The organism is Arthrobacter woluwensis, assembly GCF_030816155.1.
GTDB lineage: Bacteria > Actinomycetota > Actinomycetes > Actinomycetales > Micrococcaceae > Arthrobacter_E > Arthrobacter_E woluwensis_A.
On the sequence record NZ_JAUSXR010000001.1, the window covers coordinates 1,550,130 to 1,605,299 of the forward strand.

General features: G+C 67.7%; 60 protein-coding genes and 2 pseudogenes (2 of these 62 running past the window's edge). 27 read left to right on the forward strand and 35 right to left on the reverse strand.

The annotated features are described in order from the left end of the window. Positions 1-770: the 5' portion of a 23S rRNA (uracil(747)-C(5))-methyltransferase RlmC gene (rlmC, locus tag QFZ52_RS06910; RefSeq protein ID WP_307496884.1), read on the reverse strand. It extends 361 nt beyond the left edge of the window; 770 of the gene's 1,131 nt are visible here — the first part of the coding sequence; its start codon is at positions 768-770; its stop codon lies off the left edge, out of view. A gap of 89 nt (positions 771-859) precedes the next feature. Continuing rightward, positions 860-1,144: a GlsB/YeaQ/YmgE family stress response membrane protein gene (locus tag QFZ52_RS06915; protein WP_307496885.1), complete on the reverse strand. Its 285-nt coding sequence runs from the start codon at positions 1,142-1,144 to the stop codon at positions 860-862. Between the two features lie 159 nt (positions 1,145-1,303). On the opposite strand from QFZ52_RS06915, the gene QFZ52_RS06920 reads away from it, so the two are divergent. After that, a complete protein-coding gene (locus QFZ52_RS06920; protein WP_307498682.1) occupies positions 1,304-3,292 on the forward strand; it encodes a penicillin-binding transpeptidase domain-containing protein in 1,989 nt (662 codons plus the stop codon). Between the two features lie 10 nt (positions 3,293-3,302). Here the strand turns inward: QFZ52_RS06920 and QFZ52_RS06925 are convergent, their stop codons facing one another. Then, positions 3,303-3,797, reverse strand: a complete 495-nt coding sequence (locus QFZ52_RS06925) for a GNAT family N-acetyltransferase (RefSeq protein WP_307496887.1) — start codon at positions 3,795-3,797, stop codon at positions 3,303-3,305. A 27-nt stretch (positions 3,798-3,824) separates the two neighbouring features. Beyond that, positions 3,825-4,424, reverse strand: a complete 600-nt coding sequence (locus tag QFZ52_RS06930) for a DUF998 domain-containing protein (protein ID WP_307496888.1) — start codon at positions 4,422-4,424, stop codon at positions 3,825-3,827. An 80-nt stretch (positions 4,425-4,504) separates the two neighbouring features. Here QFZ52_RS06930 and QFZ52_RS06935 point away from each other — a divergent pair, with 80 nt between their 5' ends. From QFZ52_RS06935 to QFZ52_RS06945, 3 genes are all read left to right on the forward strand, one after another. Beyond that, positions 4,505-4,864: a MerR family transcriptional regulator gene (locus QFZ52_RS06935; RefSeq protein WP_307496890.1), complete on the forward strand. Its 360-nt coding sequence runs from the start codon at positions 4,505-4,507 to the stop codon at positions 4,862-4,864. 206 nt (positions 4,865-5,070) lie between these two features. Next, positions 5,071-5,391 carry a DUF3592 domain-containing protein gene (locus QFZ52_RS06940; protein WP_307496891.1) on the forward strand — a complete coding sequence of 107 codons (321 nt, stop codon included), beginning with the start codon at positions 5,071-5,073 and terminating at the stop codon, positions 5,389-5,391. 58 nt (positions 5,392-5,449) lie between these two features. Further along, positions 5,450-6,223, forward strand: a complete 774-nt coding sequence (locus tag QFZ52_RS06945; protein ID WP_307496893.1) for an SAM-dependent methyltransferase — start codon at positions 5,450-5,452, stop codon at positions 6,221-6,223. A gap of 19 nt (positions 6,224-6,242) precedes the next feature. Here the strand turns inward: QFZ52_RS06945 and QFZ52_RS06950 are convergent, their stop codons facing one another. The 4 genes from QFZ52_RS06950 to QFZ52_RS06965 all read right to left on the reverse strand — a co-directional run bounded on the left by QFZ52_RS06950 (position 6,243) and on the right by QFZ52_RS06965 (position 7,931). After that, complete coding sequence (locus QFZ52_RS06950) at positions 6,243-6,716, reverse strand: hypothetical protein (RefSeq protein ID WP_307496894.1); 474 nt, start codon at positions 6,714-6,716, stop codon at positions 6,243-6,245. 173 nt (positions 6,717-6,889) lie between these two features. Further along, positions 6,890-7,075 (reverse strand): hypothetical protein, encoded by a 186-nt coding sequence (locus QFZ52_RS06955; protein ID WP_307496895.1) that lies wholly within the window; start codon positions 7,073-7,075, stop codon positions 6,890-6,892. 43 nt (positions 7,076-7,118) lie between these two features. Further along, on the reverse strand, positions 7,119-7,325 hold the full coding sequence (locus QFZ52_RS06960) for a hypothetical protein (protein WP_307496896.1): 207 nt from the start codon (positions 7,323-7,325) through the stop codon (positions 7,119-7,121). A gap of 27 nt (positions 7,326-7,352) precedes the next feature. Beyond that, the gene (locus QFZ52_RS06965; protein ID WP_307496897.1) at positions 7,353-7,931 is read right to left on the reverse strand and encodes a hypothetical protein; all 579 of its coding nucleotides are present in this window, start codon (positions 7,929-7,931) and stop codon (positions 7,353-7,355) included. Between the two features lie 344 nt (positions 7,932-8,275). Here QFZ52_RS06965 and QFZ52_RS06970 point away from each other — a divergent pair, with 344 nt between their 5' ends. Continuing rightward, a complete protein-coding gene (locus tag QFZ52_RS06970) occupies positions 8,276-8,680 on the forward strand; it encodes an SdpI family protein (RefSeq protein ID WP_307496898.1) in 405 nt (134 codons plus the stop codon). A gap of 245 nt (positions 8,681-8,925) precedes the next feature. Here the strand turns inward: QFZ52_RS06970 and QFZ52_RS06975 are convergent, their stop codons facing one another. Continuing rightward, positions 8,926-9,369 (reverse strand): GNAT family N-acetyltransferase, encoded by a 444-nt coding sequence (locus tag QFZ52_RS06975; RefSeq protein WP_307496899.1) that lies wholly within the window; start codon positions 9,367-9,369, stop codon positions 8,926-8,928. 497 nt (positions 9,370-9,866) lie between these two features. On the opposite strand from QFZ52_RS06975, the gene QFZ52_RS06980 reads away from it, so the two are divergent. Further along, positions 9,867-10,583 (forward strand): carbon-nitrogen hydrolase family protein, encoded by a 717-nt coding sequence (locus QFZ52_RS06980; RefSeq protein ID WP_307496900.1) that lies wholly within the window; start codon positions 9,867-9,869, stop codon positions 10,581-10,583. A 67-nt stretch (positions 10,584-10,650) separates the two neighbouring features. Here the strand turns inward: QFZ52_RS06980 and QFZ52_RS06985 are convergent, their stop codons facing one another. Beyond that, positions 10,651-11,181, reverse strand: coding sequence for an AAA family ATPase (locus QFZ52_RS06985; RefSeq protein ID WP_307496901.1), 531 nt, complete (start codon positions 11,179-11,181; stop codon positions 10,651-10,653). Between the two features lie 584 nt (positions 11,182-11,765). On the opposite strand from QFZ52_RS06985, the gene QFZ52_RS06990 reads away from it, so the two are divergent. Next, a complete protein-coding gene (locus QFZ52_RS06990; RefSeq protein ID WP_307496902.1) occupies positions 11,766-13,007 on the forward strand; it encodes an MFS transporter in 1,242 nt (413 codons plus the stop codon). Positions 13,008-13,156: 149 nt separating this feature from the next. Further along, positions 13,157-13,516: a cyclophilin-like fold protein gene (locus QFZ52_RS06995; RefSeq protein WP_307496903.1), complete on the forward strand. Its 360-nt coding sequence runs from the start codon at positions 13,157-13,159 to the stop codon at positions 13,514-13,516. A 54-nt stretch (positions 13,517-13,570) separates the two neighbouring features. On the opposite strand, the gene QFZ52_RS07000 is transcribed toward QFZ52_RS06995, so the two are convergent. Then, positions 13,571-14,482 carry a helix-turn-helix transcriptional regulator gene (locus QFZ52_RS07000; protein ID WP_307496905.1) on the reverse strand — a complete coding sequence of 304 codons (912 nt, stop codon included), beginning with the start codon at positions 14,480-14,482 and terminating at the stop codon, positions 13,571-13,573. 120 nt (positions 14,483-14,602) lie between these two features. Then, complete coding sequence (locus QFZ52_RS07005; protein WP_307496906.1) at positions 14,603-15,148, reverse strand: hypothetical protein; 546 nt, start codon at positions 15,146-15,148, stop codon at positions 14,603-14,605. A gap of 112 nt (positions 15,149-15,260) precedes the next feature. On the opposite strand from QFZ52_RS07005, the gene QFZ52_RS07010 reads away from it, so the two are divergent. The 5 genes from QFZ52_RS07010 to QFZ52_RS07030 all read left to right on the forward strand — a co-directional run bounded on the left by QFZ52_RS07010 (position 15,261) and on the right by QFZ52_RS07030 (position 20,667). Continuing rightward, positions 15,261-15,671 (forward strand): DUF6228 family protein, encoded by a 411-nt coding sequence (locus tag QFZ52_RS07010; RefSeq protein WP_307496908.1) that lies wholly within the window; start codon positions 15,261-15,263, stop codon positions 15,669-15,671. Between the two features lie 129 nt (positions 15,672-15,800). Next, complete coding sequence (locus tag QFZ52_RS07015) at positions 15,801-18,284, forward strand: glycogen/starch/alpha-glucan phosphorylase (RefSeq protein ID WP_307496909.1); 2,484 nt, start codon at positions 15,801-15,803, stop codon at positions 18,282-18,284. Positions 18,285-18,458: 174 nt separating this feature from the next. Beyond that, entirely contained in the window at positions 18,459-19,709 is a 1,251-nt protein-coding gene (locus QFZ52_RS07020; RefSeq protein ID WP_307496910.1) for a flavin-dependent oxidoreductase, read from the forward strand. Next, positions 19,706-20,203: a MarR family winged helix-turn-helix transcriptional regulator gene (locus QFZ52_RS07025; protein WP_307496911.1), complete on the forward strand. Its 498-nt coding sequence runs from the start codon at positions 19,706-19,708 to the stop codon at positions 20,201-20,203. Before QFZ52_RS07020 ends, QFZ52_RS07025 begins: the two co-directional genes overlap by 4 nt. Next, on the forward strand, positions 20,200-20,667 hold the full coding sequence (locus tag QFZ52_RS07030) for a DUF3237 domain-containing protein (protein WP_307496912.1): 468 nt from the start codon (positions 20,200-20,202) through the stop codon (positions 20,665-20,667). The genes QFZ52_RS07025 and QFZ52_RS07030 overlap by 4 nt, the downstream gene beginning before the upstream one ends. A 58-nt stretch (positions 20,668-20,725) precedes the next feature. Here the strand turns inward: QFZ52_RS07030 and QFZ52_RS07035 are convergent, their stop codons facing one another. Beyond that, the gene (locus tag QFZ52_RS07035) at positions 20,726-22,216 is read right to left on the reverse strand and encodes an MFS transporter (RefSeq protein WP_373425638.1); all 1,491 of its coding nucleotides are present in this window, start codon (positions 22,214-22,216) and stop codon (positions 20,726-20,728) included. A gap of 149 nt (positions 22,217-22,365) precedes the next feature. Here QFZ52_RS07035 and QFZ52_RS07040 point away from each other — a divergent pair, with 149 nt between their 5' ends. Further along, entirely contained in the window at positions 22,366-23,277 is a 912-nt protein-coding gene (locus QFZ52_RS07040; protein WP_307496913.1) for a helix-turn-helix domain-containing protein, read from the forward strand. Here QFZ52_RS07040 and QFZ52_RS07045 read toward each other — a convergent pair. Further along, complete coding sequence (locus tag QFZ52_RS07045) at positions 23,243-23,833, reverse strand: hypothetical protein (protein WP_307496914.1); 591 nt, start codon at positions 23,831-23,833, stop codon at positions 23,243-23,245. The genes QFZ52_RS07040 and QFZ52_RS07045 overlap by 35 nt on opposite strands. A gap of 104 nt (positions 23,834-23,937) precedes the next feature. Between QFZ52_RS07045 and QFZ52_RS07050 the strand changes: the two genes are divergently transcribed. From QFZ52_RS07050 to QFZ52_RS07070, 5 genes are all read left to right on the forward strand, one after another. Continuing rightward, positions 23,938-24,324: a VOC family protein gene (locus QFZ52_RS07050; protein ID WP_307496915.1), complete on the forward strand. Its 387-nt coding sequence runs from the start codon at positions 23,938-23,940 to the stop codon at positions 24,322-24,324. A 65-nt stretch (positions 24,325-24,389) separates the two neighbouring features. Beyond that, positions 24,390-24,539: a ribbon-helix-helix domain-containing protein gene (locus QFZ52_RS07055; protein ID WP_278266319.1), complete on the forward strand. Its 150-nt coding sequence runs from the start codon at positions 24,390-24,392 to the stop codon at positions 24,537-24,539. Further along, positions 24,536-25,261 (forward strand): hypothetical protein, encoded by a 726-nt coding sequence (locus tag QFZ52_RS07060; RefSeq protein ID WP_307496917.1) that lies wholly within the window; start codon positions 24,536-24,538, stop codon positions 25,259-25,261. Before QFZ52_RS07055 ends, QFZ52_RS07060 begins: the two co-directional genes overlap by 4 nt. 21 nt (positions 25,262-25,282) lie before the next feature. Further along, the gene (locus tag QFZ52_RS07065) at positions 25,283-25,609 is read left to right on the forward strand and encodes an antibiotic biosynthesis monooxygenase family protein (protein ID WP_307496918.1); all 327 of its coding nucleotides are present in this window, start codon (positions 25,283-25,285) and stop codon (positions 25,607-25,609) included. A gap of 111 nt (positions 25,610-25,720) precedes the next feature. Then, complete coding sequence (locus QFZ52_RS07070; protein WP_307496919.1) at positions 25,721-26,113, forward strand: VOC family protein; 393 nt, start codon at positions 25,721-25,723, stop codon at positions 26,111-26,113. A gap of 5 nt (positions 26,114-26,118) precedes the next feature. On the opposite strand, the gene QFZ52_RS07075 is transcribed toward QFZ52_RS07070, so the two are convergent. Next, positions 26,119-26,736, reverse strand: coding sequence for a LysE/ArgO family amino acid transporter (locus tag QFZ52_RS07075; protein ID WP_307496920.1), 618 nt, complete (start codon positions 26,734-26,736; stop codon positions 26,119-26,121). A 70-nt stretch (positions 26,737-26,806) separates the two neighbouring features. Here QFZ52_RS07075 and QFZ52_RS07080 point away from each other — a divergent pair, with 70 nt between their 5' ends. After that, positions 26,807-27,685: a LysR family transcriptional regulator ArgP gene (locus QFZ52_RS07080; protein WP_307496922.1), complete on the forward strand. Its 879-nt coding sequence runs from the start codon at positions 26,807-26,809 to the stop codon at positions 27,683-27,685. A gap of 34 nt (positions 27,686-27,719) precedes the next feature. Here the strand turns inward: QFZ52_RS07080 and QFZ52_RS07085 are convergent, their stop codons facing one another. Both QFZ52_RS07085 and zapE read right to left on the reverse strand, forming a co-directional pair. Beyond that, on the reverse strand, positions 27,720-28,805 hold the full coding sequence (locus QFZ52_RS07085) for an ATP-binding protein (RefSeq protein ID WP_307496923.1): 1,086 nt from the start codon (positions 28,803-28,805) through the stop codon (positions 27,720-27,722). A 49-nt stretch (positions 28,806-28,854) separates the two neighbouring features. Further along, positions 28,855-29,928, reverse strand: a complete 1,074-nt coding sequence (gene zapE, locus QFZ52_RS07090) for a cell division protein ZapE (RefSeq protein ID WP_307496924.1) — start codon at positions 29,926-29,928, stop codon at positions 28,855-28,857. A gap of 74 nt (positions 29,929-30,002) precedes the next feature. Here zapE and QFZ52_RS07095 point away from each other — a divergent pair, with 74 nt between their 5' ends. Next, positions 30,003-30,611, forward strand: coding sequence for a TetR/AcrR family transcriptional regulator (locus QFZ52_RS07095; RefSeq protein WP_307496926.1), 609 nt, complete (start codon positions 30,003-30,005; stop codon positions 30,609-30,611). Between the two features lie 33 nt (positions 30,612-30,644). On the opposite strand, the gene QFZ52_RS07100 is transcribed toward QFZ52_RS07095, so the two are convergent. Beyond that, positions 30,645-31,652 carry a YeiH family protein gene (locus QFZ52_RS07100; protein ID WP_307496927.1) on the reverse strand — a complete coding sequence of 336 codons (1,008 nt, stop codon included), beginning with the start codon at positions 31,650-31,652 and terminating at the stop codon, positions 30,645-30,647. A 70-nt stretch (positions 31,653-31,722) separates the two neighbouring features. On the opposite strand from QFZ52_RS07100, the gene QFZ52_RS07105 reads away from it, so the two are divergent. Next, complete coding sequence (locus tag QFZ52_RS07105; protein ID WP_307496928.1) at positions 31,723-32,628, forward strand: LysR family transcriptional regulator; 906 nt, start codon at positions 31,723-31,725, stop codon at positions 32,626-32,628. A 42-nt stretch (positions 32,629-32,670) separates the two neighbouring features. Here the strand turns inward: QFZ52_RS07105 and QFZ52_RS07110 are convergent, their stop codons facing one another. Next, a complete protein-coding gene (locus QFZ52_RS07110) occupies positions 32,671-33,069 on the reverse strand; it encodes a nuclear transport factor 2 family protein (protein WP_307496930.1) in 399 nt (132 codons plus the stop codon). Positions 33,070-33,139: 70 nt separating this feature from the next. On the opposite strand from QFZ52_RS07110, the gene QFZ52_RS07115 reads away from it, so the two are divergent. The 5 genes from QFZ52_RS07115 to QFZ52_RS07135 all read left to right on the forward strand — a co-directional run bounded on the left by QFZ52_RS07115 (position 33,140) and on the right by QFZ52_RS07135 (position 36,860). Then, entirely contained in the window at positions 33,140-33,784 is a 645-nt protein-coding gene (locus QFZ52_RS07115; protein WP_307496931.1) for a peptide deformylase, read from the forward strand. 77 nt (positions 33,785-33,861) lie between these two features. After that, complete coding sequence (locus QFZ52_RS07120; protein ID WP_307496932.1) at positions 33,862-34,692, forward strand: methyltransferase domain-containing protein; 831 nt, start codon at positions 33,862-33,864, stop codon at positions 34,690-34,692. A 158-nt stretch (positions 34,693-34,850) separates the two neighbouring features. Further along, positions 34,851-35,312 (forward strand): NfeD family protein, encoded by a 462-nt coding sequence (locus QFZ52_RS07125; protein WP_307496933.1) that lies wholly within the window; start codon positions 34,851-34,853, stop codon positions 35,310-35,312. Between the two features lie 57 nt (positions 35,313-35,369). Continuing rightward, positions 35,370-36,296: an SPFH domain-containing protein gene (locus tag QFZ52_RS07130; RefSeq protein ID WP_066212479.1), complete on the forward strand. Its 927-nt coding sequence runs from the start codon at positions 35,370-35,372 to the stop codon at positions 36,294-36,296. Positions 36,297-36,515: 219 nt separating this feature from the next. Then, positions 36,516-36,860, forward strand: a complete 345-nt coding sequence (locus QFZ52_RS07135; protein WP_066212477.1) for an RNA polymerase-binding protein RbpA — start codon at positions 36,516-36,518, stop codon at positions 36,858-36,860. Between the two features lie 115 nt (positions 36,861-36,975). Here QFZ52_RS07135 and QFZ52_RS07140 read toward each other — a convergent pair whose 3' ends face one another. From QFZ52_RS07140 to QFZ52_RS07215, 16 genes and pseudogenes are all read right to left on the reverse strand, one after another. Next, a complete protein-coding gene (locus QFZ52_RS07140; protein ID WP_307496934.1) occupies positions 36,976-37,710 on the reverse strand; it encodes a polyprenol monophosphomannose synthase in 735 nt (244 codons plus the stop codon). Between the two features lie 496 nt (positions 37,711-38,206). Continuing rightward, the gene (locus QFZ52_RS07145; protein ID WP_307498684.1) at positions 38,207-39,853 is read right to left on the reverse strand and encodes an amidohydrolase; all 1,647 of its coding nucleotides are present in this window, start codon (positions 39,851-39,853) and stop codon (positions 38,207-38,209) included. A 37-nt stretch (positions 39,854-39,890) separates the two neighbouring features. Next, positions 39,891-42,723: pseudogene (locus tag QFZ52_RS07150) on the reverse strand (DEAD/DEAH box helicase). A 98-nt stretch (positions 42,724-42,821) separates the two neighbouring features. Further along, on the reverse strand, positions 42,822-43,616 hold the full coding sequence (tatC, locus tag QFZ52_RS07155; protein WP_307498685.1) for a twin-arginine translocase subunit TatC: 795 nt from the start codon (positions 43,614-43,616) through the stop codon (positions 42,822-42,824). 48 nt (positions 43,617-43,664) lie between these two features. Further along, positions 43,665-43,928 (reverse strand): Sec-independent protein translocase subunit TatA, encoded by a 264-nt coding sequence (gene tatA, locus QFZ52_RS07160; protein ID WP_307496935.1) that lies wholly within the window; start codon positions 43,926-43,928, stop codon positions 43,665-43,667. Positions 43,929-43,948: 20 nt separating this feature from the next. Beyond that, positions 43,949-44,302, reverse strand: coding sequence for a hypothetical protein (locus QFZ52_RS07165; protein ID WP_278266337.1), 354 nt, complete (start codon positions 44,300-44,302; stop codon positions 43,949-43,951). Beyond that, on the reverse strand, positions 44,302-46,305 hold the full coding sequence (locus tag QFZ52_RS07170; RefSeq protein WP_307496936.1) for a helix-turn-helix transcriptional regulator: 2,004 nt from the start codon (positions 46,303-46,305) through the stop codon (positions 44,302-44,304). The genes QFZ52_RS07165 and QFZ52_RS07170 overlap by 1 nt, the downstream gene beginning before the upstream one ends. Positions 46,306-46,396: 91 nt before the next feature. After that, entirely contained in the window at positions 46,397-46,792 is a 396-nt protein-coding gene (locus QFZ52_RS07175) for an FKBP-type peptidyl-prolyl cis-trans isomerase (protein ID WP_066212464.1), read from the reverse strand. Between the two features lie 37 nt (positions 46,793-46,829). Beyond that, on the reverse strand, positions 46,830-47,738 hold the full coding sequence (locus QFZ52_RS07180; RefSeq protein WP_307496937.1) for an FKBP-type peptidyl-prolyl cis-trans isomerase: 909 nt from the start codon (positions 47,736-47,738) through the stop codon (positions 46,830-46,832). Positions 47,739-47,840: 102 nt separating this feature from the next. Beyond that, positions 47,841-49,205: a Pup--protein ligase gene (pafA, locus tag QFZ52_RS07185; protein ID WP_307496938.1), complete on the reverse strand. Its 1,365-nt coding sequence runs from the start codon at positions 49,203-49,205 to the stop codon at positions 47,841-47,843. Between the two features lie 95 nt (positions 49,206-49,300). Continuing rightward, positions 49,301-50,080, reverse strand: a complete 780-nt coding sequence (gene prcA, locus QFZ52_RS07190) for a proteasome subunit alpha (RefSeq protein WP_307496940.1) — start codon at positions 50,078-50,080, stop codon at positions 49,301-49,303. A 1-nt stretch (position 50,081) separates the two neighbouring features. Then, entirely contained in the window at positions 50,082-50,891 is an 810-nt protein-coding gene (gene prcB, locus QFZ52_RS07195) for a proteasome subunit beta (RefSeq protein ID WP_307496942.1), read from the reverse strand. A gap of 3 nt (positions 50,892-50,894) precedes the next feature. After that, positions 50,895-51,098, reverse strand: a complete 204-nt coding sequence (locus QFZ52_RS07200; protein WP_307496943.1) for a ubiquitin-like protein Pup — start codon at positions 51,096-51,098, stop codon at positions 50,895-50,897. Positions 51,099-51,177: 79 nt separating this feature from the next. Next, positions 51,178-52,810, reverse strand: a pseudogene (dop, locus tag QFZ52_RS07205) (depupylase/deamidase Dop). A 47-nt stretch (positions 52,811-52,857) separates the two neighbouring features. Then, complete coding sequence (gene arc / locus QFZ52_RS07210; RefSeq protein ID WP_307496944.1) at positions 52,858-54,615, reverse strand: proteasome ATPase; 1,758 nt, start codon at positions 54,613-54,615, stop codon at positions 52,858-52,860. A gap of 116 nt (positions 54,616-54,731) precedes the next feature. Beyond that, positions 54,732-55,170, reverse strand: the final stretch of a protein-coding gene (locus QFZ52_RS07215; RefSeq protein WP_307496945.1) for a tRNA (adenine-N1)-methyltransferase. The gene runs 605 nt beyond the window's last position; only the last 439 of its 1,044 coding nucleotides appear in the window; its start codon lies off the right edge, out of view; it ends in the stop codon at positions 54,732-54,734.

Here is a 55,170-nt window from a genome sequence, read left to right on the forward strand (position 1 = left end):
ACGTCCCGGCCGGGCCGCGCGGCGTGCAGGGCGAAACCGCCGACGCCGCAGTAGAGGTCCCACAGCGTTGACGGGCCGACCTCATCCACCCAGGCCGTGCCCTGCCGGTACAGCTCGCGGGCCACGGCGGTGTTGGTCTGGAAGAAGCTGCGCGTGCGCAGGTGGAGTGTCAGGGCATCCAGCCGCATGGGCAACGACTCCTGAGCGGTGAGGATGATCTCCTCGTCACCTTCCAGGGTCGCCTTGTGTTCCGGGTGGATGTTGGCGGACACGACGACGGCGGCCGGCAGCGCCGCCTGAAGCCGCGGCAGGGCGTCCCGCAACTGAGCGAGCTGCCGGGTGCTGCGGAGCACGAACCGGACCATGAGTTCGCCGTCGGGTGATTCCGTGAGAAGGAGGTACTTCAGCTCTCCCTGGCGCCGCGGGACATCGTAGGGGGTGAGACCCGTGGCGCTGATGAAGTCGGCCAGGACAGGGAAGGCGGAGGTCAGGCCGCGGGAACACAGTCCGCAGGCGCGGAGGTCCACACCGAGACCGTCGGTGTCGAGGATGCCCAGGGTGGGTGCTCCGGGATCGCCGGAGACCACCATCTTGGCCTTGTTCCGGAAGCCGGATTCCGCCGCGGCGAAGGAGGGCAGCCAGTCGATGCCGGTGAAGGCACTGAGCTGCCGGCGCAGATGCTGTTCCTTCCGCTCCACCTGGGTGGGGTACGGCACACCCATCTCCGTACAGGAGCGGCACGTCCCGGCGTCAAAGTAGTCACACTGCATAGCCCCTCCAGTCTAGGTGGGCGCGGTGGTCCCGATGGACAGGCGTAAGGCCGGGGCCTCCCGTGCCCCGGCCTCGTGGTGTGGCCGAATCAGTGACTGGTGCGATGTCCGGCGCCGCGGCCGCTGTGGCTGAAGAGCCCGAAGACGAAGAGGACGATCGCCGATCCGACGATGGCCAGGATCCACGTCTGGAGGTTCCAGAATCCGGCGAGGCCGACATTGAAGACGACGCCGCCGATCCAGCCGCCGAGAAGCGCGCCCACGACCCCGAGGATCAGGGTGGAGACCCACCCTCCGCCGTGCTCGCCGGGCATGATCATCTTCGCGATCGCACCGCAGATGAGACCCAGAATAAGGAATGCCACAAAACCCATGACCTTTCCCCTTTTCTCTTGTTCTTGCTGGTACGTGGCGGGTGCCATGACCTGGTTCCATTATCCGCCGTCGGCCCGGATTATACCAGGGCCTGTCAAGACCGGCGGGCGACGGGGCGCAGCGCCACTTGACCAGGAATGTCAGTGGCGCTTGGCATAATGACGCTCGTGGGGAAATCAACGAAAACACTCAGTGTCCTGGCCGCTTCCGTCATCCTGCTCGGTTCACTGTCGGCGTGCGATGACGGAAAGAAGGGCGCCGAGTCCATCGCCCAGCAACTGGCCGGAGGCCTCTCCGGCCTGAATGTCGCCTCCCTCCGGTTCGACGGGATCGACGGCGCCGACGCGGACAAGAAGTTGAAGGCCATCGTGAAGGGCCTGCCGGGCAACAAGCCCGCGGTGAAAGTCGATTCCGTCACGGTGGACGGGGAGAAGGGGACCGCGAAGCTCACCTTCGACTGGACGCTGTCCGGCGCGCACTGGAGTTATTCCACCGAAGCCGGCCTGAAGAAGAGCAACGGTGAGTGGGCGGCCCAGTGGAGCCCGGCCCTGATCGCACCGGAGCTGAAAGACGGCGAGGTCCTCGAGACGTCCGGTCAGGCCGCACCACGTGCGGACATTCTGGGCGCGGGAGGGAAGGTCCTGGTCACCAACCGCCCGGTGGTGAATCTCGGCGTCGACAAGTCGCGGCTGAACGGCAAGGACGCCGGCGCTGCGGCTGAGCAGGTGGCCCGTCTGGCCGATGTGGATCCAGGTGGGTTCGCGGCGCAGGTGAAGGCGGCCGGCCCCCAGGGTTTCGTCACGGCGATCACGCTGCGTGCCGATTCCCCTGAAGCGAAGGCGCTCACCCCGGAGAAACTCGCGCAGATCCCCGGGGCCAGAACCGTCCCGGGAACGCTGCCGCTGGCTCCGAGCCGCGGTTTCGCCCGTGCCGTCCTCGGCACTGTCGGAGAGGCGACCGCGGAGCAGGTGGAGAAGTCCAAAGGCCGGCTCAAGGCCGGGGACGTGACCGGCCTCGGTGGCCTGCAAGCCCGCTATGACGCGCAGTTGCGCGGACAGGAGGGCGTGGTGGTCCGCGCGCAGCCCGCCGCCGCGCCGGAGAGCACGACGCCGAGCGACCCCTCACAGGAGCAGGGCCGTGTCCTGTTCCAGGTGGAGGCCAAGGCGGGAACTCCGCTCAAGACGACCCTCGACCCCCGCCTTCAGACGCTGGCGGAGGACACCCTCAAGGACATCGCACCCGCGTCTGCGATCGTGGCCCTCCGGCCGTCGGATGGAGCGGTGCTGGCTGCCGCGTCCGGCCCCGGCAGCAACGGTTACAACACCGCCATGATCGGCCAGTACGCTCCGGGCTCGACTTTCAAGATCGTGGACTCGCTGGCGATGATCCGCAACGGGATGACCCCGGACAGCACGGTGTCCTGCACCGCGACCGCTTCCGTGGACGGCCGCACGTTCAAGAACGCTCCGCTGTATCCCGCGTCGGAGGTCGGGACGATTCCGTTGCGGGAGGCGTTCGCGCACTCGTGCAACACGGCCTTCATCAATGCCAGGGACAAGGTCTCCCAGGCTCAGGTGAGCGCCGCGGCGCAGTCGCTGGGTGTCGGAGTCCCGTCTGATGGTCTGAACTTCGACGGGTACCTGGGCTCTGTGCCCTCGTCGGCAGAGGGCACGGAACATGCCGCGTCCATGATCGGGCAGGGCAAGGTCCTGCTCTCGCCGCTCGCCGCTGCGGTGATGGCGGGGTCGGTGGGCAAGGGCGCGCCGGTGACGCCGCACCTGGTGCTCACGACGCCGGAGGCTGCCGCCACTCCCGGTGCGACGGCGAGCAGTTCGCCCTCCACGCCGGCGACTGCGGCGCCGATCGAGAACCCGGTGACGCCGGCCGAATCGGTGAAGCTCAAAGATCTCATGCGCGCCGTGGTGACCTCGGGGCATGCCGGGTTCCTGGCGGATGTCCCGGGAGCTCCTGTGGGAGCGAAGACCGGCACTGCCGAATTCGGCGCCGACAACCCGCCGAAGACGCACGCCTGGATCGTGGCGACGCACGGGGATCTCGCCGTGGCCGTGTTCGTGGAGGACGGCGGACTGGGCGCCGACACCAGTGGCCCGCTGCTGAAGAAGTTCCTGGTGGGAGCCGCCGGTTAGAAACCGGGGCTCAGTCCAGCTCGAGCTTCATGCCCACGTGGCTCGCCACGAACCCCAGACGCGCATAGAAGCGCTGAGCGTCCGTTCTGCGGGCATCGGTCGTGAGCTGGACGAGTCCGGCGCCGTTGAGGCGGCCGAACTCCGTCGCCCAGCCGATCATGGCCGAGCCCACCCCCTGCCCGCGCAGCGAGCGGGAGATGCGGACGCCTTCGATGTTGAGTCGGAGGCGTCCGCCCCGGGAGATCCCCGGGATCAGGCTCAGCTGCATTATTCCGACCACGGTGCCGTTCGAATCCTCGACGACCGCGAGGAACTGTGCTGGATCGGCGTCGACCGCTTCGAAGCCCCGGAGGTAGGCGCCGTCGTCGTGCCGTTCGCGCGTCTGGCCCAGCATGTCGTCATGCAGCAGCTCGATCAGCGCCGGCAGGTCGTCGCGCATGGCCTTGCGGACGGTGAATCCCGCGGCGAGATCGACGGACGGCAGCACAGGGGGAGTGGGGCTCATGTCCCCAGGGTACTGGTGGTCTCGCCATCACTGCGTGGCAAGAGCCCAGGCTCCCACCAGCGGTGCGACAGTGACGGCCAGGATGAAGAGCCGTTCGCACAAACCGAAGAACCGGCGTCGCAAGGGGCGGACCAGCAACGCAATGACCAGCGCCGCCAGCGAGATCGCGGCGATCGTGTTCAAGAGGCCAAGGGCGGCGACGGCGCCCGGCGGGCCGGCGATCAGGCGGCTCAGCGGGCCGATGGTCGAATAAGCGAGAGTGAACCATGTGATCGCGAGGAGCAGATGGATCCTCCCTCGTGCGGTGATGGCGGTCCCGGACCGGTCGGTGGGGACGAACGGCATCACCGCCAGGAGCACCCCGAGTGCGAGCAGCCAGCCTCCCAGTGCCGGGTCCGCACGGCCGGCCCCGGACAGCACCGCCGCGCCGAGCGAGAGCCAGGCGGCAGCCGCGGTACACGACGCCAGGCCGGCCAACAGGCGGGTTCGCCTTACGGAGGAGGCCGCGTAGTCGCTCACGGTGTCGTGCACGGGATGGATTCCGCCCGGCAGGACGTGCAGGAGCAGGAACAACAGGAGCCGCAGTGCGAACAGGATCGTTGCCGCAGCGGCCAGGAAATGCGTCATGGCGGGTTCCTCGGAGTCGAAGGCTGACGTGTCGGAATCGACGCTAAACTTTCAAGTAACTTGAAGGTCAAGGGGGAGCCGTGAAGATCAGCGAACTGGCGCGTCGGACGGGACTGGCGCCGTCGGCGATCCGTTTCTACGAGGACCGGGACATGTTCAGTCCTGGCCAGGTGAACCGGCTGGCCAATGGCTACCGGGACTACACCCCGCAGGCGCAGCGCAGAGTGGAACTGATCCTCGCGGGCCGGGCGGCCGGATTCTCGCTGACGCAGATGAGGGACCGAATGACGCATTGGGAAACCATGAGCGACGGCGAGCGTGCGGCACTCCTCGAGGAACAACTCGCGGTCATCGACGGGCGGCTGCGAGAACTCACGAGCGCCCGCGCCACCGTACGGGAGGCATTGGAGACGCTTCGGGGGAGAGGCGCTGCCCAGTAGTGGCCTCGGGAGGACTGCTGTTGCGAGAGCTTCCAGCGGCCGCTTCCATGCCATACTCGGGTTCATGCCGACGAAGGAAGACCTGGGCCGCCTGTTCGCATACCCGGCCAGCAGCCTGATTCTCAGGAGCCGAGCCCATGGTTAGGCGCCGCTGGGCTTCCGTCATCACCATCGCTGTCATTCTCGTCCTCTTCGTGGGTGGAGCCGTGGCGTTGATCTGGCCACAGTTTCATCAGAAGTCTCAGCAGGGTCTGACGCTGAAGGCCACCGCCACCGTCGTCGACAAGCAACTGCGTCCCAATACCGGAATGCCGGGTCGTGACTACGCTCTGACGTACACCTATGTCGTGGACGGGCACACCTACCGCTCGTCTGCGAATTCGACCGATGGCGAGATCTCGGCTGCTGCGTTCACCGTGTGCGTCGATCCGGCCCGCCCCGAGTTGAATGCTCCGCTGCTCGCCGGCGCGGCATGCGGCGACACGAGCCTCGGGAAGTGGACCGTCACGGCGAAGAGGATCGATTGATCCCGGAGGCTGGCGATGCGGACAGGCCGTTCGTGGCCACCCGTGAGAGCATCGGGGTGTGACCGACCTTACTTCGCCGGACCTGCCACCCTTCCATGAGCCGCTGACCTGGCTCACCCCACTCTCGGAGGAACGAGCCGCGCATCTCGTGGCGTTCCTGACCGATCCGGCCCCGATCGAGGTTCTCGATATGGGGTGTGGCTGGGGTGAGCTGCTGCTCCGTGTGCTGGAAGCTGCCCCGGGAGCACACGGACGAGGAGTGGACCGATCGCCCGCGTTCATCGACCGGGCGCGGCAGCAAGCGCTGGCCCGTGGGCTCGGAGCGCGGGTGGCATTCGACCTCATGCCCGGCATGGAGGCCCAGGACCTGCTCGCGGACGCCGTGATCTGCATCGGGGCAAGCCAGATCTGGGGACCCCCGGTGGAGGATGCGCAGCCGCTGGACTACGCTGCCGCCCTACGGGCGCTACGAGAGCTGGTCCAGCCCGGCGGGCGGCTCGTGTACGGCGAGGCGATCTGGATGGCGCCGCCTCACCCGGCGGCGACCGCTCCTCTGGCCGGACGGGACGACGAGTACATCACCCAGGACGCCTTGCGTGAACTGATCCGGGCTGCCGGCTTCGACGTGGTCGACGACGACGAGACGAGCCTTGAGGAGTGGGACGCCTTCGAAACCGGCTTCCGGGAGCCGTACATCCGTTGGCTGGATTCCCACGGCGCCGACCACCCCGCGGCTGAGCAGGTCCGTCAGCAGTACGAGGACCAGCGGGCCGCGTATGAAGACGGCTATCGCGGTGTGCTGGGGATGGCGTATTTCTGCCTGCAGGGGTAGGCGTTGCCGAGGGGCGGGTTCATTCCTCGATGAGGGTGCTGAGAAGGAGGACGCCGTCCTGGCGTCCGGCACGGTCAGGCAGATAGCGGAGTGCGATCCGACGTCCGACCGGCAGAATGTCTTCGACCGATTGGGTCGTCCGGCGGACCCGGCCGTCCCGGTCGGTGAAGACGACCGTCACCACTGAGCCCACGGTGTCCTCGGCGCCTTCCTGTCCTTGCCTCCGCCACGGCTCCGAACTTTCGACGACGCCTGTCGCGTCAAGCCCGGCATCCCTGACCACCCGCCGCCGTCGTGCCTGGTGGAGGAAGACGGCGGTCAGGAGGGCGATCACCTCGCCGACGACCACCCAGACGGCGACGTCGGCGAAGGAGGCGGGCCAGAGCGCATGCACCGCGAACAAGCTGCCGGCGAGCAACACGAGCACACAGAAGAGTGCCAGGTAACTGATCTCGAACGACGTGTCCGGCGTGATCTCGCGATCCTCTGTCATCGACGACCCCCTTGGAGCGATGTGAGAGGTGCTACACGGTGCGTCTCCTGGCGCCGAAGCAAGTAGGCGGCGCCGCGAGCGAACCTGATGCCAGGGTAAGTGAGAATTTGCGGCGCGACCAGAGGGAGGGCGGCGCCGGCGGCGTTTCCACGGGGACGTAGTCAACCGGAGAATCAGACAGGCCCCAGCTCCCACAATGCGGTCCGCAACGATGAGGGCGGTCCTAGCCACTTCTGCAGCGGTTCGTTGCCGAATTCGGCGCTGCATGCCTGCCACACTGCCACGACCATCAGCGTGAGCATCGCGAGCAGCACGATCTCGTCGGCGCCGATCGCCAGGAATTCCGCAGTCCGGAGCACGCGTCCTCCCGTTCCTTCCGTATCTGATTGGAGCCGTCTGCGGTCAAGGTCGGTTCTTTGCCGCTCGGACCTTGCTCCACACGAAGTACAGAACAGCAAATACCACGACATCAAGAACGATGTAGACCGGCAGGTGCTGTGGCAGGTGGTCGGTATCTCGTAAAAGCGATCCTACTTGCACTCCGATCAGCGGAAGCGTGATAATCGCAGCGAATAGTCCCGGTTTAATCGGTTGTTTCATTTCACTCACCTCGCGACCTTGCTATTTCCATCCCCTTTAGTGGCAGCTGACGCCAGCAACTCCAAGGAGGGGGTACAAGCGCATTGTCTGGTTGTTCGGGCAGGCTCCATGAGCCTTTGCGATCCCGACGATTGTCAGGACAATTCCGCCTCCGACGGCACAGCCCACTCCCGCGCTTTCCGACCCAGCGATTGCGCAGATCGCTCCAGCCAGCGTTGCCGCTGATCCTGAGATGAGCGCTTGCTGTTCGCTCGGATCGAACTCGAAGTAGGGCCAGGGGTCCCAGCCGCCTCCGACCTCGGGCTGAACGGTCGGCGAAGTAGATTCCTCAGCACCTGGGTAGGTCACCTTGATGCCGGGCGCAAGCGTGTAGGTGGTGTCGCCGTTGGCTGCCTGCGTGTGAGTGACCTTGTGGGCTTGAAGCATGTCGTGAAACTGTGCCAGGTCCTCAGCGACCTGCTTCGTCTCGCTCGGTGAGAGCGCAGAAACGAGTGTGCCAGGTGTTGCGCCTTCGGATGCGCTGGGGGACTGTGCGTTTGCGGCGGGTGCGCCCGAGATCATCGAGAGCCACAATGCTGCGAGTGTGATCAGGCTGGGGAAGCGGATGTTCTTCACTGGCCGGAAGTCAACTCGATTCGTGTAGGCAGAATGCGTTATTGGCACCCCCAGGCTAAGCAGATCGGATGTCAGTTCGCCAAGGCAACGATTTGACAACAGTCAGCAGAACGAACGATATAATCGCGCCCGCGCTTCGGGGCCATGCAAGGTTCGGTATCACCTGATGCTGAGGTCCGAGTTGGACTGGCGAGGCGATCAAGCGGTCGTTTCGTGCCGCGGACTCGAAGTGTTGCAGCAGGTGGGGCGGCACCCACTATCTTGAACCGGCCCACAGTCTGCGACTCGACTGTCACAGGAGATCTCGTAGCCTGAAGATTGACGCAGGAATCACCTAGAACTGCGTGAGCGACGTACAGCACCGGAAACGAATTTCAATCAAGGGCAGGTGGGACATGTCTACAAGCGAAACGGCCACTCTAGTGACGATCCTCTCGGTTCTCGGCGCAATATTTATCACCTGCGGGATCCTGGCCTTGGCAGCGCGTCTGCCGATGAACCCGTTCGTGGGTATCCGAATGCCTTCAACGATGATGTCTGACGCAGCATGGAAAGCAGGTCATCGCGCAGCGGGCCCGTATCTCGTCGGCAGCGGGTTCTGCGCTTTTGCCGGCGGCGCTCTCGCCCTAGCGGCACCTTCAATCGGCACCCTCGCGCTGACCCTCATCCCCACTGCCGCCGTGTTGGTGTGCTTGACGATCGCGGTCCTCCTTGCCGCACGCGCCGCGACAAGAGCCTCCATTGAGTGATTGCTCAATGCCGACTATCACCCCCCGAGTGTGGACCCTATGCGAGAGCAATCGACGATGCAGGCGGGATCAGGCACGGGGGAGCGGTGCCGAGGTGACGAGATCATCCGACACCGTCCAGCCTCACTGCGACGGAGTCGCCGGCACGTGAGCCGATGCCTGGGTGTCCCGTCAAGGACATGAGCGATCATCACGTTGCGCCGGAGGGGAGGGGAGTGCGTGCGGGGGACGTGCGGCCGCCCGAGCTAGTTCAGCGGCGGCGTGTATCTCAGCACATTCGTATCGCGGGGCCGGAAACCCACTGATTCGTAGAGTTTCAGTGCCGATTCGCGCGTTGGGCGCGAGGTGAGATCCAGAGTGCGGAGACGCCTTCTGGACGACTCCGCAGTGATTTCAGAGAGGAGCAACCGGGCGATGCCGCGTCCGCGTGCCTGATGGCTGACGACGACGTCCTCGACGAACCCGCGCCAACCGGTCACCAGGGGAAAAGTCACCAAGGTCGCCATGCCGACGATCCGGCCGCCGTCGCGCGCGACGAAGAGGTCGACGCCTGGGGCGTCAACCATCGACTGCACCCGTCCAGGGTCGAACGTCGCGCTGGTGGACAGCTGAGCGAGAAGCATTTTCACTTGGTGAAGATCGTCATCGGCCAGATTCTCGACGACCGCGATCTCGATATGATCGGCCATGAGCACAGACTAGTCCGCGATGACGGAGAGCGACCGCAGTGCCGTCGTGAACTGTGTTCAGTGGTCTCAGCTTCATTGAAGGGGGAGCAGGGTGCCTTCGCCAGGAGTAGGTCTCGCCATTGTCGGCGCACTAGTCCTTCTGATGGGGTCAGGCGTCGCCGTCTTTCGAGTGCCCGTTTCCAGGAGGCATCGTCAGTGGATGGAGATGTTCCTGAGGCGACTCGGCGCCATGGGTATACGGCCCAGACAGTCAATCGAGGATGCCAAGTCTCCAGGCACCTGGCTGACGATCGGGGTGTTATGGGCACTGGTGGGCGCCGCACTTCTTTTCGCCGGCCTGAATCTGCTGCTCCGGCCGCGAGCACGGACGTCGGCAGGTTGCCGGTGCCGACTTGGCAGTCCTCACAGCTATCCTGGGGGAGTGACGAAGACTGTGGGGCTGCTCGGTGCGCCCGTTGATCCTCGCATTCATCACCGCAGGTCAGAGGGGCAGACGGATGCCTAGCCCGACGTTGACGGTTGCCGTCGCCCAACCGGTGATCGGTCTGAACGATCTCAGCGGGAATGTCGCCTCACATGCTGACGCCATTCGCGCAGCGGACAGCCGACTGGTGATCTTCCCAGAGCTGTCTCTCACCGGTTATGACCTCGACGCGCCGGTGGTCGACCTGGACGACCCGCTCTTTAAGGACCTTGTCGATGCCTGCGCGGAGAAGGAGAGTGTCGCGCTCATCGGCGCCCCTGTGGGGGAGGAGAGTCGGCTGTCCATCGCTACCCTCAGAATCGACGCGGACGGGGTATCGGTCGCGTATCGAAAGACATGGCTGCACGGGGAGGAGTTCACCCGGTTCACTCCCGGCTCAGGCCCTTCGACCATCGACGTCGACGGATGGGTCGTCGGGTTGGCCATCTGCCGCGATACCGGACAGAGCCAGCACACAGCGCAGATGGCGGCGCATGACGTCGACCTCTACGCGGCCGGCGTCCTGGATGTCGCTGCTGACGTCGTCGAATGTCAGGCACGCGCCTTCGTCATCAGCCGGGCGCTGGCAGCACCGGTCGCGATCGCCAGCTTCGCGGGGCCGACCGGCGGAGGTTTCGACAAGACCGCCGGGCACTCTGCGATCTTCGCCGCCGACGGAACCAAACTCACAGAAGCCGACGGACTGGCCGGCAGCATGGTCCGCGCCGAACTGACGCGTCGGCCTCGCTGAGGATTGACCTGAGTCGTGGTCGGGTCGAGCCGCACAGTGGGCACTGATGACCTTCGACCGGCCGAGGTCATGAGTGTCGAACACCAAGGTCCTGGAGGATCGATGACACCAGATCCTCCGTTGACACATCAGCGCCGACGCGTGTCTCGTGGTGCCAGGGGAGTGGCTGCCAGCCGTCGTACCAGGCCCGGATCTTCTCCTCGCCGAATTCCTTTGCCAGCGGTCGTCCCGCGTGCCGCCGTAATGCCTCATCGAGGCCGATGTCGAATTGGTAGATCCGGGTCTGCCCGCGGTGGTCCTTGTGCAACTGCTCGAACGGCGACGAGTAATCCCGCAGGTTGAAAATGCCGTCCAAGATCACGTCATACCCGAGGTTCAGAGATTCTCGTGTCGCGCTGACGACCAGAATGCCGGCGTCCCGGGCTCGCTGCACGCGATCTTCGTTGATCAGGACCTCGCGCCTGAAGTAATCCTGATGAATGAGGGCGACTTTCGGCCCGAGCTTCTCACGCAGCGCCAACGCCGTCGTCGTCTTCCCGGACGCGGAATCTCCTCGAAGGATCACGAGACGCGTGGATTCTTCACCGACAGTGGTCATTCCCACATCCTGCCATCGCACGAAGCCAGGGGGAGGTGAGTCGGTTGGCCACCAGTACTCACTGAGCGGGCATCTGGTTATTAGTTGACATAATGTAGATTATCGGCGCTTTATCAGAGAGGGCGGTGGCTGCCCTTGAACGCATCTGTCCGGTCTCAGGCAAGTCGGCCTTTCACGGTCTAGCCTGTGCAGCTCTGGTCGTGCGTGAAGATCTCATCTAGTCTGACGCAATGACCGGGCATGGACCGTTGAGGTCGGCAGCGTGCTGACGGCCGGATCCGCCGGACGGCGCAGTCCATCGAGGAAGTTCTCACAGTCGGGCAACGGGTCAAGCTGCGCTACCTGCCAGACCGGCTCGACGTCGCAGGTGGTGTCGTTCTCATCAGCACCTATACATCTGACTAGCTTCGCTCCACGAGGTTCCTGGGCAGCCAAATGACACTGCGGGCTTCCTTCGCGCCGTGCTCAGTCATGACCGCGACCGCCAGAGGGGCCCTCCGAGTACCTCTCTCAGGCGGGACTCCCCCGGTGGCACGCCGCGTGGTCGGATGGAGATCAGCCTTCGACTCCGACGAGAGGATCCCATGCCGCCCGACAGCACCACAGCCCCCGAACGCCACACGTCTGGCCATGCACCGCACGCCGGACGCTGGGGCGGCGTCTTCGCCCTGTCGTTCGGTGCGTTCGCCCTGGTCGCCTCTGAGTTCATGCCCGTCAGCCTGCTCACCCCCATGGCCTCGGATCTGCAGGTCTCCGAGGGGATGATCGGCCAGGGCATCGCCATCTCAGGCCTGTTCGCCGTGCTGACCAGTCTCTCCCTCTCCACCCTGATCCGGAGCCAGAACCGCAGGACACTCCTGATCAGCCTGGCGGCCCTGATGGGCGTCTCGGGCGCCCTCATTTCGCTGGCCTCTGGTTACGCTCCGTTCATGATCGGCCGGGCCTTCATCGGGATCGTCATCGGCGGCTTCTGGTCGATGTCTGCCGCGACCGCCATGCGCCTGGTGCCTGCCGCCCGTGTCACCCGCGCCCTGGCTATCGTAAACGGCGGCAACGCGCTGGCCACAGTCCTCGCCGCGCCCCTGGGAAGCTACCTCGGATCGATCATCGGCTGGCGAGGCGCGTTCTTCTGCCTGGTCCCCGTCTCGCTGATCTGCATCGTCTGGCTCTGGTTCAGCCTGCCCTCCCTTGAGGTTCCTCCGGCCCCGACCGGCGCGCCTCCGCCGGGATTGAGGGACATCTTCGTCATCTTCACCCTGCTGAGGAACAGGTCCGTGGCCTGGGGCATGGCCGCCTGCGGCGCCTACTTCATGGGCCAGTTCATCTTGTTCACCTACATCAGGCCTTTCCTGGAGACCGTCACCCGGATCGACGTGACCGCCATCTCCGTCGTCCTCCTGGTTCTGGGGGCCAGCGGATTCCTCGGAACGGTGCTCATCGGGCGGTTTCTCGGCCGCGGTCTGTACCGGACGCTCGCCGTGATCCCAACCCTCATGGCGGTGCTCGCCGTCGTGCTCATCCCGACCGGTGGGTGGTTCGCCGCCGTCGTCATCCTGCTCGCGCTGTGGGGGCTGCTGAGCACTGCCGCGCCCGTGGGCTGGTGGAGCTGGGTCGCCGAAGCCATGCCCCGGAACGCCGAACTCGGAGGCGGACTCATGGTGGCCACCGTCCAGACGTGCATCGCCTTGGGGTCCACCGTCGGAGGCCTGCTCTTCGACCACTCCGGTTATCAGAGCACCTTCCTGGCCTCCGCCGTCGTGCTGATTCTCGCGGCAGTCCTGGCTCTGGTGACCGCCCGCGTGAGTCCGCAACCAACCGCAGCATGAGGACGACGACGGCGACCAGCGTCGCGCTGAGCCTCACCCTCGCCGCCGCCTTGACGGCCTGCGCTCCCCCGGCGTCGCCCGATCCTTCAGAGCCGCCGGCCACGGCCGGGCACTTCCCCTCATCTGACAGCTCACGCAAGGAGAACATCGTGGGAACCACTCTCACCTTCACCGCCGGATCCAACGTGGTCCGGGCGACCCTCGACGAGGATTCGCCTGCCACCCGCTCCCTGCTGGCCATGCTCCCGATGACCCTGAGGTTCAGCGACTTCGGGGGCCAGGAGAAGGTCGCCTCTCCCCCGCACCGCTTCGACTACACCGGATCGGCGGGTATGACCCCTGAGCCCGGAGTGCTGTTCTCCTACAGGCCGTGGGGCAATCTCGGCTTCTTCTACCGCGTGGAGAACCCCGGATACTCGCGGGACCTGGCGCGGCTGGGTCACACCGACGACGTGGAGAAGATCCGCCTGCTCGAAGGGCGGGAGGTCACGATCGCCGTCGGCGGCTGAACCCGACACGCTCGGGACGAGCCTGGAGCGGCACCTCGACCGGGGGCCGGGAGGTCAGCTGTTCAGTCGCTTCCCGGCATCCGGTTCAGGCGCCGGCCGGGACGGCATCGCCGGGCCGTACTCACCGGCGGCCCAGGACGCCAGCATTCTCAGCCCGTCGGCGGAGGGGCTGCCGGGCTCCGCGGTGTAGATCGTCAGGTTGAGCCCGGGCTCGGACTCCAAAGCCAGTCCTTCATAGGCCAGCGTCAGCTCTCCCACGATGGCATGGTTGAAGGTCTTGAAACCCGTGCCGTGATGACGCACGTCATGGCGGCCCCACGCCGTGCGGAATTCTCCGCTGAGAGTGCTGAGCTCCCCCACGAGATCCTGAAGGTCCTTATTGTGCGGATCGCGGCTGGCCTCCGTGCGCAGAATGGCCACGGTGACGTCGGCGAAGAACTCCCAGTCCGGATAGAAGTCACGAGCCCGCTCATCGAGGAATGTGAAGCGGGCGATGTTCGGCGAAGTCCCCGGCATGTCGTAGACGTCCTGGTAGAACGCCCGGGCCAGGGGGTTGCAGGCCAAAAGGTCCATTCGGCTGTTGCGGACGAAGGCAGGTCCCTCCGTGAACGCATTGAGCAGCCACTGCAAGCTCTCATGGGGAATCCACTTCTTCGGATTCCGGCGGCGGACTGCACGACCCACCGGGCCGGTGGCCTGGGCGAGATTGAACAGATGGGCACGTTCCGCCTCATCCAACAGCAAGGCCTTGGCGATGCCGTCCAGGACTTCGGGCGACGCTCCCCCGACCCCGCCCCGTTCCAGGCGCGTGTAGTACTCCACGCTGACCCCGGCCAGGATCGCCACTTCGCTGCGACGCAGGCCCGTGACGCGGCGGTTCGAACCACCGGGAAGGCCGACCTGCTGCGGCGTGACCTTGGCACGCCGGGACATCAGGAAGTCACGAACCTCGGCACGAATATCCATGAATCCACGGTAGCCTCCGCACCTCCGCCTAGGGAGTCCCCCGGAGTGCCCCTCTCACCAAGGACTCCCGCCACGGGGCGAGGCGTGATCTCCTGTCAGTCGCCACCGCGGTCCGACTGCTCAGAGCCACCGACCATCGGCCAGATCGGACCAGAATTCGACGTGATGTTCCGATTGCTGCTCGTCCGGGATGCCGAGGAACTCCTTCTGGAGGTAGGCGAGAAGGTCGCTGCCGTAGTGGATCACGTCCGTCTGGTGGACGGACAGGACAGGGCTGCCGGAAGGCGCCGGCAGGAAACGGTGTGCATACAAAGGGACGAGCTTCGGTGTGTCCGCGAGATGTTCCCGGGCCTCGCGCAGAGCCGTGAAGACGTCGGAGGGGCGGTCGCCCCATTCCTCGGGCCAGAAGACGTTGTGCCGGACATCGAACAGCACGCCATCGACCGGCGCCGAGAATCTCGCGTCGATCTCCGTGCGATCACCCAGCCAGTCGACCCATCCCGGTCCGCGAGGCACGGCAAGGCTCAGAAGACCTGCGTGATCAGGGCCGAACCGGAACGAGAAGCGGTCCTCCAGGATGCCGATCTGCGACGCCGACAGCCCGGGGTCCAGGGGCACCTTCGCCTCGCGAAGCACGTCGAGAGCTGCCTCTGCGGAAACACTCATGTGCTCAATGTAGTGCGCAAGGAGCTCGCCCGGGTCGAGCCGCTTGGTCATCTGCGGCCGGTCGCCAGGCACTTCCCTTGCCTGGATTCCCGCCACGGCGGATCATGAGTTCATGAATGAGCTGGCAATCGGACACGTGGGCGCACTCCGGTTATCGGCTGATGACGGTCTGCGCGACGGCGATGGAACAGTCGACAGCCTCACCGTCGAGGTGAACTTGAATGGTCTTCGGGCCGTCAAGAGCGTCTACGATTTCGACCGTTGGTCCGGGCTGCTCGCATTCTTCAAAGAACTCGCCTCCGGGTGGAGAGGATGGACGGGAGAGAAAACGTTCGATTCTTTGGAGGGTGATTTCACGCTGGCCGCCACACACATCGGACACATCCGGATCGTGGTGGAACTCAAGGATCGTGAGAGTCCGACGCCGTGGAGCACAGTCGCGGAATTGTCAGTCGATCCCGGCGAGGAACTCAGCGCGGCAGCGACCGGACTTCGCGAATTGCTGGCACCTGCTCTGGGGTGAGGCGCGCACATCGCCCCTCCCCTGCGCCTTTCTGCTCGTTCGCCACTCACCTGGATCGTTACATGACAGCGGCCCGAAATATTCTGCCGAGACACATTCACGGACACCTGCGTCCTATAGCGTCATGCCATGCCTGACACTCCTGTTTCTCACCCGCTCGCACTCGGGCCGGTGGCCCCGCCCGCCAGCACCGTGGACGGGTTCGTCCAAGAATTCCTCAACAACCTCAACTTCCGTCAGGGTGTGGCGCTGTCGACGTCGAGCGACAACGATCGCTACCTCGCCCTGGCTGAGACGGTGCGTGACTACCTGATGGCCCGCTGGCTGGAAGATCAGCGGCGCCAGTATGAGCGCCAGGCGAAGGGCGTCTGCTATCTCTCCGCGGAGTACCTCCTGGGCCGGCAACTCGACAACAACCTCCTGGCCAGCGGTCTCAACGAGATCGCGACCGAGGCGCTTGCCGCATGTGGCGTCGACATCGATGAACTCCGCCGCCTGGAAGTCGAGCCGGGCCTCGGCAACGGCGGACTCGGCCGTCTGGCAGCCTGCTTCGTCGACTCCCTCGCCACCATGAGCGTTCCGTCCATCGGGTACGGCATCCGCTACGAGTTCGGCATCTTCCGGCAGACGTTCGTCGAAGGCCAGCAGGCCGAACAGCCGGACCAGTGGCTGGCCATGGGCTCCCCCTGGGAATTCCCGCACCCCGAAGCCGCTCAGACGATCTCCTTCGGCGGCCACACCGAGACGTACGACGACGGCGGCACCCTCCGCACGCGGTGGATCCCTGCCTGGGACGTCCAGGCCGTCCCCTACAACTACATGGTGCCGGGATACCGGAACGGCCGAGTGAACACGCTCCGTCTGTGGAGCGCCGTGGCCACCAACGCCTTCGACCTGCGCACCTTCAACTCCGGGGACTACTCCGAAGCGGTGCGGGCTCAGACGTTCGCGTCCAACATCTCCAAGGTCCTGTACCCGGAGGACTCGACGCCGCAAGGCAAGGAGCTCCGCCTCCAGCAGCAGTACTTCTTCGTGGCCGCATCCATCCGGGACTTCCTGGATCGCCAGCTGGCCGATGGCTTCGACCTCAAGAACCTGCCCGAGCGGGTGATCTTCCAGCTCAACGACACCCACCCGGTCATCGCGGTGCCCGAGCTCATGCGCGTCCTGGTGGACGAGCGAGGCCTCGAATGGTCCGAAGCGTGGGAGATCACCCGCCAGTGTTTCGCCTACACCTGTCACACCCTCCTGCCGGAGGCCCTGGAAGTGTGGTCCGTGGAGCTGCTCGGGCGCCTGCTCCCCCGCCATCTAGAGATCATCTACCGCATCAACGAGGAGTTCCTCCTGGCCGTGCGCGAGCAGCTCGGCAATGATGAGATGCGGATCCGCAACATGTCGATCATCGGCGAGCACCCGGAACGGTCCGTCCGGATGGCTTATCTGGCGACCGTGGCCGGCGCCAAGGTCAATGGCGTCGCCGAGCTGCACTCCCAGCTGCTCCGGGACAAGGTGCTCCCCGACTTCGCGGAGTTCTTCCCCGGCAAATTCACCAATGTCACCAACGGAGTCACGCCTCGGCGTTTCCTCCGTCTGGCGAATCCCGGCCTCTCCTCCCTCATCTCGGACACCATCGGCTCGGGCTGGGAGACGGACCTGGATCGCCTCAGGGAACTGGAGCCCCACGCGGAGGATCCTGCGTTCCGCGCAGCATTCGCCGAGGTCAAGGCCCACAATAAGGAGCGGCTCCGGGACGAGCTGATGCTCCGGGACGGCCTGGTGGTCGGTGAAGGGCACCTGCTCGACGTCATGGTGAAGCGCCTGCACGAATACAAGCGCCAGATGCTCCAGGTGCTGCACATCGTCACGCTCTACGACGGTGTCCAGTCCGGCCGGGTGAAGGCATCCGACATCACCCCGCGCACCTTCATCTTCGGGGCGAAGGCAGCTCCCGGATACGCCATGGCGAAGCGGATCATCCACCTCATCAACGCGGTCGGATCCGTGGTCAACAACGATCCGCGCGTCGAAGGCCGGCTCAAGGTGCTCTTCCCGCCCAACTACAACGTCACGCTCGCAGAGCGGGTGATCCCGGCGGCGGACCTCTCCGAGCAGATCTCCCTGGCCGGCAAGGAGGCCTCGGGCACGGGCAACATGAAGTTCGCCCTGAACGGCGCCCTCACCATCGGCACGGACGACGGCGCGAACGTCGAGATCCGCGAACTCGTGGGCGACGACAACTTCTTCCTCTTCGGCATGACCGAGCCGGAAGTCGCCGCTCTGTGGGCCAGGGGGTACCGGCCCAGTGAGTTCTACCAGGGCAATGAGGAACTCCGTCGCGCGATGGATCTCATTGCGTCCGGCGCCTTCTCCGGCGGCGACCGCTCGACCTTCGAACCGATCGTCTCCAACCTGCTCTACGACGACCGGTTCATGGTGCTGGCAGACTACGGCTCCTACCTCCAGGCGCAGCGCACCGTGGATGCCGCCTACGCCGACCAGGACGCGTGGACCCGGTCCGCGATCCTGAACGTCGCGCGCTGCGGCTTCTTCTCGTCCGATCGCTCGATGCGCGACTACATCGAGCGGATCTGGCACACGCCGCCGTCGCTCTAGACAGGCCCTCGCAGCAGCACGCGCAGCAGAGCCCCGGACGCCGCCTGGCGCCCGGGGCTCTGCTGCGCCCGCTCCCCCACGTCTTCTCCTCCGGCTCGCCTCTTGCGGCAAAGTAGTTCAGATGCAAAACTATCTTCATCACCCGTGGTGCAGATCACAGACGAAGGAGTCTTCATGCGCATCGCCATTGCAGGGGCCGGCATCGGCGGCCTGGCCCTCGCCCTCAGTCTCGAGGCGGCAGGCCTCCGGGACGTCGTCCTGTACGAACGCAGTCGTGAGATCCGGCCCTTGGGTGTCGGAATCAACCTGCTGCCCCACGCCGTGCGGGAACAGGATGAGCTCGGTCTGGGTTCCCGGATCCGGCAGCTCGGCGTGGAGCCCGAGGCTCTGAGCTATTTCAACCGCCACGGCCAGCAGATCTGGTCCGAACCTCGCGGGCTGGCCGCGGGATACCGCTGGCCGCAACTGTCCGTGCACCGCGGCCGGCTGCAGCTCGGCCTCTACGAGGCGGTCCGGGAGCGCCTGGGCGACGTGGTGCGCACGGGTCACCGGCTCTCCGCGGTCCGTGACCGGGCCGACGGCGTCACGGCCACGTTCACCACGGCGACCGGTCCGGTGGACGTGGATGCCGACGTCCTCATCGGCGCCGACGGCATCCACTCCGCCCTGCGCGCCCTCCGGTTTCCCGAGGACGGCGAACCCGTGTGGAGCGGACTCACGCTCTGGCGCGGAACCGCGCGCATCGCGCCGTTCCTGGACGGGCGCACCATGATCATGGCGGGCGACGGCGAGCAGAAGTTCGTCGCCTACCCTCTCGAGCCGCTCGACCCGGCGTCGGGCACTCAGCGCGTCAACTTCATCGCCGAGCGCCGCGTGGCCGGCTCCCCGGACGCCGACTGGAACCGCGCCGTCGACCCGGCGCCCATCGCCGAACTGTTCCGTGACTGGTCCTTCGACTGGCTGGATGTGCCGGGGACGATCGCCGGGGCCGAGGAGATCCTCGAGTACCCCATGGTCGACCGCGACGCCCTCCCCTGCTGGACCTTCGGCCGGACCACCCTGCTCGCGGATGCCGCCCACGCGATGTACCCGAACGGATCCAACGGCGGATCGCAGGCCGTCCTCGACGCCCGCACCCTGGCCCATCACCTCGCGACCGCGACGACGATCGAGGACGCGCTGCAGCGCTACGAGGAGGACCGCCGTCCCGTCACGGCGAAGCTCCTCGAGATGACCCGTCAGACCGGGCCGGAACGCGTCATGCAGCTCGCGCACGAACGCGCCCCCGGGGGCTTCGCGGACATCCACGACGTGATTCCGGCCGAAGAGCTGGAGGAGATCGCCGCCTCCTACAAGCGGGTGGCCGGCTTCCACCCGGACGAGCTCAACGCCCGGGCTTCACTGAGCGCGGGAACCGGGGCATGATCGTCGACGCCGCACGCCTGGCCGCGGTCATCTCGCCACTCCGGAGAACACTTCTCACGGTGACGCGAGCCCGCGCGGACCTTCCCGACATCCCTGATGCCCAGGTCGAGATCCTGCGTGCTCTCCCCCGCGGCACGGCCGTCTCGCCCGGGGAACTCGCCGCTGCACTCGGGCTCCGCAAGTCCAGCGTGAGCAATCTGCTCGCGGCGATGGAGCGCGCGGGACTGATCAGCCGCCGTCCCAGTCCGGACGACGGACGCGGGGTCCAGGTTCGAGCCTCCGAAGCGGCGCTGGATCACTTCGAGGCCTTCGACGACACGTCGACGTCCGTGATCCTGGAGGCTGTCGCGCGTCTGGAGCCGGCCGAGCAGCGGGTCCTGGCGGATGCCGTCCCGGTGCTGGAAAGGTTGCGGGACCTGGTCGGCGAAGGTGGCCGGGTGCCGGACTCGTCCCCGGAGCGTGCCGCAGAGCAGGGCTCAGGGGTGACCTCATGACGGTCCGTGCGCCCCGACCCGGGCTGGAAGCCGCCTTCGACGTCGAGGTGCGGGTCGGCGCTCCGGCCGACCACGGCGTCACCCGCGCCGGTCATCGCCGCGTGGTGCCGATCCTCGGCGGCAGGATCTCCGGTGCGGTGACCGCGGAGATCCTGGCGGGCGGCGCCGACTGGCAGCGCATCCGTCCGGACGGCGGCTGCGAGATCGACGCCCGTTACAGCGCGCTGACCCCCGAGGGTGATCTCCTGTACCTCCACGCCGAGGGCCTTCGTATCCCGAGCACGGACGCTGCAGAGGCGCTGGCCCGCGGCGAACAGCCGGGTCCGGAACAGTTCTACTTCCGGACCACGGTCTCGATCGAGACGTCGGCACCACGGTGGGCCCACCTGGAACGGTCCCTCTTCATCGCGTCCGGTCTGCGGGATGCGGACGCGGTGCGCTACACGGCCTACAGGGTGAGCTGACCGGCCCCGACGGCGGCGCGGCACCTCCCGCAGGAAGGTGCGGCGCCGCCGTCGTGAGTCAGTCCGTACCGCCGGCGGTCGAGGCGGACCGTCGCAGGAACACGGCGAGCAGGACGGCCATCACCAGGCAGATCCCGCCGTTGACGGCGATCGCTGAGGTGAGGGCCGCCAGGACCTGCTCCGGATCCCCGCCGTGGTTGCCGGCCCCGGCCCCGGAGAGGTGCGCCGTGACGATCGCGCTCATGATCGGGATCCCCAGCGTGATCCCGATCTGCTGACTCATGGTCGCCAGGCCGGTCGCGAGGCCTTGCTCCGCCTCGGGAAGTCCCGACGTCGCGGTCACCGTGAAGCCGACGATGACCACGAGGTTGGCGACTCCCCCGATGAAGGTCGCGGCGAGCAGGAGGATGATCGACGCGGGTTCGGGGCGCAGCAGCACCAGGACGCCGGTGGCGACCGCCTGGGCGGCGAAACCGCCGACCATGGCCCCCTTGGCGCCGACCCTCGCGATCACCCGCGGCGCCGCCAGGCCGCCCAGGACGGTGCCGAGTCCGAGCACGGCGAAGGCAAGTCCCGCGCCGAGCGGGCTGTATCCGAGAACCTTTTGCAGATACAGCGTCAGGAGGAAGACGAGGGAGGTCTCCGTGGCGAACGCGGTCAGGCCCGCCAGATTGCCCCACGCGATGGCCGGGCGTCGGACCGTCAGCAGAGGGACCAGCGGCGCGGTGGCGCGGCGTTCGATCAGGATGAAGGCGATCAATAGGAGGATGGCGGCACCCAGGGCGATCAGCGTGGGTGGCGCAGTCCAGCCGGTCTCGGCCGCCTGGCTCAGGCCGAGGATCAGCGCCAGGAGGCCCAGCGTCACCGTGATCGCACCGGGCACGTCCAGTTTCAGGCGTGCGGACGGGCGGCTCTCACGGAGCACCGCAGGCCCGAACACGAGAACGGCGAGGGCCACCGGCACGTTGAGGAAGAACGCCCAGCGCCAGCTGAGCAGGTCGGTCAGAAGCCCGCCGAGCACGGCGCCCGTGGTGAAGCCCGCCGCCATGAGCGCGCCGTTCAGACCCAGCGCCTTCGCGCGGAGCGGGCCTTCCTCGAAAGCGGCCAGCAGGAGCGCCAGCGCCGACGGGATGACCATCGCCGTGGCGATGCCCTGGCCCACCCTCGCACTCAGGAGCAACGTTGGTTCGGTGGCGATCCCTCCGGCCAGGGACGCGAGCCCCAGGAGCGCCATGCCGGTGAAGAAGACGCGACGGCGGCCCAGAAGGTCGGCGACCCGTCCGGACAGGAGCGTGAGCCCGGCGGCGCACAAGGAGAACGCCGTGGCGATCCACTGCAGATTCTCCAGTGCGAAGCCGACGTCCTGGCCGATCACGGGCAGTGCGACGTTGAGGATCGAGAAGTCGACGGCGAGGGTGAAGCCCGCTGTCAGCAGCACCACGAGCGCGATCCGCTGGTGCCTGCTCATCGTGAGGGGCGGGCCGCCGTCGCTCGCCGGAGTCGTGCCGGGCGTCCTGGTGTCCGTGGGAGGGCCCGAGGGGGTGGTCATGCTGGTGGCTCCTTCAGGGTGAAGTCGATCCCGCCAGAAAGTGGCGGCTGATTCACTGTGCGTTGCCGGCCGAAATGCAACCAGACCCCGCTCTGCCTAGCACTGGCAGGGACAGGACAGCGCTCATGTCAGAGGGCAGAATGGCTGTCATGAACCCTCAGAGCGAACTCGGCGAGTTTCTGCGTCTCCGGCGTGCGGGCGTCCAGCCGGAGGACGTGGGCCTGCTGCACCACGGGGTGAGGCGTGTGCCCGGCCTGAGGCGCGAAGAACTGGCGATGCTCGCCGGAGTGAGCCTGACCTACTACACGCGTCTGGAGCAGGGGCAGAGCACCAACGCCTCGGATGCGGTCCTCGGGTCCCTGGCTCGGGCGCTGGGTCTGAGCGCCGACGAACGGAGTCACCTCTTCGATCTGGCCCGGCCGCCGAAGAAGCCCTCCCGTCGCAAACCGTCACGCCCCGAGACGGCCCGTCCGGGCACTATCCGGCTCGTTCAGGCGATGACCGGCGTGCCCGCGGTCGTGCTGGGGCGGCTCGGGGACGTGCTCGCCTGGAATCCCCTGGGACATCGCCTCGTGGCGGCCCATCTGGACGTCGACTCTCCTCAGTCGCCACAGACCCGGCCCAATCTGCATCGCCTGCTCTTCCTCGATCCCGAGACCCGCGAGCTGTACGCGCAATGGCCGGAGGAAGCAGCCCGCGCCGTCGCGTCCTTGCGGCTGCTGGCAGGCCGGGCCGCCGACGACGGCGCGCTGGCGGCGCTCGTGGGTGAGCTGACGCTGCGGAGTGAGGAGTTCGCGCGGCTCTGGGCGCGCCACCCAGTGCAGAACTGCGTTTCGGGCGTGAAGCAGTTCCGGCACCCCGAGGTCGGTGACCTGGAGCTGTGCTTCGAGGTGCTGGACTCCCCTGACGGTTCGGGGCACCGCGTCCTGCTCTACACGGCGGAGCCGGGTGGTCCTGCGGAGGAATCGCTGAAGCTGCTCGGAATCCTCGCGGACTCGGGCGGGGACGGGGACGCCGCGTCCGGCGTCAGGCCCGGATCAGCCGCTCGACCAGCAGTCTGAGCGGCTCCGGCACCTCGCCGGGCGCCAGCTGAGCGGCCAAGGCGCCGGCGAGCAGCTCTTTGCGTCCGGAGGCCACCCCGCAGAATCGGTGGAGCTGATCCTCCACGGGCCTCCCCTTCCAGGCGGGCTGCTGCTGCAGGGTGAGGAATTTCGGTCCCAGTCCCAGGTCTTCGATGACCTCCACCGTTCTCGCCGCACCCAGGGCGCGGATCAGCTCCTCTTCGAGGTCGGCATGACAGACGAAGAAGCCCCGCGAGGGCAGATCCCGCTCGTGGGCGACCCCGAGGCCCGCCGTTTCGAGCGCGCGCATCACGAACCGTGTCTCGCCCGCGTCGCAGAGCCCGAGGACATCGGCGTCGGGCCAGGCCCGGAGGACGTCCAGCAGCACACGCCGGACGTTGGTCACTCCGCCGAGGTCCACCAGCCGCACCCGGGAGAGGTCCGCACCTGCCCGCACAGCGATCGCCCGCACGGCGGCGACGTCGCTCACCCCCTCCAGGAGCACGGCGACCTCACAGGCCGTCGCATCCGTCTCCGCCCAGGTCAACCCCTCCATAGCGGCTCAGTCTGGCAGTCCCGGGCGCGGTGGACAAGAGCTCGACAGGCCCGCGGGAGTGATGACCCCTTGGAACGCTCGCGCCGGAAGCCTAGATTCGGATCATGCTGATCATCGGTTCGGTCGTTCTCCGTGTTCGCGATCTGGCCGCGCAAACCGCCTTCTGGTGCGCGGCACTCCACTACGTGGCGCGGGATCCTGCGGACGACGACTTCGTCCTGCTCTACTCCCCTGACGGCCGCGGGCCCAACGTGTCGCTCAACGCGTCGCCGTCCGAACGCGTCCTGCCGCCCCGCATCCATCTCGACCTGTACGCCGAGGACCAGGCGGCGGAGGTCGAGCGGCTCAGTGCCCTGGGGGCCCGCCACGTTCCGTGGGAGGGACGTCCGGCCGACGCCGACTACGTCATCATGGAGGACCCGGAAGGCAATCGCTTCTGCGTGATCGACGCCGCTGCGTGGGATGGCTGGGCCCGCGGCGGCGGGAGCTGAGCCGGCTGCCACCAGGGTGAAAAGTGACTCTTCCCTGCCTACTGCTAATTTGCTAGCATGCTTGCATGACAGAGAAGCAGTCGAAGGCGCAGTTCAATGTGTACCTCCCGCCGGAGCTGATCAAAGCGGTCAAGCACCGTGCGGTGGACGAGGGCGTCTCGCTCTCGTCGCTGGTGGAGAACGCCCTCTCGGAATACCTCAAGGAGAAGCCATGATCCCCGCACTGACCGTCAGGCCCATCGTCTACACGACCCACCGGGAGGAGTGGCTGGAACTCCTGGAATGCCTCGGTGCGATTCGCCTCACCGACGACCCCACGTGGACCGTCCTCGATTTCGGAAGCGGACGCGTCGCCCTTCATCTGGCGGAGAGCGGCTATCCGGAGGGAACCGTGAGTCTCGGGTTCGAAACGGACAGCCTGGACACCTTCCTCGCGGCCGTGCCATCCATTCCCGCCCTGCGCGTCGAGCGTCATCTCGCGGGGCACGGTGAATCGGTGCGGGTGACGACGGCGGACGGCTTACGCTTCCTCGTGGACCCCCGGACTCCCTCAAGGTCCGGCCAGGCGGGGCCGGACACGTGGGTGGAGGCTCTGCGGATGGCCGCCGACGTCGCCGGGGCGGCGGCCGAATTGGAGCACCTCGGGCTGAAGCGCCACCTGACCGAGACCAACGGCCAGACCGTGACCCTGCGGGCCGCGGAGGGAACGGTGCTGGTGCACATCGGTGACGCCGGCGCGCCTGGCGCCGGATTCGCCGTCGGGACCTCCGATCTGCAGCTGTTCCATCAGCGTCTGCTGAATGCCGGCATCCAGCATGATGTGATCGACGAGACGTTCGGCCGGACCCTGCGCGTGCCCTGCCCCGGACCGGACGGCAGCACGCTCTGGATCTCCCAGCCGGACGAGGATCCCGTCGGCGCCGTCCAGCATCCCTGACCGACCAGGCAGAATGGACTCATGAGTGTCATCAAGATCAACGCCATCACCGTTCCCGCAGACTCCGGCGACGAACTCGCCAAGCGCTTCGCCGCCCGCGCCACGTCGGTGGACGGCCAGCCCGGTTTCGAGGGCTTCGAGCTCCTCCAGCCGACCGACGGGCGCGACGTCTGGCTGGTGCTGACCCGTTGGGCGGATGAGGAGAGCTTCAACGCCTGGCGCGAATCGGCGTCGTTCGGCCATGGCCACCGCCCCTCCGGAGGAGACGACGGCGCCCGCCAGCGCCCGGTCGGCGTCTCCGCCGAGCTGTGGAGCTACAGCGTCGCGGACCTCGGCGCGGAGAAGTGAACGGAGCGGGCGGCCGCGGAGAAGATCCCGTGGCCGCCCGTCCGCACCTCCGCCCGTCCGCACCTCTGGCGGGCGGCAGGGCGCGGAAACGAAGGACGTTAGACTCCCCGTGTGCCGATCTTCCATCACCTTGAACTCTGGACCCGGGACCTGTCCGGCGCCGAGCCGTCCTTCGACTGGCTCCTCTCGCGTCTCGGCTTCGTCAAGGACGATCCCGCCGATTGGCCGCAGGGCAGGATCTGGCGGCATCCGGAGGGAAGCTATCTGGTGCTGGAGCAGTCCCCCGCAGTGCTGGACGCGCCGCATGACCGATTCCGTCCGGGGCTGAACCACCTCGCCTTGACCGTGCCGGGCCGCGACCTCCTCGATGAGCTGCGCCGGGACGCCGAATCGCATGGCTGGCAGGAACTCTTTCCGGAGGCGTACCCCCATGCCGGAGGGCCACAGCACACCGCGTTGTACCTCGTGAACGGGCAGGGCTTCGAAGTGGAGCTGGTGGCCTGAGCGGTTCAGTGCATCAGCACCAGCTGCACCGCGATGATCACCATGGTCACCGCGATGGCGGCGTCGAGGATCCTCCACGCCACCGGCCTCGCGAAGACCGGCGCCAGGAAACGGGCGCCGAAGCCCAGCAGGCTGAACCAGATCACGCTCGCCGCCGCGGCCCCGGCTCCGAAGGACCAGCGGGCCTCGCCGTGTGCCGCCCCCAGCGAGCCGAGCAGCAGCACCGTGTCCAGATAGACGTGGGGGTTCAGCCAGGTCAGGGCTGCGACGGTGGCGAGGGTCGCCCACAAGCCGGCGCCCCCTCCGCGTTCGGCGGACAGCAGCGAGCTCTTGCTCATCACCCGGCGAGCCGCCGTGAAGGCGTAGACCAGGAGGAACGCCGCACCGGCCCAGCGCGCCACGATCAGAATCCACGGCGCCGCTTCGATCGCCGCACCCACTCCTGAGATCCCAGCCAGGATCAGCAGGGCGTCACTGGCCATGCAGAGCAGCACGACCGGCACCACGTGCTCTCTCAAGAGGCCCTGGCGGAGCACGAAGGCATTCTGCGCGCCGATGGCGATGATGAGGGACAGTCCGGCGCCGAAGCCGGCCAGAAGCACGGGAAGATCAGTCAGAATCACCCGTTCACGCTATCGACGGCCGAACCGGAAGTGAAGCTAATTATTCTTCAGGATCATTAGAATCATTCATGTGATAGCCCATCCTGATCAGCTCCGTGCTCTGAGCGCCGTGGTCGAGCACGGCACCTTCGACGCCGCCGCCTCCGCCCTGCATCTGACACCTTCGGCCATCAGCCAACGGATCAGGGCGCTCGAACAACAGGTCGGGAAAGTGCTCCTCCTGCGCTCAAAACCTGCCGTGGCCACGGAACCCGGGCGGGCGGTGCTGCGTCTGGCGCGTCAGATCGCGCTCCTGGAGCAGGAGACCGCGGTGGAGCTCGGGCTGGACGATCCGCAGGGCGCCCGCATCCCGTTGGTGGTCAACGCCGACTCACTCGCCACCTGGGTCCTCCCGGCTCTGGCCACCGTGCCCGGTGTGAGCTTCGAGATCCTGGTCGATGATCAGGACCATACGACCGCGTGGCTCCGGGAGGGCGTCGCCATGGCGGCGATCACGTCGGACACGAGCCCGGTGGCGGGGTGCCGGGTGACGCCGCTGGGCATCATGCGGTATCACGCGATGGCGAGTCCGGATTTCCGTGACCGCTGGTTCGCCGACGGCCTGACGGCGGATAGCCTCGCCCGTGCGCCCATGCTCAATTTCAACCGCAAAGACAGTCTGCAGGACCGATTCCTGGCTCTTCACAGCCCGGAAACGCCCCTGGACCCGCCGTGCACCCACGTTCCGTCAAGCTCGGAGTTCGTCAAAGCCACCGAGCTGGGTCTGGGCTGGGCGATGCTGCCGGACATCCAGACGGACGCCGGGCGTGCCGCGGGCCGGCTGGTCGTGCTGGATGAAGCGAACACCGTGGACGTCAGCCTGCACTGGCAGCAATGGGCGGTGGGCTCGGCCGCCCTGGACGCTGTGGCGACCGCCCTTCGCGGCACCGCTGACCGCGTGCTGCGCTGATCCGTTGCTGCGCCGGTCAGGACCGGGCGCGGCGTCAATCACCCCGGAAATACTCCGCCATGCCGGGAATCGCGAACCGCAGCTTGCCGTGCCCGGCGGCCTCGATGAGACCGGCGTCGATGAGGCGGGTCCGGTAATTGCCGACGGCACTGGCCCGCATGCCGATCCGCTGACCGATGTCCCCGCTGGTGGAGATCCCTTCCGGGTCCTCGGCCATGGCCTCGAGGAATTCCCGGTCCCGCGGGGAGACGGACGCCAGAGCCGCCTCGATGACGGTCCGGTCATGACGACGGCGCGCGGCCGCCACCGCGCGCTGAACGGCGTCGTCGCCGAGCGGCCCCACCTCGGCTTCCTTCCAGAGGTAGTACCCCACTAGCTGGATGAGGAAGGGGTACCCGCCCGTCGCCTCGGCGGCGCGTGCTGCCTGGTCCGCACCCAGCGTCCAGCCGCCTTCGGCGAGGGTGTCGCGGAGGGACCGTTCGACGTCGTCGAGTGCGGCGGCGTGCAGATCGATGCGGTCGGCGCGGCGCAGGAAAGTCGCCACGCCCTCGTTGAGCAGGTCCGAGACGGCGGAGGGCAGCCCCGCGAAGACGAGCCCGATGGGCAGGGACTCCCGGATGAGGTGCTGGACGTCGGCGGCCAGGAGGGCGAGCTCCGAACGGTTGGCGGCGTGGATCTCGTCCACGGTCAGGATGAGCCCGGTCCCCTTGTCCGCCAGAAGCGCCAGTAGGGCGATGGCCTGGTCCCTCCACTGCACCTGCTCCTCGGGCGCCAGCTGTGTGGTGATCCCGAACCCGGCCACTGAGAGTGCCGTGACCCGCCGGGCCGCGCGCCCCTCCCCCAGTTCTTGGGTGAGCCGGCGCATGTGTTCGCCGATCCTGGCAACGAATCCCGGCGTCGCGGTCTCGGAGATGACCGCCCAGCCTGCTTCCAGCGCAGCGTCCTCGGCGGCGCCCAGCATCACGGTCTTCCCCACGCCTCGCACGCCTGTGAAGATGGTCAGCAGGCCCGGCGCTCCCGAACCCAGGTGCAGGCCGTAGACGAACTCGTCCAGCAGGCCTTCCCGCCCGATGAGTTCGGGCGGGGTGGCGCCGGCGGTCGGGCGGAACGGGTTCTTCATGGGACGAGTCTAGCGATGAGTTTGTGTGAATTCTATGAGTTCTATGAATTCATGCGAAGGGCCGTTCCGCGAGATGCCGCAGCCTGCTCACGAAGCGCTCCGCGTCCCGCAGCCGGACGGCAAGCTCCTCCCCTGACGGCAGGGAGCACTCCGACTCGAAGATCACGTCCACGCGTTCGTCATACAGGACGTCGACCAGGTGCGCCCAGCGCTGTGCGGGCTCTCGGCCCAGATCGTCGACGCCGGGAACCCCCGTGACCACCCAGCGTCTGGCGCGCCGCGCGAGGTCCAGATAGTCCCGGGCGGACAGCGGCTCCTCGCAGAGCCGAGAGAACTCCACGACGTAGACGCCGTCGCCTGTCAGCCGCGCCCGCAGGCTCCGCCCGCCCGGGCTCCCGGGGCCGCCGCGGCCGAGAGGGATCTCGACCTCGTTCGCCGTCTCGTCGCGGGTCCAGGCGGCGGAGGGTCCGAGCGGTTCCGTGATCCAGCCGGGACGCGCGGCGCTGGCCAGAGCCCAGCCCGATGCCCCATCCGGCACCCAGCCCGACGGCCCTGACAGTCGGTGGTCCCGGGTCCCGCCGAGCTCGATGACGTGGAAACCGGTCTCGATCGCCCGGATGACCGGCAGGGCCGCGTCATGGAAGAGCGGGTCGGGCAGGAGCCGCTGCGGCGGATAGTTCGACGTCGCGAGGATCCGGACGCCGGCCGCGAGCGCGCGAGGGAGCCAGCGGTTCAAGAGGTGCGCGTCGGCGACGTCGTGGAGGAGGAATTCGTCGAAGAGCAGGACGCGCGTTTCCGTGCGGTAGCCGGCGATCACCTGCTCGGCCTTGCCTGGCGCGTCCGCGAGCGCGGACTGCAGGCCGCCGAGGAAGGTGTGGAGGTGGACGCGCTGCCGGCTGTGTTCGGGCAGGAGGGTGAAGTACTCCTCCAGCAGCCAGGACTTGCCGCGTCCCACGGCGCCCCAGAGGTAGACGGATCTCTGGCCGGCCGATTCGAGATCGCGCAGGGCCTGGCACTGCTCCTCGTCGAGGATCTTGCCGCCGGCCGCCGCGCGTCGGTGAACCGCGGCGGCGTCGGGCAGGGCGGGTGTCATGCCGGTTGAGCGGAAGAGCCGGGGCAACATGCCTGTACTCTACAGCTATAGAGGATCTATTGCGGATATGGTGCGGGACGATCCGTACGGGAAGGAGGCTCGCCATGAAACAGGACCGGCGGGATGCCATCTGCGAGGCCGCCGTGGGCCTGCTGGCGTGCGACGGGGCGCGAGGGCTGACCCACCAGGCAGTGGATCGCAGGCTGAATCTGCCGCTCGGGTCGACGTCGTACTACTTCAGGACACGTCACGCCCTCCTGGAGGCGACGGGCCGGTGGATCGCGACGCGGTCCCGTGCCGCACTGGAACAGGGCCTCTCCGGTCCGTCTGACAGGGCTCCCGGGGCGAGAAGCCGTCCTGACGCAGGCCGTCCTGACGTAGGAGAGGCCGCCGTCGTGATCGCCCGTCAGCTGCGGCTGCTCCTGACGGACCGGCGGGACCAGGCACTGGCGCGGACCGCCCTGCTCGGCGAGAGGTCTCTTCCTCCTGAGCTACGGGACGCCTTGGCCCACTGCCTGTTCTCGGTCCCTCTGGCCGAGGAACTGATGACCGCATTGGGTGCTGTCGAACCCCGGGAGGCGGCACGGGACCTCGTGACCTTCCTGGAAGGTCTGATCGCCGAAAACCTGTGGAGCGCCTCAGGGACCCCTGATCCTGCCGAGGTCGCGGCCCGCGTCAGGCGACACCTGGAGCGGCTCCTCCCCCTCGGGTGACCCGCAGTCGATGATCCCGGCGGCCCGTGAGCCTTAAGCGATGATCAGGGCGCCACCCAGGCCGAGCAATGCGACCAATGCGGTGGAACCGGCGGCCAGCGTGAGCAGCTTCCCGCTGCCGGACAGCAGGGTCTTGAGGTGGACACCGGCGCCGAGCGCGAACATGGCGGTCGCCAGGAGGAATTCCTGAAGTAGCGATGCCAGTGCCAGCGCTTCGTGAGGCACCGGAAGGATGCTCCGGAGCACCGCGGCGAGGATGAACCCCACCAGGAAGAGCGGCACGACGGGCGAGCGCTTCCCGGAGGCCCCGTGCTCCGGCCCGCGTTCCGGTCCGCTCTCCGGTGCGAGCGCGCGGGAGCGGGCTCCCAGGACGGCGGCCACAGGGGCCAGTAGGAGCACGCGGGCGAGCTTCATGCTGACCGCCAGGCCGAGCGCTCCTCCGCCGAGCAGTCCTCCGATCGCGACCACCTGGCCGACTTCGTGCACCGACGCGCCCGCCCAGAGCGCCGTCTGTTCCGTGCTGAGGCCCAGGAGGGCCCCGAGCCCGGGGATCAGCGGGATCATGAGGGTCCCGAAAAGGACCACGAGCGCGACGGCGGTCACCGTCTCTTTCTCCCGGGCGTCCACACTCGACTCGACGCCGGCGACGGCCGCGGCTCCGCAGATCGAGAAACCGCACGCCACGAGGAGCGCCTGCTTGCGCTCCACGCCCAGGAGCCGGCCGAGACCCAGGGTGCCGACGATGCCGACACCCACCACGATCACGGCCAGCAGGGGAAGCCCCCAGCCGTGCGCGAACAACTCGGGCAAGGAGAGTTGCAGCCCCAGGAGCACGATGCCCAGGCGCAGCGGCACCCGGGAGGCATAGCCCAGGCCGGGTTCGCTCGCACGCGGCAGGAGGCCGAGATTGCGTGCGCCGACCCCGAGGATGATCGCGATCAGCAGAGCACTCACCCCCGGCGCCAGGTGGGAAATCAGGCAGGCCGCGAGGGCCACGGCGCCGGCGAGCGCCAGTCCGGAACGTTGCAGAGCGGTAGGCATGTTTCCATGCTGTCAACGGGCGCGGCCTGCCAGTAGACGGCAATCGGGCATGGAGCCATATGCTGGTGATATGACCGTTCGAGACTGGGACCTGCGCCATTTCCGCCTGCTGGACGCGCTGGCTGAAGCCGGCAGCATCGGTGCGGCGGCCCGTCTTCTGGGTCTCGCCCAGCCGAACGCCTCGCGGCTGCTCGACTCCATGGAGCGCAGCGCGGGCTTCGCACTCGCGGAACGGTCCGCACGGGGAAGCCGTCTCACCGACCGTGGTCTGGTGGTGGCGGGGCTGGCCTCGGAGGTGCTCGCCGCAGCGACCCGGGTGACCCATGCCGTGGACGCCCTCGCAGGTCAAGGGGGCAGTCTTCACATCTGCTCCAGCCTCACCGTGGCGGAACACCTCATGCCGGCCTGGCTGGCGACCGCCCGGCAGCGGCTTCCCGCCCTCTCCATCACGCTCGACGTCGGCAACTCGGCGTCCGTGTTCGAACGCCTCCGCGAGGGCAGCGTCGACCTCGGCTTCGTCGAGGGCCCGACGATCGAGACGGGCTTCCACTACCTCGATCTGCTCCGGGACGATCTCCTGGTCGTCGTTCCCGCGGCGCACCCCTGGGCGGCCCGGGAGACCGTGGGCGCGGACGAGGTCGCGAGTGCGACCCTGGTGGTGCGGGAGGCGGGTTCCGGCACGCGTCAGGTGGCCGAGCGGGCTCTGGCAGCGCACACGGCGGAGAGCGCCGCGCCATCGCGCCTCGAAGTGGGCAGCAACGCGGCGCTCGTGGCGAGCGTGGCCGCGGGGCTCGGCCCCGGCGTCGTGAGCAGAATGGCGGTCAGTCCCGAACTGCTGACGGGCCGCCTTGTGGCGGTGACGGTGCCCGGGCTGGTGCTCGCGCGTACGCTCCGTGCGGTGTGGCCCTCACGCGTCCCGCTGTCGCGGGAGACCGGCGAGTTCCTGGCGCTGGTGCGCTCCCTGATCGATGGGTGAGGGACTGCGGCTGAGGCGCAGTGCGGAACCGCGGGCTGCGCCTCAGGTTTCGTAGCTGTCGAAGCTGTCCTGTGCCGCGATGAGCCCGTCCCGCACGGTGAAGACCGAGAGAATCCGTGCCCTCATCGACTCGCCCTCATTCCAGTACGGCAGATCCATCCGGGCCACGGCCTGCCAGGAGAGCTCCACGGCCACCTCATCGCCGTCGGCCAGCACGCGCTGGACGGTGTACTCCTGCTCCCCCACCACGAGGTGCGCCTGCGCGAACCCGTTCAGGGTCTGCTCCCGGTCACGGGTGGCCTCCTGCGGAGAGAGCGCATTGGGCCATTCGCGGAACATGAAGTCCGGCGCCAGAAACGCGCCCAGTTCGTCCACAGGGGCCTGCCGGCCCACGGCATGCACATAGTCGAGGACGATCCGGCGGGCTGTCTCAGCTGTCATAGACTGCATCCTAGCCGTGCAGCAGGCCCGCTCGACCGAGGAGCCGGCGCCCGATCACCTGAGGAGAACCGTGTCCGCCCCTGCCCCCACCCTGAGTGATGCGGAGATCCGGGACCTGGTCCTGGCGCTCCTGGACTCCCCGGACGATGTCGCCATCGTGCAGGCCGGACACCCCGTCCTCCGGCAGCAGGCCAAGGACTTCACGGGGCAGCTCAGCGCTGCGGAGCTCTCGGCGTTTCTCGACCTCATGCGCGCCGTCATGCACGCGGCTCCAGGCGTCGGGCTGGCTGCGCCGCAGCTGGGCGTTCCGCTCCGCCTCGCCGTGCTGGAGGACCAATGGCCCATCCCCGAGGAGATCGCCTCGGAACGTGACCGGGAGCCGCTGCCCTACTTTGCCGTGGTCAATCCGGTCTACCACGGGGTCGGCGAGGAACTGGCGCCGTTCTACGAAGGCTGCCTCTCGGTCCACGGTCTGCAAGGGGTCGTCGCTCGTCATCAGCGGGTGCGGCTGGACTGGACCACCCCCGACAGCGAGGCCCGCAGTGAGGAGTTCGCCGGCTGGCAGGCCCGCATCGTGCAGCATGAAACGGACCACCTGGCCGGCACGCTCTACGTGGACAAGGCCGTGACCCGTTCGCTGACCTTCAACCCGGAGTACGCCGAGTACTGGGCTGCCCCCGGGATCGACGCGGCCCGGAAGGGCCTGGGTTTCTGACCGTGCGAGATGACGTCAGAGCCTTGCTGCGCTGCCCGCACTGCGGCGAACCGTTCCTTCCTGCACCGGCTTCTCCTGTGCAGGCTTCTCCAGCACCGGGATCACGGCTCCGGTGCCCGTCCGGTCACAGCTTCGACGCGGCCAAGCAGGGCTACTACAACTTTCTGACCGGCAAGGGCACCTCCTTCACAGCGGACAGTGCCGCCATGGCCGCCTCCCGGGCCACCTTTCTCGAGGCCGGGCATTACGAGCCCCTGGCCGAGGCCCTCAGCGGCATGGTGCGCTCAGCATTGCCCTACGACGCCGGCGCACCGGTCGTGGTCGACGCCGGAGCCGGCACGGGCTACTACCTCCATGAAGTCACCACGCGGCTCACCGCGGAGGCCTCGGGAACCGCAATGCCCTCCGCGGTCGCCTTCGACATCTCCAAGTTCGCCCTGCGACGCGCCGCACGCCTGAACCCGGACGCCGCCGTGTTCGTCTGGGACGTCTGGCGTCCGCTTCCGTTGGCGGACGAGAGCGCCGATGCCGTCCTGGTGGTGTTCGCTCCCCGCAACCCCGCCGAGTTCCGCCGCGTCCTGCGACCGGGCGGGGTCGCCGTCGTCGTGACGCCGCTGCCCTCCCATCTGCGGGAGATCGCCGACGTCGCCGGGCTGCTGGACATCGAGGAAGGCAAGACTGAACGGCTCGACGCCGGCATGGCCGAGGACTTCGAGCTGATGGATCGCCGGACGCTGGAGTTCGCCCTCTCGCTGTCCCCCGCCGACGTCGCCGCGGTCGCCCTCATGGGTCCGGCCGGGCACCATCTGGACCCGGCCGCACTCGCCGTCCGGACCGCAGCCCTGGGCGCCGAGACTCCGGTCACCGCCGGATTCACCCTCTCCGCGTACCGGCCCCTCCCGGCCTGACCGGCCGCCTTCCGACGTAGCTTTCCGGCACGGCGTCCTGAACCATCCGCCCTGTGACGGGCGTCCCGAACCACGGTGTGACTAGGATGGTTTAAACGATCGTGGGGAGTCGTCGCCGAAGGAGGCGTTGGTTTCACCCACAGCAAAGGGGTGGCACGATGGACTGGCTCATCGACAATCTCTGGGCCCTCTGGCTCGTCACTCTGCTGGTCTTCGGGGTGATCGAGCTCCTCAGCCTGGATCTCATCTTCCTCATGATGGCCGGCTCCTCCATGGTGACGCTCTTCGTCGCACTCGCGGGAGCGCCGTTCTGGCTCCAGGTGGTGGTCTTCTGCCTCGTCTCGCTCCTGATGATCTTCTTCGTCCGTCCGATCGCACTCAAGCACCTCCGCAAGGGTCCGAAAGACTCCCTCAGCAACGTCGATCGTCTCATCGGCGACTCCGCCCTCGTGGTGGAGACCGCCAGTCCGCTCGGTGGACTGGTCAAGATCGGCGGCGATGTGTGGAGCGCCCGGACCGACGGCCCCAGTTTCCTCACCGGCACCACCGTCCAGGTGCTGCGCATCGACGGCGCGCACGCCGTCGTCGGACTTCTCGAGCAGCCCACGGCTGCTTCCTGACTTTCTCAGCGGGCAAGGCGCTTGCCCGTCCCGCCAACCCAGGAAAGGCACCTGCTGATGTTCAATCCCTTACCTGTCGTACTCTCGTTCCTCCTGATCGCCCTGGTGATCTTCGTCCTGATCGTGCTGATCCGCTCGGTCCGGATCGTGCCGCAGGCCCGTGCCGGGGTGGTGGAACGTCTCGGGAAGTACCAGCGCACGCTGAATCCGGGTCTGACCATCCTCATCCCGTTCGTGGACCGTCTGCTGCCTCTCCTGGACCTCCGCGAGCAGGTGGTCTCGTTCCCGCCGCAACCCGTCATCACCGAGGACAACCTCGTGGTGTCGATCGACACCGTGGTCTACTTCCAGGTCACGGACGCCCGCGCAGCCACCTATGAGATCGCCAACTACATCCAGGCCGTCGAGCAGCTCACCACCACGACGCTCCGCAACGTGGTCGGCGGGCTCAACCTGGAGCAGGCTCTGACCAGCCGCGACCAGATCAACGGCCAGCTGCGCGGCGTCCTCGACGAGGCCACCGGACGCTGGGGCATCCGCGTCTCCCGCGTGGAGCTCAAGGCCATCGATCCGCCCCTCTCCATCCAGGACTCGATGGAGAAGCAGATGCGCGCCGAGCGTGACCGCCGTGCCGCGATCCTCACAGCGGAAGGCACCAAGCAGTCCCAGATCCTGACCGCGGAAGGTGAGCGTCAGGCCGCCATCCTCAAGGCCGAAGGTGATGCGAAGGCCGCGATCCTGCGGGCCGACGGTGAAGCCCAGGCCATCCAGAAGGTCTTCGACGCGATCCACGCCGGGCGTCCTGACCAGAAGCTGCTGGCGTACCAGTACCTCCAGACGCTTCCCAAGCTGGCCGAAGGAACGTCCAACAAGCTCTGGATCATCCCGAGCGAGGTGGGCGAGGCCCTCAAGGGCATCGGCGGCGTGCTCGGCAATGTGGCGCCCGACGCCGGCGACTCCACCGGTGGCGTGCCGCGCCACTGACGCTCCGGCTCCGGAGTCCTCTCAGCAGTGCCCACCGGCCTCGTTTCGACGGGGCCGGTGGTGTATGGCCCGCGAAGCGGCTCCGGTGCCGTAAAATGGGTGGTTGCGCCTCGGGAGCGGGAACAAGTCCGGCTCCGGAAGCGTTGCATTCGACAGGGTATCCCCCAGGCCATCGAGCCAGGGTGAGTGCCGTGGAACCCGGTCAGCGAGGGAGAAGAAATGAGCGATCGCAGCCTGCGAGGCATGCGCCTTGGCGCACAGAGCATGGAGAGCGAATCCGGTGTGGAGCCGGCGCCGCGCCAGCGTGTGGAGTACCGTTGCGCTGATGGTGAGCAGGTTTTCGTGACCTTTGCCGCCGAAGCGGAGATCCCCCCGGTCTGGACGTCCAAGACCGGCAAGGAAGCGATTCTGGTGGACGGCGAGAAGCCGGTCGACGCCAATGAGAAGGCGGCCCGCACCCACTGGGACATGCTGCTGGAACGCCGTTCCATCCCCGAGCTGGAGCAGATCCTTGAGGACCGCCTCAAGATCCTCCGCGAACGCCGGGGAGCACGCGCCAGCTGACACCGCTGGACGACGACATGAAGGAAGGGCCGGAACCCGTGGGTTCCGGCCCTTTCTGCGTCTCAGGTCTCTGTTTCAAGTCCACCCCGAGCGAGGCGCCTCTCGGCGCAGGGGGTCAGCGCTTGCGGCCGCCCGTGAGGGCGTGCCAGCGGGCGTTCAGACCCCACTTGGTCACGTTGATCATGGCTTCCACCACGATGTTGCCGCTCATCTTCGAGGTGCCGAACTCGCGCTCGACGAAGGTGATCGGAACCTCCTTGATGGTCAGACCCGCCTTGGCCGTGCGCCACTTGAGGTCCACCTGGAAGCCGTAGCCCTTCGACTCCACCAGGTCCAGATCGATCGTCTGCAGGGTGGTGGCGCGGAAGGCGTTGTAGCCGCCGGTGAGGTCACGGATCGGAAGCCCGAGCATGGTCCGTGCGTAGAAGGAGCCGCACCGTGAGATCAGCTGGCGGTGGGCCGGCCAGTTGACGACCTCTCCCCCGGGCACCCAGCGCGAACCGATCGCGAGATCGGCGCCGTCCTCCACGGCCTTCAGGAGCAGAGGAAGCTGCTCCGGCTGGTGCGAACCGTCGGCGTCGAGTTCCACGAGGACGTCATAGCCTTCGCTGAGACCCCACTTGAAACCGGCGATGTACGCCGCGCCCAGTCCTTCCTTGCCCTTGCGATGCAGGACCTTGACCTGGGAGTCCTCCGCCGCGATCTGATCCGCCAGGCGTCCCGTGCCGTCGGGGCTGTTGTCATCCACCACGAGCACATCGGTGGCCGGCACCGCAGCGCGCACCCGAGCGAGCGTCTTCGGGAGGGACTCGAGTTCATTGAACGTGGGGATGATGGTCAGGACGCGCAAAGAGGCTTTCCATTCTGCTCGGGACAGCTGGCCGCGCCGCTCGGATCACCGGAGGTGCCAGCAGGGCGCAAAGTCTCATTATAAGTCACGAGGCGGAGGCCTTCCGGTCAACCCCGTGCTTCCGGGCCGCGGGACCGCAGGCGCCGGGCCGTCTCCCGTGGGCGGAAGCCTGGAGAACAAAAGAACGGGCCCGGTGGAGAAGGACCAGTCGCAGACGGCACACACATGTCCGCTACAACTGTTTTCTGCTACCACCAGGCCCGTTCAGACGTGCCGCCACCGTGACGCTGGGATCTCCGGCGTGGCCGGGTTCCCTGAGCTGTCCTGCCGATGAGGCTGGATGGCCTAAGAGACCTCATGACCACCCGTGATGTACAACTCTACGGTCCATGAACTTGCTGTCAACCCCGGTCGTGAACTGCAAGGACATGCTTCGTCGCAGTTCAGGAGGGGGTTCCGGGGAGACCGCTCAGCCGGCTTTTCTGAGGGGAATCCTTCAGATCTCCTCGGAGCGGTACAGCTCCACTCCCTCGGAGACGGTCTGCAGGCACCGGGGCTCAGCCCCGTCCAATGCCGGGAGCAGAGGAGTGCGGGCCCGGGGATCGGTGCTCCAGGACGCCACACGATCGTCCGCGACCTGCACCATCAGGCTTTCGACCTCCCACACGGCGTAATTGGCCGGGGCTCCGGGGACCAGCTGGCCGTTGAGCGGGTTGGCGTCCCGCGCTGCGCGCCATCCTGCCCGAGTGTGCCCGATGAACGCGGCACGCGCGGAGATGCCCTGCCCCTCGGACCGGTGATCCAGGCAGGCACGGATGCTGTCCCAGGGGCGCAGCGGGGTGACGGGGGCGTCGCTGCCGAACGCCAGTGGGACACCGGCCCGGTACAGGTCCGCGAACGGATTCATCGAAGCCCACCGCGAGCCGAGGCGCTGCGCGTACATGCCGTCGGGGCCTCCCCAGGCGGCGTCGAAGGCCGGCTGCGCGCTCACGCTCACGGAGTGCGAGACCAGCGCCGCGATGTGATCGGCGTCGAGCATCTCGGCGTGCTCCACCCGGTGGCCTGCGCGCCGCACCGCGGACTCCCCCAGCCTTGCGGACGTGCGGTCCAGGGCGTCCACGACGACGTCGAGCGCCGCGTCACCGATCGCATGGAAACCACCCTGCAAACCCAGTTCGGTGCAGGCGATGAGGTGCTCCGCGGCCGCCTCCGCCGAGAGGTACCGGGAACCGGAATTGCCGGGGGCATCCGCGTAGTCGGCGCGGAGCAGGGCCGTGCGGGAGCCGAGCGAGCCGTCGATGTTGAGATCGCCGGCCAGCCCCAGCACCGGGACATCGAGTTCCTGCAGCAGCGCGCGGGCCTGCTCCACGGTCTCCACGGCCTGGCCCCAATACGGAAGGATCCGCGGACCGGCGCCTGGAGTGGCGTTCCATGCCACGGCACTCCGGAGATCGTCCATGCCGGCGATCGTGGGCCCGGACATCTCAGCGAGAGCCACATACCCCTGCCGGGCAGCGGCATCCAGGGCGACCTTCTGGTACTGCTCGCGCTGAGCCGAGCCGAAGCGCCGCACGGCCTGACGCACCGCGCCATGGGCCTCGAGGCTGAGGACGGATTCCCCGGAGTTCCCGCGAAGACCCGTGAGGTCACCTGCCAGGGCCAGCGCCGCGCGGTTGACCAGCGCCGAGTGGACATCGATGCGTGTGAGGTACACGGGACGGCCGCCCGCCGCCCTGTCCAGCTCGTCGAGCGTCGGGAGCCCGGGAACGGCCCACTGGGCGTCGTCCCACGAGTGGCCGAACACCGTCTCCCCCGGCCCGAGCGCCGCGGCGGCGGAGGACACCGCGTCCAGCAGCTCCCGCGAGGTGCTCACGGAACTGAGATCCAGGGATGCGAGGGCCAGACCCGTCTCCGTCAGATGGACGTGCGAGTCCACGAATCCGGGGACCACGAGGGCCCCGCGGAGGTCGACCAGTTCCATGCGATCGTCACGGAGCGACTGTGCCGCCTGTTCCGACCCGATCCAGGCGACCGTGTCGCCGTCCACCAGCATGGCCGTGGCGAACGGATCCGCCGCCGAATACACGCTGCCGTTGACATACAGCCTGAGCCGTGATGCGGTGCCGGACCGTCCGTCGTTCATTGCTGACCTCACACTTCCTGTCACTGCTGCCCCTGGCTCACTCGCTCAGGGATGAATAGGACACCACGCCACGGCGGATCCGGGTGATCGCTTCGCGGCAGATGCGCTGAATCCGCGGATCCAGTCCGGGGACGCCCGCGATCTGGTCGAGCAGATCGATGACCTGGCGGACCCAGCGGACGAAGTCGCCGGCGGCCAGATCGCTGCCTGCGAGAACCTCCTGCAAGCGGCGGCCCTTCGCCCACTTGTACATCGGCCAGATGAGCTGAAGCTCGGGTTCGGCCGTGAGCGGGAGCTTGTGGCGCTTCTCCGCCTCGGAGAGCCGTTCCCACTCCCGGACCACGATCTCCACCGCGCTCTCGAGCGAGATGCTCGGCATGCGCGGAGGCACGGTGCCGTCGTCGCGCTTGGACTGGTACAGCAGGACCGTGACGAAAGCGGCCATCTCCGAGGCGTCCAGATCGTCGAAGGCGCCCTCGCGGAGAGCCTGGGCGATCAGGAGGTCCCGGTCGCCGTAGATCCGTCGCAGTCGCTTCCCCGCGTCGGTGATCTGCTCCTTGCCGTAGCGGGATTCCAGGTAGCCGAATTCCTCCAGGAGACCGCAGAGGCGGTCGAAGGTGCGGGCGATCGTGTTGGTCCTGCCCTGGATCTGGGCGAGCAGCGTGTCCGTCTCGGCCCTCAGGCGCCACCAGCGCTCACCCCAGCGAGCGTGGTTCTCCCGGTCGTGGCAGCCGTGGCACGGGTGCGCCGCCATCTCCTTGCGGAGCTGCACGATCCGCGCTTCGGTGTCGCGGCTCCCCTCGGCCTTCCGGCGTGCCTTGGGGCCGGAGAGACCCGTGGCGCCGTCGAGGATCCCCCGCTTGTACAGTTCGTGCCGCATGGTCGATGCCAGGGCGCGGCGGTCCTTGGGCGTCTTCGCGTTGAAGTTCTTGCCGATGCGCACACGGAACAGCGCATCCACCGGGCCCTGCAGGTCGCCCAGGCCAATGCGGCGCAACTGGGTGGTCGTTGGTCAGGACCGCTGGGCGCGGCTCGTGGGCGTTGGTGTCCGCATTGAGCACGACGGCGTATCCCTGGACCCGCTCGCCGTCCAGGTGGATGACATCGCCGGGCATCAGCTTGGTGAGCGAGGAGACCATCCAATTCCGGGCGGCCCGCTTGTTCTCCTTGGCCGCCTGGCCCTCCAGGCTGGACAGCTCCTGGCGGAGCCGGGCGTACTCCTCGAAGTCGCCCAGGTGGCAACGCATGGCCTCCGCGTACCCTTCGAGGGACTCCTCGCGGCTGCGCACCTGCCGCGCCAGATCCACCACGGACCGGTCCGCCTGGAACTGCGCGAAGGACGACTCGAGGATCTCCCTCGACCTGCCACGGCCGAACTGGGCGAGCAGGTTGATGGACATGTTGTAGCCGGGGCGGAAGCTCGAGTTGAGCGGGTACGTGCGCTTCGAGGCCAGGCCCGCGACCGCCTGGGGGTCGATGCCTTCGTGCCACAGGACCACGGCGTGGCCTTCGACGTCGATCCCGCGCCGTCCGGCCCGGCCGGTCAGCTGGGTGTACTCCCCCGCGGTGATGCCCACCCGGGATTCACCGTTGAACTTGTCCAGCTTCTCGAGCACGACGGCGCGCGCCGGCATGTTCACGCCGAGCGCGAGAGTCTCCGTGGCGAACACGACCCGCACGAGGCCCTCCGCGAACAGGTCCTCGACCGTCTCCTTGAAGGCCGGCAGCAGACCGGCATGGTGCGAGGCGATGCCGCGCAGCAACCCGTCCCGCCAGGCCCAGAAGCCGAGGATGTCCAGGTCCTCCCCGGGGATGTCCCGGCTGGCCTCCTCCACGCGTGCGGCGATGATCTGGCGTTCGCGTTCCGTGGTCAGCCAGAGGTCCGCCGCGGCGCACTGCTGCACGGCGGCGTCACAGGCGGCCCGGGAGAAGATGAAGTAGATGGCGGGCAGCAACCCGCGGGATTCGAGCGCCTGGACCGCTGCCGGCCGGGACACCCGCGGGACGGTGGGGCGGGGTTCGCTCCGGCCATGGGCCCGGTCGTGGCGTTTCCTGCCGCGGACCGACTGCGGACCGCGGCGGCCGGAGGACGGACGGACCATCTTGAGGAGCTCGGGGTTGACCTCCAGGTGTGCGGGGGCTTCGCCGTCGTCCTCCGCTCCTGTCTGTTGCGGCTCGGCGAACAGATCCAGGACCTGGCGCCCCGCCATGACGTGCTGCCACAGGGGCACGGGCCGGTGCTCGGAGACCACGATCGCGGTGTCACCCCGGACGGCCGCGAGCCACGCTCCGAACTCCTCGGCGTTGGACACGGTGGCGCTGAGCGAGACCAGCTGGACCTCGCGCGGGAGGTGGATGATGACTTCTTCCCAGACGGCGCCCCGGAAGCGGTCGGCGAGGTAGTGGACCTCGTCCATGACCACGTAGGCCAGCCCCGCCAGAGCATCCGAGTCGGCGTAGAGCATGTTCCGCAGGACCTCGGTGGTCATGACCACGATCGGCGCGTGCGGATTGATGTTCGTGTCGCCCGTCAGAAGGCCCACTTGATCCGAGCCGTACTTCTCGGCCAGCTCGCTGTATTTCTGATTGCTCAGCGCCTTGATGGGCGTGGTGTAGAAGGCCTTCCGCCCCTGCCGGAGGGCGCAGAACACGGCGAACTCGCCGAGGATGGTCTTGCCGGCGCCGGTCGGCGCCGCGAGGAGGACCCCGCGGCCCTCTTCCAGGGCACGGCACGCGTCGACCTGGAAGTCATCGAGGTCGAAGGCCAGGGTCTGCCGGAATGCCCGGAGTGCGCTGTTGCTCTCGCTGTTCCTGGCTTTGGCCGCGGCGTACTTCTCGGCGGGAGTCAGGGGCTCACTCATTTGAGGCATTACTCAAGGGTATCGGCATTCAGGCCCGCCCCACGCCGGGCCACGGCGGCTTAACCAGCAAGACCGGCCCCCTGGGGACCGGTCTTGTGAAGAGTGCCTCAGAGTTTCCCGAGATCCTCCGTGGGAGTGGCGACGTCGGCGGAGGCGTCCGTCTCCTCGGCCTGCTTGCCTTCACGGCGCGCACGGCGCTTGTCATTGACCAGGCACACGCCGATGGCCAGGAAGAACAGGGCCAGCAAGGGCAGCGCGAGCATGAACATCGAGATCGCGTCCGCGCCCGGCGCCGCGATGGCCGCCAGCACGAACACGGCGAACACGGTGATCCGCCAGGCCTTCAGGATGGTCTTGCCACTGACGACCCCCGCCAGGTTGACGCCCACCAGGATCACGGGGACCAGGAAGGCCAGCCCCAGGAAGAGCATGGTGTGCGTCGCGAAGGTCAGGTAGTCGTCCGCGCTGATGAGGTTGGACGCGTTGTCCGGCGTGAAATGCAACAGTGCGCGCACCACATTGGGGATCACGGACCACGCCACGTAGACGCCCACCAGGAACAGCGGAATGGCCGCCGTCATGAAGCCCAGGGTGTACCGGCGTTCCTTACGGGTCAGGCCAGGCGTGACGAACGCCCAGATCTGGTAGATCCACACCGGGCTGGAGATGACCAGACCGATCTGGATCGCGATCCGCAGCTGGAACTCGAACGGCGACGCGATCGAAGAAAAGTTCATCGATGCGTTCCGGTGCATCTCCTGGGCGATCTGCTCCAGAGGAGCCGACAAGGAGGCGATGACCGGCGGGTAGAGGAACCACCCGACGACGGTGGTGACAGCGAGGGCGATCAGGCTCTTGAAGAGCCGGTTCTTCAGTTCCTTGAAGTGATCGAGGAGGGCCATGCGGCCCTCGGGATTCCTCCGAGGGCCCTTGGTGAGTGCCACTTCGCCTTAAGCGTTGCCGGACGGCGGAGTCTGCTCGCCGTTGTCCTTGGTGGCAGCCTCGGGGTGCTGCACGACCTTGCCCTCAACGGGCTCCTCGGCCTTGGCCTTGGAGGGGCTTTCGTCCTTCATCTGCTTGACCTCGGACTTCATGATGCGCATCGACTGTCCGAGGCTGCGCGCCATCTGAGGAAGCTTGGGGGCCGCGAACAGCAGCAGCGCCACGATGATGATGATCACGATGGGCCAGGGGCCATCAAAAAGTCGTCCCATGTCGGGGTCCTTTCTCTTTCTTAAATCATAGGGCGCTCGAGGCCCACATCGCGCAGCTTCTGTGCCCGGTGGGCCGCTGCACGACGGACCACACGACGTTGCCGCCGAAGTTCACGGCGCTCGGCCTTCCCCGCTTCATAGCGGGCGCGCATCTCCTCAGGATCGGCATGGATTCCGAGGACTTCCAGACGATGTTCGGGAAGCGGTGTGCGCGGACTGTCCGAGTCCAACCCGGACAGCATATCCGCCGCGGACCCGAGCTGACGCATCATGGCCGTGAACTGTCGGAAAAGCTTGATTCCGAGCACCACGAACAGCAAAGCGCTGAGGGCGAGGATCGCCACCCAGATGAGAATCCAGGACCACCACGGCATCAGTCCAGCCTACCGTTCCCCGGCTGGGAATACCCTCTGAGTGACGGGACGCCGTAGGAATCCAGGCCCCGGGTGAGCCACTCGGTTACCTGATCGACGACGGACGACGGCGAGACCACCCGCACGGTGCCTCCCGTCTGCGCCACGAGCCCGGCCAGCCAGGACGGTGACGCGACGGCGAGCTCCGCCAGGACATCGCCGTCGTCGAGGGGCGTGGTGCGCAGCGCGTTGTAGCGCGCTGCCAGCCAGCGGGACTCCTGGGAGAAGATCACCAGGACCCGAGGGGCCTGTTCGCGGACGGTGAACGGTTCCTCATCCACCGCGCCGTCCCAGAGCGTGGGATCCACGAGGTCCGAGGTGATGTCGAGTGAGGCGATCCGGTCCAGCCGGAAGTTCCGCGGCGCGGCCGCACGGTGGCACCAGGCGTCCACGTACCACTGCTGATCCACGGCGCGGAGCCGGCGGGGGTCGATGAGCCGCTCGGTCAGCTCGTCGCGGCTCGGGACCACATAGCCGATGCGGACACGGACGCCGTCGTCGATCGCGGCGCGCAGCTGCTCCAGGTGGCGGCCCAGGCTGCCGGACGGCGCCATGCGGACCTTGATCGCCTCGGCCAGGGGCAGCGAGTCGCCCGCGGCGCCCGCCAGCCGGAGGCGCAGCGACTCGATGCCTTCGGCGTCACCGCCGATGCCCAGTTCGGACAGCGCATCGAGACCGACCAGCAGGGTCCAGGCCTCCTCCGGGGAGAACCGGATCGGCTGGGCGAGATCCAGGGCGTTGTTGATCCACACCCGCTCACCGTCGTCCACGATGTCCATGAGGTCGTTGTGGTAGCCCTCGGGGCGGCCGACCATCATGATCCGCTCGAGATCGTCGTCCAGCTGGCGGAGGGGGATGCCGAACTCGGCGGCGAGCTCCGACTTGAGGATCCCGCCGTGGCGGACGAGGAACGGGATCATCCCCAGCAGACGCCGGACCGTGGTCTCGGACGAGGACTTCGGCCCGCGTTTGACGGGCGGCGAACGGAACTCGGTGACCTCGGCAGGGCGGGACAGGGCCTCGACGGCGTTGCGGAGGCGGCTGATCACTGCATCCCGCAGGCGCGCGGGCTCCACCACCTGAACCGTCGGCGCGACGGCGGCGAGCTCGTCGAGGAATGCCGACTCATCCTGGTAGCGGATGGTGGCGTGGTCCCCGTCGACCCGCGCCGCCCGGGCGCGCCACTGCGCACCCCCGCCGTGCGACAGACGGACCACGGCCTGCTGCTCCGGATACTCCTCCATGGAGTCCAGGGCCGCGGCGATCGAGAAGTCCTGCGGCGGGGTGTACCGCCGGCGCGTGTCGATCTCGACGGCGGTGGTGATCCTGCTCAGCCGGAACGTCCGTTCGGCGTCACGGTCCTGGTCATGGCCGACGACGTACCACTGGCCGGAGCGGTTGCCGAGTCCGTGGGGTTCGAGCCTCCGGGTGACGGCCTCCCCCGCCCCGGCCGCGCGGTAGCCGAACCGCACCGGATGGCGACCCGCCAGCGCGCGGTGCAGGGATTCGAGGGCGGCTCCACCCGTGGTGACGCGGGGCAGCACAGGCGCCGGGACGCCGTCGTCGGGGTCCTGACCGTCAGTGAGCTTGCGCAACGCGGCACTGCCCGCCGAGCGGAGGCTCGCCTGCTCCCAGAGCTGGGCGGCGAGCTGGAGCAGCAGACGCTCCTCGGCCGTCAGCTGCAGGACGGGCAGCAGGTACTCTTCCGGATTCACGCGGTACCGGGTGCCGGACGACTCGTCGACGTCGAAGGTCTCGTCATCGACGACTTCCAGCGGGACCCCCATGTCCCGCAGCTCCGCCTTATCCCGTTCGAACATGCGTTCGATCGCGGAGTCGCTCATCCCCTCCGCGCGGCAGTAGGCGTAGACAGTGGACTCCAGGTAGGCCCTGGTGTGGCCGCGGGGGCTCGACAGCAACGCGATCAGCAGGTTGAGGATTCGTTCGGTCTTTCGTGCGGACACCAGCCCAGCGTACTAAAGACCTGAGCTGACATGCGCCAAGGGCCGCCTCCCCAGGGGAAGCGGCCCTTGCGATGTCCGTGCGGACGAAGGCTCAGCGCACTCCGACGAGGTCCACCACGAAGATGAGGGACTCGTTGGGGGCGATCGCCCCGCCTGCGCCGCGCGACCCGTAGGCCAGCTCGGACGGGATCTCCAGACGACGACGGCCGCCCACCTTCATGCCCAGGAGGCCCTGGTCCCAGCCCTGGATGACCTGGCCCACGCCGACGCGGAAGTCAAGCGGAGCGCCGCGGCCCCAAGAAGAGTCGAACTCCTCACCGGTGGACCAGGCGACGCCGACATAGTGGGTCGAGACGGTGGAACCGGGAGTGGCTTCCGCGCCGTCGCCCTCGATGAGGTCGACGATGCGGAGCTCGGTGGGGACATCCCCTTCCGGGAACTCGATTTCCGGCTTGGTGCGGTCGTAATCACGCTGACCGAATGACATGGATGCTCCTCTTCAGGTTTCGGGTGGTGTGTGGAGTTTACTGGACGCCGAGGATGTCCACGACGAAGACCAGATCGCCCGCGGGACGGCCTTCGGCCGGCTTGACGCCGTAGGCGTCCGCCGCCGGGATGACCAGCAGCACGCGGGATCCGACGGTCTTGCCCGTCAGGCCCTTGGTCCAGCCCGGGATGACCCCGGTCAGCGGGAAGGTGGCCGGCTTGCCGGTCTTGAAGCTCGAGTCGAAGACCTTGCCGTCGGCGAGGCGGACACCCGTGTAGTTGGCCACGATGGTGTCACTGCTCTTGACCTCGGCGCCCTTGCCCTTGACGAGGTCCTGGGCGATGAGTTCCTTGGGAGCGGCGACGCCCTTGACGTCGATCGTCGCTTCCTGCTTGTCGTTCACCGTGACCTTCGGCAGGCCCGCCGGCGGGGTGACAGCGTCACCTTCCGGCTTGGAGAGGACCGGCGCGATGTCCGAGGCGCTGAAGACGTGGAGCACCAGCAGCTGCGTGGGGCCCGTGCCACCCTGGCCCGGCATGGCGATCGCCAGATCGGAACCCTGCTTCACTCCGAGGATCGCCTTGTAGAGGGGCTCGTTGCCCTTCTTCAGCGCATCATTGACCGGAAGGGACTCGTGCTTGGAAAGGTAGGTGTCCGCCAGCTGGGAACCGTCCTGGCCGTTGTAGGCGAGGTAGCCGACTTCCGCCTTCTGGTTCTCCTTCACGCGCTCCCCGTTGCCCTCACGCAGGACCATGATGGTGGTCTCGGAGACGGACAGGGGCTTGGCGAACTCGACGCGGGGCGCCTTGTCGGCTCCCTGGTCGTTGATCTTCACCGTGCTGAGTTTGGAGGTGTCGCCGGCCGGCTGGCTGCTGGGCTCCGAGGGGTTGCCACAGGCCGTCAGCAGAAGCACGGCGGGGACGAATGCCGCGAGAATACGTCGCAATGGTCGTCTTTCCACTAGAAATCAGGGGGTCCGGGCCCATCCGGGGACGGGCACGCCCACCATCGTAACGGAGCAGGCTGTGAAGTCGCCCGACGCCGAGGGTCAGCCCATGCTGGCGATCAGGGCGTCCACGCGCTCGTCCTGCGCGGCGAACGGGTCCTTGCAGATCACCGTCTGGTGCGCCCGGTCATTGAGTTTCAGGTGGACCCAGTCCACCGTGTAGTCGCGTCCGAGCTCCTGGGCCTTCCGGACGAACTCGCCGCGGAGGCGGGCCCGCGTGGTCTGGGGCGCCACCATGCCGGCCTCCCGGGCCATCTCGTCCGTGACCACCCGCCGGGCCAGACCGCGCTGCTCGGTCAGATAGAAGAGCCCCCGCTTCCGGGAGATGTCATGGTAGGTCAGATCGATCTGCGCCAGGCGCGGCGAGTCCAGTCCCAGCCCGTGACGCAGTGCGTAACGGTCCATGATCTTCTTCTTGATCGCCCAGTCGATCTCGGTGTCGATGCCGCTGTGATCGCCCGAGCGGACGGCCCGCAGCGTCCGTCCCCAGAGGTCCAGGATCTGTCCCACGTGGTCGTGGTGAGCCCCTTCGCGTTCCACGAAATCGGTGACCCACTGCAGGTACTCCTCCTGGATCTGGAGCGCGGTGAGCTGACGGCCCGTGGCGAGCTTGACCAGCACCTGTCCGCTGAGGTCCCGGGAGATCTCCCGGATGCTCCTGATGGGGTTCTCCATGCGCATGTCACGCATCATGGCGCCCGCCTCGAGGGCCCGGAGCACCAGATCCACCGAACCGGTCTTCAGCAGTGCCGTGGTCTCGGACATGGTGGAGTCGCCCACGATCACGTGGAGCCGCCGGAAGTACTCCGCGTCGGCGTGGGGCTCGTCCCGGGTGTTGATGATCGGGCGGGACCGGGTGGTGGCCGAGGAGACGCCTTCCCAGATGTGGTCCGCCCGCTGGGAGAACGCGTACAGCGAGCCCTGCGGCGTGTTGATGATCTTCCCGGCGCCCACCAGGAGCTGGCGGGTCACCAGGAACGGGATGAGGACGTCCGCCAGGCGGTTGAACTCCCCTTTTCGCGGAATCAGGTAGTTCTCGTGGCTTCCGTACGAGTTGCCCGCCGAGTCGGTGTTGTTCTTGAACAGGAAGATCCTGCCCTCGAAACCATCGGCGGCCAGCCGCTCCTCGGCCTCGTGGCAGAGCTCCTCGAGGATGAGCTCACCCGCTTTGTCGTGAGCGATGAGCTGCGGAAGGGAGTCGCATTCGGCGGTCGCGTACTCCGGGTGGGACCCGACGTCGAGGTAGAGCCGTGAGCCGTTGGCGAGGAACACGTTCGACGAGCGCCCCCAGCTCACGACTTTGCGGAACAGGTAGCGCGCCGCTTCCTCCGGGGCCAGGCGGCGGGTGTTGCTCCCCACGTAGGAGATGCCGAACTCCGTCTCAATGCCAAATATCCGCCGGTCCATGCCGCCCTTTCCGTCCGGTGCCCGGCCATTCGTCCGCGCACGCACTCACACACCTGATCGACCCGGTCCTGGCTCTCCGCCGTGCCGGACCGAGGTCACTCCTCCAGCAGGCGCTGCAGGGCATCCTGTCCCAGACGCCGGAACGCCCTGCGGCGGGATCGCCAGCTCGCCGGCTCGCGGTCCAGGACGGCGACCTCAAGGCCCACCGCCGCCACCGGAGCCGGGGGTTCCGGACGTTCGGGCGCGCGGGCTGCGCCGCCGTCGGGCTCGCTCGCCGCTCCTCCCGCTGCCGGATCCTGCGCCGCGGAGGCCGCGGCCAGGGCCCGTGTGGCCAGCCGCAGGGCCTCTCCCAGCGCCAGATCGGCACGCCAGCCGACCCGGAGGACCTCCGTCACCCGGTCACTGCGGCCGCCCATGGCCACGAAGCTGCGTTCGTCCGTGATGGAGCCGTCGAAGGTGAGGCGGAAGATGTGGTCGCCGGCCTGCGTCGCGCCCACTTCGGCGACGGCCAGTTCCACCTCGAACGGCTTCTGTTCCGCGGTGAAGACGGACCCCAGACTCTGGGCGTAGACGCTCGCCAGGCCCCGGGCCGTGACATCACTCCGGTCATAGGAGTACCCGCGCACGTCCGCGTACCGGACGCCGGCCTGCCGCAGACTCTCGAACTCGTTGTACTTGCCGACCGCGGCGAAGGCGATCCGGTCGTAGATCTCCCCGATCTTGTGCAGGGAGTTGGAGGTGTTCTCCGCGACCAGGGCAATCCCCGCCGCGCAGGACAGGACCACCACGGACCGTCCACGCGCGATCCCCTTCCGGGCGAAGTCCGCCCGGTCCTTCATGATCTGTTCCGGTGAGACGTAGAACTGCTGTGACATCTCAGGCCTCCCGTCCCTCTCCCGTGCGCGCCGACAGAACCTGAGTGGCGATGCCCTTCACCACGTCATCCGGCACCCGCCGGCTTCCTTCGGCGTCGGCGACGTAGACCACAGGCCAGAGCTGGCGCACCAGATCGGGGCCGCCGGTGGCCGAGTCGTCATCCGCGGCGTCATAGAGCGCCTCGACGGCCACGCGCACGGCGTCGGCCTCCTCGAGACCCGGTCTCCAGAGCTTCTTCAGAGCGCCGCGGGCGAAGGTGGAGCCGGACCCCACGCTGTGGTGCTCGTGCTCTTCGTAGCGGCCGCCGGTGACGTCATAAGAGTAGATCCGCCCGGACGCCATGGCCGGCTCGAATCCCGCATAGAGCGGCACGACGGCCAGGCCCTGCTGCGCCATGCCGAGATTGCCCCGCACCATGGCGGCGAGCCGGTTGGCACGGCCTTCCAGGCTGAGCGGGGTGCCCTCGATCTTCTCGTAGTGCTCGAGTTCCACCTGGAAGAGCTTGACGATGTCCACGGCCAGCCCGGCCGTCCCCGCGATGCCGAGCAGCGAGCTCTCGTCCGCGGCGAACACCTTCTCCATGGTGCGAGAGGCGATGAGGTTGCCCATGGTCGCACGGCGGTCCCCCGCCATCAGTACGCCGCCCGCGGTCTGCAGGGCCACGATGGTGGTGGCGTGGGGCACTTGGAGGACCGGAGTGCCCTGTGAGGCCGCCGGCCCGAACGGCAGCAGCTCCGGCCTGGTGTCCGTCAAGTGATCCAGGAAGGAGGCGCCGGCCTCAGCGGGCAGACGGGCGGCGTCCCTGGACACGGCCTACTGGCCGCCCTTCTGGACGAAGCCGCGGACGAACTCCTCGGCGTTCTTCTCCAGCACGCCGTCGATCTCGTCGAGCAGGTCGTCCACGCCCTGCGTCGCCTCACTGGCCTGAGCCGTGGGAGCGGCGGGCGCCGGGGTGTCCGTCTCCTCGATCTGCTCCTCGCCGCGGGTGCTCGGGTTGATCTGTTCCTGGCCTGCCATGGTTCCTCCTCGGATTGTCCTCTACAGTCATCCTGCCACTTCAAGGGCCTGTTCGCAGCAGCTCAGCTCACGGTTGACATCACGGTTCACGCAGGAGCGCGCGGAGGAAATCCCCGGCGTCCTGATGCTCGTCGAAGAGCACACCGGTGAGTTCGCGGGTGCCACGCAGCGGCTCCCGCGTGGTGATCCTCGTGGCCCTGCTCTGGCCGGGCAGTCGGAAGATCACCGAGTCCCAGCTGGCGCCCGTGACGGCCCGGGGGGAAACGGCTCAGGCACATGCCGCGGAAGAAGGCCCGGGTGTCGGCGGGTGGTGCGGTCGCCGCGGCGGCGATCTCGGCGTCGTCCACGAGCTTCGCCATGCGCCCGTGCTTCACGAGCCGGTGGTACAGGCCCTTCTCTGGGCGGATGTCCGACCACTGCAGATCGATGAGTCCCAGGCGGGCGTCGTCCCAGGCCAGTCCCCCGCGCTCCCGGTAGCCCTCGAGGAGCCGCAGCTTCGCCAGCCACTCCACTCGCTGGGCGGCACGCTCATCGCCCTGCTCCAGCCAGCCGAGGGTCTCCTCCCATGCCGTCAGGACGGCGTGGGTCTGGCCGTCGCCCTGCGTGGGATGGCCGGCGCCGCTCTCCTCCGCGAACGCGCGGGCCGCTTCGTAGTAGAGCCATTGAAGTTCGACGGCGGTCATCCGCCGCCCGTCGATCAGCCGCACCTGGTGCGTGAGCGTGGTGTCGTGGCTGATCTCCTGCAGCGCCGACACGGGTTCGAACACCTGGAGCCGGGGCACGCGGCCCGCCTCGATGAGGCCCAGCACCAGGGAGGTGGTGCCGAACTTGAGGTAGTTCGCATACTCGGAGAGGTTCGCGTCCCCGATGATGACGTGCAGGCGCCGGTACTTGTCCGCCGTGGCGTGCGGCTCGTCGCGCGTGTTGACGATGGGGCGCCGGATGGTCGTCTCCAGCCCGACCTCGGCCTCGAAGAAGTCCGCGCGCTGGCTGATCTGGTACCCGCTGCCACGGCCGTCCTGCCCCATGCCGAGCCGACCGGCGCCGCACAGCACCTGACGGCTCAGGAAGAACGGGATGAGGCCCTCTGCGATCGAGGAGAACGGCACGGCTCGCGGCATGAGGTAGTTCTCATGGCTTCCGTAGGAGACGGCCTTGTTGTCCGTGTTGTTCTTGTACAGGTTGACCGGCCCCGAGCCGTCCTCGGCGTCGAGGGCGCGGATCGCGTCGAGCGCCACCAGATCACCGGCGGCGTCCCAGATGACGGCGTCGCGCGGGTTGGTGACCTCGGGGCTGGAGTACTCGGGATGGGCGTGGTCCACATAGAACCGTGCGCCGTTGCCCAGCACCATGTTCATGAGGGGCTGTTCACCCGACTCGACGTCGGAGTAGTCCAGTTCGGCACGGCCGTGCGCGAGAGCCACGGCGGTCGCGTCCAGCACGGGCGCGACGTCGGTCAGCTGGCTCGGGTGCGCGTGGGCCCGTGGCAGCGACCACCCCCGAGCGTCGTGCAGCGGCTCCTCGTCGCTGTAGTCCCAGCCCGCAGCCGTCCGCCGGCTCCCGCCGGGTTCACCCACGGACGCGCTTCCGGCCGCCGATTGACGGGCCGACGTGAGCCGGGCGTAGGCGTCGATCACCCGCGCCGAGAGGACGGTCGCATTGGCGGTGGGCGCCTGCGGGGCGTGGATCCCGTACTCGGTCTCCGAACCCATCACACGGATGACCCCGCCGTCGCCGGCGCCCGGCAGTCCGGATGCGCTCACAGATACTGTCCCGTGTTGGTGGCGGTCTCCAGACTCTTGCCGGGCTTCTGGCCGCCCTTGCCCTGGACGATCGTCCGGATGTAGGTGATCCGCTCACCCTTCTTGCCGGAGATGCGGGCCCAGTCGTCCGGGTTGGTGGTGTTCGGCATGTCCTCGTGCTCGCGGAACTCGTCCGTGACGGCTCGCAGGAGGTGGTCGATCCTCAGACCCTTCTCACCGCTCGTGAGGAGGTCCTTGATGGCGTACTTCTTGGCGCGGTCCACCACGTTCTGGATGACGGCGCCGGAATTGAAGTCCTTGAAGTAGAGGATCTCGCTGTCACCGTTGGCGTAGGTGACCTCGAGGTACTCATTGGACTTGTCCGTCGAGTACATCGACTCCACGGTGCGCTGAATCATCCCGCGCACCGTGGCGGCCTGGTCACCGCCGTGCTCCGCCACGTCCTGCGGGTGCAGCGGAAGTTCCGTGGTGATGTACTTCGCAAAGATGTCCGCTGCGGCTTCGGCGTCCGGGCGCTGGATCTTCACCTTCACGTCGAGACGTCCCGGCCGCAGGATCGCGGGATCGATCATGTCCTCACGGTTGGACGCGCCGATCACGATCACGTTGTCCAGCCGTTCGACGCCGTCGATCTCGCTGAGCAGCTGGGGCACGATCGTGGTCTCCACATCCGAGGAGACGCCGGTGCCGCGGGTGCGGAACAGGGAGTCCATCTCGTCGAAGAACACCACCACCGGGCTGCCGTCGCTGGCCTTCTCCCGGGCACGGGCGAAGATCAGGCGGATGTGCCGTTCGGTCTCGCCCACGTACTTGTCCAGCAGCTCGGGGCCTTTGATGTTGAGGAAGTAGCTCTTCAGCTCGGCCGCGCCGGAGCGTTCCGCGGCCCGTGCGGCCAGGGAATTGGCGACGGCCTTGGCGATCAGCGTCTTGCCACAGCCCGGAGGGCCGTACAGGAGGATGCCCTTCGGCGCTTTGAGGCCGTGTTCCCGGTACAGGCCCGGGTGCAGGAACGGCAGTTCGACGGCATCCCTGATCTGCTCGATCTGGGGCCCCAGACCGCCGATGTCCTCGTAACTGATGTCCGGGACGTCTTCGAGGACCAGGGTCTCGACCTCGCTGCGGTCCACCTTCTCCAGAGCGAAGCCGGTGCGGCCGTCCACGGACACGGCGTCCCCCACGCGGATGCCCCGGTGGCGCAGCGGGCCCGAGAGGCGGATGACCCGCTCGTCGTCGGTGCGGCCGACCACCAGCACGCGGTCGTGGCCGATCAGTTCCTTGACCGTGACCACTTCGCCGGCCTGTTCGAAGCCGAGCCCCGCGATCACCACGAGGGCCTCGTTGAGCAGCACCTCCTGGCCCACGGCGAGCTGGTGGATGTTGACGAGGGGGCTGATCCCCACGCGCATCTTCCGGCCGCCGTTGAACACGTCCACCGACTCCTCGACGGAGGCGTTGGCGCTGGCGCCCGGCACGGGTTCCTTGCGGTGGTTGAGCTGGGCGACCGTGGCGAAGCTGTAGGGCGGCTGGCCCTCCTGCTCGAGCGCGGCCTTGAGCCGCTGGATCTCCGTCTTCGCGGTCTCCAGCATGCCCACGAGCCGGGAGTTGTTCTGGGTGGCGGAGGCGAGCTGGCGATCCACACTGCGGAGCTTGTCCCGCAGCACGTTGATCTGCCGTTCGGCGATGCTCAGATGTGCCGCGTTGTTCCGCGCTTCATTCCCGGCGTCACCGTTGGTGCCCAGTGTGTCCTCGCTCATGGTGGCCAGCCCTCTCGTGGAAAGTCCGTATGCCGTCACCTTCGACACTAGCGCGTTCCGACCGGGATCGCGGCCCGGTGCCCACGATGTGACTGCCTATGGCCTCCCACCTGGGATTACTCCCCGGAGCGCGGCTCCTCAGGATCCTCCACCTGGGTGCCGGCCATGGCGTCACGGGCGGCGCGCCGGAGCTTGCGGTCCGAGTACGGGCGCTCCCCGACGCTCGCCGGCGTCCAGGCGTTCATGTCCTCTTCGGTGAACTCCGTCTTGGCCCGCTTCTTCAGCGTCAGGCCGTCGACGCCGTCCGCCAGACGGCGCGTGACCAGGAGGAAGCCGGTGTGCCCCACCATGCGGTGGTTGGGCCGGACGGCCAGGCCCTCCAGGTGCCAGCCACGGACCATGGATTCCCAGGCGTCGGGCTCGGTGAACCGGCCGTCGGCGCGGATGGCCTCGGCCGTGCGGGACAGCTGGGTGGCCGTGGCCACGTAGTTGATCCAGACGCCGCCCGGGGCCAGCACCGTGGCGACGGCGTCGAGGCACTCCCAGGGCGCCAGC

Coding starts and splice junctions, on each gene's coding strand:
- QFZ52_RS07110 (WP_307496930.1), bottom strand. CDS start 33,069: ATGACAGCTGAGACAGCCCGCCGGATCGTCCTCGACTATGTGCATGCC.
- QFZ52_RS07040 (WP_307496913.1), top strand. CDS start 22,366: ATGAACCCTCAGAGCGAACTCGGCGAGTTTCTGCGTCTCCGGCGTGCG.
- zapE (WP_307496924.1), bottom strand. CDS start 29,928: ATGTTGCCCCGGCTCTTCCGCTCAACCGGCATGACACCCGCCCTGCCC.
- QFZ52_RS06915 (WP_307496885.1), bottom strand. CDS start 1,144: ATGGGTTTTGTGGCATTCCTTATTCTGGGTCTCATCTGCGGTGCGATC.
- QFZ52_RS07200 (WP_307496943.1), bottom strand. CDS start 51,098: ATGGCAGGCCAGGAACAGATCAACCCGAGCACCCGCGGCGAGGAGCAG.
- QFZ52_RS07025 (WP_307496911.1), top strand. CDS start 19,706: ATGATCGTCGACGCCGCACGCCTGGCCGCGGTCATCTCGCCACTCCGG.
- tatC (WP_307498685.1), bottom strand. CDS start 43,616: ATGGCCCTCCTCGATCACTTCAAGGAACTGAAGAACCGGCTCTTCAAG.
- QFZ52_RS07030 (WP_307496912.1), top strand. CDS start 20,200: ATGACGGTCCGTGCGCCCCGACCCGGGCTGGAAGCCGCCTTCGACGTC.
- QFZ52_RS07000 (WP_307496905.1), bottom strand. CDS start 14,482: ATGGATATTCGTGCCGAGGTTCGTGACTTCCTGATGTCCCGGCGTGCC.
- QFZ52_RS06985 (WP_307496901.1), bottom strand. CDS start 11,181: ATGACCACTGTCGGTGAAGAATCCACGCGTCTCGTGATCCTTCGAGGA.
- QFZ52_RS06975 (WP_307496899.1), bottom strand. CDS start 9,369: ATGGCCGATCATATCGAGATCGCGGTCGTCGAGAATCTGGCCGATGAC.
- QFZ52_RS07145 (WP_307498684.1), bottom strand. CDS start 39,853: ATGAACGACGGACGGTCCGGCACCGCATCACGGCTCAGGCTGTATGTC.
- QFZ52_RS07060 (WP_307496917.1), top strand. CDS start 24,536: ATGATCCCCGCACTGACCGTCAGGCCCATCGTCTACACGACCCACCGG.
- QFZ52_RS07125 (WP_307496933.1), top strand. CDS start 34,851: ATGGACTGGCTCATCGACAATCTCTGGGCCCTCTGGCTCGTCACTCTG.
- QFZ52_RS07055 (WP_278266319.1), top strand. CDS start 24,390: ATGACAGAGAAGCAGTCGAAGGCGCAGTTCAATGTGTACCTCCCGCCG.
- QFZ52_RS07020 (WP_307496910.1), top strand. CDS start 18,459: ATGCGCATCGCCATTGCAGGGGCCGGCATCGGCGGCCTGGCCCTCGCC.
- QFZ52_RS07015 (WP_307496909.1), top strand. CDS start 15,801: ATGCCTGACACTCCTGTTTCTCACCCGCTCGCACTCGGGCCGGTGGCC.
- QFZ52_RS06930 (WP_307496888.1), bottom strand. CDS start 4,424: ATGACGCATTTCCTGGCCGCTGCGGCAACGATCCTGTTCGCACTGCGG.
- QFZ52_RS06980 (WP_307496900.1), top strand. CDS start 9,867: ATGCCTAGCCCGACGTTGACGGTTGCCGTCGCCCAACCGGTGATCGGT.
- QFZ52_RS07010 (WP_307496908.1), top strand. CDS start 15,261: ATGAATGAGCTGGCAATCGGACACGTGGGCGCACTCCGGTTATCGGCT.
- QFZ52_RS07130 (WP_066212479.1), top strand. CDS start 35,370: ATGTTCAATCCCTTACCTGTCGTACTCTCGTTCCTCCTGATCGCCCTG.
- QFZ52_RS07035 (WP_373425638.1), bottom strand. CDS start 22,216: ATGACCACCCCCTCGGGCCCTCCCACGGACACCAGGACGCCCGGCACG.
- QFZ52_RS06920 (WP_307498682.1), top strand. CDS start 1,304: ATGACGCTCGTGGGGAAATCAACGAAAACACTCAGTGTCCTGGCCGCT.
- QFZ52_RS07050 (WP_307496915.1), top strand. CDS start 23,938: ATGCTGATCATCGGTTCGGTCGTTCTCCGTGTTCGCGATCTGGCCGCG.
- QFZ52_RS07095 (WP_307496926.1), top strand. CDS start 30,003: ATGAAACAGGACCGGCGGGATGCCATCTGCGAGGCCGCCGTGGGCCTG.
- QFZ52_RS07105 (WP_307496928.1), top strand. CDS start 31,723: ATGACCGTTCGAGACTGGGACCTGCGCCATTTCCGCCTGCTGGACGCG.
- QFZ52_RS07100 (WP_307496927.1), bottom strand. CDS start 31,652: ATGCCTACCGCTCTGCAACGTTCCGGACTGGCGCTCGCCGGCGCCGTG.
- pafA (WP_307496938.1), bottom strand. CDS start 49,205: ATGGACCGGCGGATATTTGGCATTGAGACGGAGTTCGGCATCTCCTAC.
- tatA (WP_307496935.1), bottom strand. CDS start 43,928: ATGGGACGACTTTTTGATGGCCCCTGGCCCATCGTGATCATCATCATC.
- QFZ52_RS06950 (WP_307496894.1), bottom strand. CDS start 6,716: ATGACAGAGGATCGCGAGATCACGCCGGACACGTCGTTCGAGATCAGT.
- QFZ52_RS07045 (WP_307496914.1), bottom strand. CDS start 23,833: ATGGAGGGGTTGACCTGGGCGGAGACGGATGCGACGGCCTGTGAGGTC.
- QFZ52_RS07065 (WP_307496918.1), top strand. CDS start 25,283: ATGAGTGTCATCAAGATCAACGCCATCACCGTTCCCGCAGACTCCGGC.
- QFZ52_RS07135 (WP_066212477.1), top strand. CDS start 36,516: ATGAGCGATCGCAGCCTGCGAGGCATGCGCCTTGGCGCACAGAGCATG.
- QFZ52_RS07175 (WP_066212464.1), bottom strand. CDS start 46,792: ATGTCATTCGGTCAGCGTGATTACGACCGCACCAAGCCGGAAATCGAG.
- arc (WP_307496944.1), bottom strand. CDS start 54,615: ATGAGCGAGGACACACTGGGCACCAACGGTGACGCCGGGAATGAAGCG.
- QFZ52_RS07085 (WP_307496923.1), bottom strand. CDS start 28,805: ATGAAGAACCCGTTCCGCCCGACCGCCGGCGCCACCCCGCCCGAACTC.
- QFZ52_RS06925 (WP_307496887.1), bottom strand. CDS start 3,797: ATGAGCCCCACTCCCCCTGTGCTGCCGTCCGTCGATCTCGCCGCGGGA.
- QFZ52_RS07165 (WP_278266337.1), bottom strand. CDS start 44,302: ATGCCGTGGTGGTCCTGGATTCTCATCTGGGTGGCGATCCTCGCCCTC.
- QFZ52_RS06990 (WP_307496902.1), top strand. CDS start 11,766: ATGCCGCCCGACAGCACCACAGCCCCCGAACGCCACACGTCTGGCCAT.
- QFZ52_RS07005 (WP_307496906.1), bottom strand. CDS start 15,148: ATGAGTGTTTCCGCAGAGGCAGCTCTCGACGTGCTTCGCGAGGCGAAG.
- prcA (WP_307496940.1), bottom strand. CDS start 50,080: ATGTCACAGCAGTTCTACGTCTCACCGGAACAGATCATGAAGGACCGG.